This is a genomic window from Haloarcula sp. JP-L23, from assembly GCF_011602445.1.
Lineage (GTDB): Archaea > Halobacteriota > Halobacteria > Halobacteriales > Haloarculaceae > Haloarcula > Haloarcula pellucida.
The window spans coordinates 57,672-115,342 of the sequence record NZ_CP050017.1; the positions used below are offsets into that span (position 1 = coordinate 57,672).

General features: G+C 55.1%; 41 protein-coding genes and 8 pseudogenes (2 of these 49 cut by a window edge). 31 read left to right on the forward strand and 18 right to left on the reverse strand.

The window, feature by feature from the left end:
* The 4 genes from G9465_RS23330 to G9465_RS23345 all read left to right on the forward strand — a co-directional run.
* Positions 1-458 carry the 3' portion of an SDR family NAD(P)-dependent oxidoreductase gene (locus tag G9465_RS23330; protein ID WP_166975346.1) on the forward strand. 325 nt of this gene lie to the left of the window's left edge, so the window shows 458 of its 783 coding nt (coding positions 326-783); the start codon falls outside the window, past its left edge; the stop codon is at positions 456-458.
* A 94-nt stretch (positions 459-552) separates the two neighbouring features.
* The gene (locus G9465_RS23335; RefSeq protein ID WP_166975349.1) at positions 553-1,518 is read left to right on the forward strand and encodes a C-terminal binding protein; all 966 of its coding nucleotides are present in this window, start codon (positions 553-555) and stop codon (positions 1,516-1,518) included.
* 160 nt (positions 1,519-1,678) lie between these two features.
* Positions 1,679-2,449 carry an SDR family NAD(P)-dependent oxidoreductase gene (locus tag G9465_RS23340; protein ID WP_166975352.1) on the forward strand — a complete coding sequence of 257 codons (771 nt, stop codon included), beginning with the start codon at positions 1,679-1,681 and terminating at the stop codon, positions 2,447-2,449.
* 106 nt (positions 2,450-2,555) lie between these two features.
* Positions 2,556-3,038 (forward strand): VOC family protein, encoded by a 483-nt coding sequence (locus G9465_RS23345; protein ID WP_166975355.1) that lies wholly within the window; start codon positions 2,556-2,558, stop codon positions 3,036-3,038.
* Between the two features lie 9 nt (positions 3,039-3,047).
* Here the strand turns inward: G9465_RS23345 and G9465_RS23350 are convergent, their stop codons facing one another.
* Positions 3,048-4,343, reverse strand: coding sequence for an FAD-dependent monooxygenase (locus G9465_RS23350; RefSeq protein WP_166975358.1), 1,296 nt, complete (start codon positions 4,341-4,343; stop codon positions 3,048-3,050).
* Between the two features lie 42 nt (positions 4,344-4,385).
* A complete protein-coding gene (locus tag G9465_RS23355) occupies positions 4,386-4,580 on the reverse strand; it encodes a hypothetical protein (protein WP_166975361.1) in 195 nt (64 codons plus the stop codon).
* Between the two features lie 12 nt (positions 4,581-4,592).
* Between G9465_RS23355 and G9465_RS23360 the strand changes: the two genes are divergently transcribed.
* Positions 4,593-5,705, forward strand: coding sequence for a transposase (locus G9465_RS23360; RefSeq protein ID WP_166975364.1), 1,113 nt, complete (start codon positions 4,593-4,595; stop codon positions 5,703-5,705).
* A gap of 231 nt (positions 5,706-5,936) precedes the next feature.
* On the opposite strand, the gene G9465_RS23365 is transcribed toward G9465_RS23360, so the two are convergent.
* Positions 5,937-6,179, reverse strand: coding sequence for a hypothetical protein (locus tag G9465_RS23365; RefSeq protein WP_166975367.1), 243 nt, complete (start codon positions 6,177-6,179; stop codon positions 5,937-5,939).
* Between the two features lie 151 nt (positions 6,180-6,330).
* Here G9465_RS23365 and G9465_RS23370 point away from each other — a divergent pair, with 151 nt between their 5' ends.
* Positions 6,331-7,809 carry a CoA-acylating methylmalonate-semialdehyde dehydrogenase gene (locus tag G9465_RS23370; RefSeq protein WP_166975370.1) on the forward strand — a complete coding sequence of 493 codons (1,479 nt, stop codon included), beginning with the start codon at positions 6,331-6,333 and terminating at the stop codon, positions 7,807-7,809.
* 144 nt (positions 7,810-7,953) lie between these two features.
* Here the strand turns inward: G9465_RS23370 and G9465_RS23375 are convergent, their stop codons facing one another.
* A complete protein-coding gene (locus G9465_RS23375; RefSeq protein ID WP_166975373.1) occupies positions 7,954-8,919 on the reverse strand; it encodes an asparaginase in 966 nt (321 codons plus the stop codon).
* Between the two features lie 172 nt (positions 8,920-9,091).
* Between G9465_RS23375 and G9465_RS23380 the strand changes: the two genes are divergently transcribed.
* Positions 9,092-10,444: a dihydroorotase family protein gene (locus G9465_RS23380; protein WP_166975376.1), complete on the forward strand. Its 1,353-nt coding sequence runs from the start codon at positions 9,092-9,094 to the stop codon at positions 10,442-10,444.
* Between the two features lie 43 nt (positions 10,445-10,487).
* Here the strand turns inward: G9465_RS23380 and G9465_RS23385 are convergent, their stop codons facing one another.
* The gene (locus tag G9465_RS23385) at positions 10,488-11,264 is read right to left on the reverse strand and encodes an IclR family transcriptional regulator (RefSeq protein ID WP_166975379.1); all 777 of its coding nucleotides are present in this window, start codon (positions 11,262-11,264) and stop codon (positions 10,488-10,490) included.
* Between the two features lie 292 nt (positions 11,265-11,556).
* Complete coding sequence (locus G9465_RS26360) at positions 11,557-12,018, reverse strand: VOC family protein (RefSeq protein ID WP_349674926.1); 462 nt, start codon at positions 12,016-12,018, stop codon at positions 11,557-11,559.
* A gap of 133 nt (positions 12,019-12,151) precedes the next feature.
* On the opposite strand from G9465_RS26360, the gene G9465_RS23395 reads away from it, so the two are divergent.
* From G9465_RS23395 to G9465_RS25945, 3 genes and pseudogenes are all read left to right on the forward strand, one after another.
* On the forward strand, positions 12,152-14,113 hold the full coding sequence (locus tag G9465_RS23395) for an archaea-specific SMC-related protein (RefSeq protein ID WP_166975381.1): 1,962 nt from the start codon (positions 12,152-12,154) through the stop codon (positions 14,111-14,113).
* A gap of 199 nt (positions 14,114-14,312) precedes the next feature.
* Entirely contained in the window at positions 14,313-15,488 is a 1,176-nt protein-coding gene (locus G9465_RS23400) for an MFS transporter (RefSeq protein WP_166975384.1), read from the forward strand.
* A gap of 108 nt (positions 15,489-15,596) precedes the next feature.
* Positions 15,597-16,303, forward strand: a pseudogene (locus tag G9465_RS25945) (transposase); the annotation flags it as partial.
* Here G9465_RS25945 and G9465_RS23405 read toward each other — a convergent pair.
* Both G9465_RS23405 and G9465_RS23410 read right to left on the reverse strand, forming a co-directional pair.
* The gene (locus G9465_RS23405) at positions 16,303-17,193 is read right to left on the reverse strand and encodes a DMT family transporter (protein WP_166975386.1); all 891 of its coding nucleotides are present in this window, start codon (positions 17,191-17,193) and stop codon (positions 16,303-16,305) included. The pseudogene G9465_RS25945 and the gene G9465_RS23405 sit on opposite strands and share 1 nt — an antisense overlap.
* 47 nt (positions 17,194-17,240) lie before the next feature.
* The gene (locus tag G9465_RS23410; RefSeq protein WP_166975389.1) at positions 17,241-17,978 is read right to left on the reverse strand and encodes a helix-turn-helix domain-containing protein; all 738 of its coding nucleotides are present in this window, start codon (positions 17,976-17,978) and stop codon (positions 17,241-17,243) included.
* 1,096 nt (positions 17,979-19,074) lie between these two features.
* Here G9465_RS23410 and G9465_RS23415 point away from each other — a divergent pair.
* The 3 genes and pseudogenes from G9465_RS23415 to G9465_RS23425 all read left to right on the forward strand — a co-directional run bounded on the left by G9465_RS23415 (position 19,075) and on the right by G9465_RS23425 (position 22,259).
* Positions 19,075-19,659: pseudogene (locus G9465_RS23415) on the forward strand (IS6 family transposase).
* Positions 19,660-19,715: 56 nt separating this feature from the next.
* Positions 19,716-20,909: a DHHA1 domain-containing protein gene (locus G9465_RS23420; protein ID WP_166975391.1), complete on the forward strand. Its 1,194-nt coding sequence runs from the start codon at positions 19,716-19,718 to the stop codon at positions 20,907-20,909.
* Positions 20,910-21,050: 141 nt separating this feature from the next.
* Positions 21,051-22,259 (forward strand): FAD-dependent oxidoreductase, encoded by a 1,209-nt coding sequence (locus tag G9465_RS23425; protein WP_166975393.1) that lies wholly within the window; start codon positions 21,051-21,053, stop codon positions 22,257-22,259.
* 44 nt (positions 22,260-22,303) lie between these two features.
* Here G9465_RS23425 and G9465_RS23430 read toward each other — a convergent pair.
* The 4 genes and pseudogenes from G9465_RS23430 to G9465_RS23440 all read right to left on the reverse strand — a co-directional run.
* Positions 22,304-23,089 (reverse strand): annotated as a pseudogene (locus G9465_RS23430) (transposase); the annotation flags it as partial.
* A complete protein-coding gene (gene ppsA, locus G9465_RS23435; RefSeq protein ID WP_166975395.1) occupies positions 23,082-25,373 on the reverse strand; it encodes a phosphoenolpyruvate synthase in 2,292 nt (763 codons plus the stop codon). The gene ppsA and the pseudogene G9465_RS23430, both read right to left, overlap by 8 nt.
* Positions 25,374-25,485: 112 nt before the next feature.
* Positions 25,486-25,941 (reverse strand): annotated as a pseudogene (locus tag G9465_RS25950) (IS1595 family transposase); the annotation flags it as partial.
* An 85-nt stretch (positions 25,942-26,026) separates the two neighbouring features.
* A complete protein-coding gene (locus G9465_RS23440) occupies positions 26,027-26,410 on the reverse strand; it encodes a Rid family detoxifying hydrolase (protein WP_166975397.1) in 384 nt (127 codons plus the stop codon).
* 134 nt (positions 26,411-26,544) lie between these two features.
* On the opposite strand from G9465_RS23440, the gene glyA reads away from it, so the two are divergent.
* A complete protein-coding gene (gene glyA, locus G9465_RS23445; RefSeq protein ID WP_166975399.1) occupies positions 26,545-27,807 on the forward strand; it encodes a serine hydroxymethyltransferase in 1,263 nt (420 codons plus the stop codon).
* Positions 27,808-28,107: 300 nt separating this feature from the next.
* Here the strand turns inward: glyA and ilvA are convergent, their stop codons facing one another.
* The 4 genes and pseudogenes from ilvA to G9465_RS23465 all read right to left on the reverse strand — a co-directional run.
* Positions 28,108-29,370, reverse strand: coding sequence for a threonine ammonia-lyase (gene ilvA, locus G9465_RS23450; RefSeq protein ID WP_166975401.1), 1,263 nt, complete (start codon positions 29,368-29,370; stop codon positions 28,108-28,110).
* Between the two features lie 105 nt (positions 29,371-29,475).
* Complete coding sequence (locus G9465_RS23455) at positions 29,476-32,049, reverse strand: FAD-dependent oxidoreductase (protein WP_166975403.1); 2,574 nt, start codon at positions 32,047-32,049, stop codon at positions 29,476-29,478.
* A gap of 639 nt (positions 32,050-32,688) precedes the next feature.
* Complete coding sequence (locus G9465_RS23460; protein WP_166975405.1) at positions 32,689-33,444, reverse strand: IclR family transcriptional regulator; 756 nt, start codon at positions 33,442-33,444, stop codon at positions 32,689-32,691.
* A gap of 233 nt (positions 33,445-33,677) precedes the next feature.
* Positions 33,678-33,788: pseudogene (locus tag G9465_RS23465) on the reverse strand (IS110 family transposase); the annotation flags it as partial.
* Positions 33,789-34,334: 546 nt separating this feature from the next.
* Between G9465_RS23465 and G9465_RS23470 the strand changes: the two are divergent.
* The 5 genes and pseudogenes from G9465_RS23470 to G9465_RS25955 all read left to right on the forward strand — a co-directional run.
* Entirely contained in the window at positions 34,335-35,798 is a 1,464-nt protein-coding gene (locus G9465_RS23470) for a sodium/proline symporter (RefSeq protein WP_166975406.1), read from the forward strand.
* A 365-nt stretch (positions 35,799-36,163) separates the two neighbouring features.
* Positions 36,164-38,557, forward strand: a complete 2,394-nt coding sequence (folP, locus tag G9465_RS23475; RefSeq protein WP_166975409.1) for a dihydropteroate synthase — start codon at positions 36,164-36,166, stop codon at positions 38,555-38,557.
* 472 nt (positions 38,558-39,029) lie between these two features.
* Positions 39,030-40,535, forward strand: coding sequence for an aldehyde dehydrogenase (locus G9465_RS23480; RefSeq protein WP_166975772.1), 1,506 nt, complete (start codon positions 39,030-39,032; stop codon positions 40,533-40,535).
* Positions 40,536-40,631: 96 nt separating this feature from the next.
* Positions 40,632-41,528 carry a 4-hydroxy-tetrahydrodipicolinate synthase gene (dapA, locus tag G9465_RS23485; RefSeq protein WP_166975412.1) on the forward strand — a complete coding sequence of 299 codons (897 nt, stop codon included), beginning with the start codon at positions 40,632-40,634 and terminating at the stop codon, positions 41,526-41,528.
* 230 nt (positions 41,529-41,758) lie between these two features.
* Positions 41,759-42,177 (forward strand): annotated as a pseudogene (locus tag G9465_RS25955) (ATP-binding protein); the annotation flags it as partial.
* Positions 42,178-42,310: 133 nt separating this feature from the next.
* On the opposite strand, the pseudogene G9465_RS23495 reads toward G9465_RS25955, so the two are convergent.
* Positions 42,311-43,461: pseudogene (locus G9465_RS23495) on the reverse strand (IS630 family transposase).
* A gap of 58 nt (positions 43,462-43,519) precedes the next feature.
* Here G9465_RS23495 and G9465_RS23500 point away from each other — a divergent pair.
* Both G9465_RS23500 and G9465_RS23505 read left to right on the forward strand, forming a co-directional pair.
* Positions 43,520-44,296, forward strand: a pseudogene (locus G9465_RS23500) (IS5 family transposase); the annotation flags it as partial.
* 659 nt (positions 44,297-44,955) lie between these two features.
* Complete coding sequence (locus tag G9465_RS23505; RefSeq protein ID WP_227015881.1) at positions 44,956-45,159, forward strand: hypothetical protein; 204 nt, start codon at positions 44,956-44,958, stop codon at positions 45,157-45,159.
* Positions 45,160-45,370: 211 nt separating this feature from the next.
* Here G9465_RS23505 and G9465_RS23510 read toward each other — a convergent pair whose 3' ends face one another.
* The gene (locus G9465_RS23510; RefSeq protein WP_166975418.1) at positions 45,371-46,027 is read right to left on the reverse strand and encodes a winged helix-turn-helix domain-containing protein; all 657 of its coding nucleotides are present in this window, start codon (positions 46,025-46,027) and stop codon (positions 45,371-45,373) included.
* Between the two features lie 641 nt (positions 46,028-46,668).
* Here G9465_RS23510 and G9465_RS23515 point away from each other — a divergent pair.
* The 10 genes from G9465_RS23515 to G9465_RS23560 form a co-directional block, all read left to right on the forward strand.
* Entirely contained in the window at positions 46,669-48,012 is a 1,344-nt protein-coding gene (locus G9465_RS23515) for a cytochrome P450 (RefSeq protein WP_193571778.1), read from the forward strand.
* Between the two features lie 389 nt (positions 48,013-48,401).
* On the forward strand, positions 48,402-48,791 hold the full coding sequence (locus G9465_RS23520) for a pilin (protein ID WP_227015882.1): 390 nt from the start codon (positions 48,402-48,404) through the stop codon (positions 48,789-48,791).
* A gap of 115 nt (positions 48,792-48,906) precedes the next feature.
* The gene (locus G9465_RS23525; RefSeq protein ID WP_166975421.1) at positions 48,907-50,142 is read left to right on the forward strand and encodes a hypothetical protein; all 1,236 of its coding nucleotides are present in this window, start codon (positions 48,907-48,909) and stop codon (positions 50,140-50,142) included.
* Positions 50,143-50,230: 88 nt separating this feature from the next.
* Positions 50,231-50,662 (forward strand): hypothetical protein, encoded by a 432-nt coding sequence (locus tag G9465_RS23530; protein ID WP_166975424.1) that lies wholly within the window; start codon positions 50,231-50,233, stop codon positions 50,660-50,662.
* Complete coding sequence (locus G9465_RS23535) at positions 50,659-51,537, forward strand: hypothetical protein (RefSeq protein ID WP_166975427.1); 879 nt, start codon at positions 50,659-50,661, stop codon at positions 51,535-51,537. The genes G9465_RS23530 and G9465_RS23535 overlap by 4 nt, the downstream gene beginning before the upstream one ends.
* Before the next feature lie 3 nt (positions 51,538-51,540).
* Positions 51,541-53,160, forward strand: a complete 1,620-nt coding sequence (locus tag G9465_RS23540) for a hypothetical protein (RefSeq protein ID WP_166975430.1) — start codon at positions 51,541-51,543, stop codon at positions 53,158-53,160.
* Positions 53,153-56,533, forward strand: coding sequence for a VirB4 family type IV secretion system protein (locus G9465_RS23545; RefSeq protein WP_166975433.1), 3,381 nt, complete (start codon positions 53,153-53,155; stop codon positions 56,531-56,533). The genes G9465_RS23540 and G9465_RS23545 overlap by 8 nt, the downstream gene beginning before the upstream one ends.
* Positions 56,526-56,918: a plasmid mobilization protein gene (locus tag G9465_RS23550; RefSeq protein WP_166975435.1), complete on the forward strand. Its 393-nt coding sequence runs from the start codon at positions 56,526-56,528 to the stop codon at positions 56,916-56,918. The genes G9465_RS23545 and G9465_RS23550 overlap by 8 nt, the downstream gene beginning before the upstream one ends.
* Positions 56,915-57,376: a hypothetical protein gene (locus tag G9465_RS23555; RefSeq protein ID WP_166975438.1), complete on the forward strand. Its 462-nt coding sequence runs from the start codon at positions 56,915-56,917 to the stop codon at positions 57,374-57,376. The genes G9465_RS23550 and G9465_RS23555 overlap by 4 nt, the downstream gene beginning before the upstream one ends.
* Positions 57,373-57,671, forward strand: the 5' end (the start) of a protein-coding gene (locus G9465_RS23560; protein WP_166975440.1) for a relaxase/mobilization nuclease domain-containing protein. 319 nt of this gene lie beyond the right edge of the window; 299 of the gene's 618 nt are visible here — the first part of the coding sequence; it begins with the start codon at positions 57,373-57,375; its stop codon lies off the right edge, out of view. Before G9465_RS23555 ends, G9465_RS23560 begins: the two co-directional genes overlap by 4 nt.

Below are 57,671 nucleotides of genomic sequence, written 5' to 3' on the forward strand. Positions count from 1 at the left end.
ACGTGGACGCGATGCTGGCAGTGAATCTCCGCGGGCTATTCGTGCTGACGCAACGGTGGGCCCGAGAATTCCGGGCGGACAACCCCGGCCACGGGCGCATCGTCAACATCGCCAGTGCGACGAGTCATCTCGGCGTCCCGCGGATGACGCTGTATAGCGGCACCAACGGCGGCGTCCGCTCGGTGACGCGGGGGTTCGCGTCTGAATTGGCCGACAACGGCGTCACCGTCAATACGGTGACGCCCGGGCTGATCGGCATCGACCGCATCGAAGACTTAGTCGAAGAACAGGGCGACGAAATCTACGACCTCGACCGGATTCCGATAGGCGACTTGGGCGACCCAGAGGACATCGCGAACGCGTGTCTCTTCTACGCGTCGGACCTCGCTAACTACGTGACCGGGACGGAGCTGGTCGTCGACGGAGGCGTCACCTTTACTGCCGGCCTGTATAAGTGAGATCACGGGTGGTGAGCACCTTCGGACCGATTTGCCGGCTATCTTCTCTCGGCGAACCCTGTACGTTTAATTGCGTTCCCGAATATCTCCTGGTATGACGCATCGTGTAGTGTTCACGGACCACACGTTCGACGACCTCGACATCGAACGCGAGATTCTCGCGGAGGCCGACGCGGAACTCGTCGACGCGGCGGCGAGCGACGAGCCGCTGGCTGACCTCGTCACCGACGCAGACGGGATACTCGTGATGTACGATGAGATCGACGCCGGCCTCATTCGCTCTATGAGCGAGTGTCAGGTCATCTCGCGGACGGGAATCGGCGTGGACAACGTCGATATCGACGCCGCAACCGAAGCGGGAATTCACGTGACGAACGTCCCCGATTACTGTATCCCCGAAGTCGCGGACCACACGCTCGGACTGGCGCTCGCGCTCCAGCGGAAGCTCATCGAGTACGACCGGAGCGTCGAAGCGGGCGAGTGGGACGTTTCCGCGGGTCGGCCGATGCACCGACTCGCTGAACAGACGTGGGGACTGGTCGGCTACGGAAACATCGCCCGCGCCGTCGGCGACCGCGTCGAGGCGACGGGGATGGACCGAATCGCGTTCGACGCCTTCCTCGACGACGAGGAGATTCGGAAGAACGGCGCCGAACCGGTCGATTCCCTCGACGAGTTACTCGGACGGGCCGATGTCGTCTCGGTCCATGTTCCGCTGACCGAGGAGACGGAGAATATGGTCGGCCGAGCGGAACTCGAAGCTATGCAGAACCACGCGTACCTGATCAACTGCGCCCGCGGCGGGATTGTCGACGAAGACGCGCTAGCGGCGGCGCTCGACGACGGTGAGATAGCGGGTGCTGGCCTTGACGTGTTGAGCGAGGAACCGCCGAGCGAAGATCATCCGCTACTGGACGACCACCGGATGATTATCACGCCGCACGCGGCGTTCAACTCGGAGGAAAGCGTGGTCGAACTCAGGCAGAAAGCCGCGCGGAACGCTCGTGACGTGCTCTCGGGGGAATTACCGGCGTATTCAGTCAATGGTGGTGAGTTATAGCGCCACCGCCGTCGAACAGGCACCGTCTGACCCACTGCAGGGACATGAATCGGAGTCGATAGTAGTGCCGCTCTCGGACGGGATTCGCTGGAGGGTTGTGACGGCCGTGGAATGGGATTCGATGCCAAACGATAAGTCCTCGTGGGTCGGTGTTCCCTGTGTGCTCGAAGACACCACTGCGATCGTTACCGGCGCGAGTCAGGGCATCGGTCGAGAGATCGCCACGACGCTCGCCGACCGCGGGGCCGCGGTTTCTCTCGCCGCCCGTAGCGACGGCATCTACGAGACTGCAGACAAGATCGACCACGACCGGGTGCTCCCCGTTGAGACTGACGTAACCGACGAACAGTCGGTCGAGTCGAGTATCAAAGAGACGGTCGCGGAATTCGGCCGGTTGGATTGTATCGTGAATAACGCGGGTATCGCCGGACCGACGAAGCCGATAGAGGAGGTGACCCGCTCGGAGTGGGAAAAGACGCAGTCCGTCAACGTCACCGGGGCGTTTCTGATGGTTAAACACGCTGCCACTCACCTCCGAGAGAGCGACCGCGGCCGTATCGTCAACATCGCCTCGATAAGCGGGAAGCGCCCGCTCGAGAACCGGACCCCGTACACGGCGTCGAAGATGGCTGTCATCGGACTCACGCGCACGCTGGCGTTCGAACTCGGCGAGGACGACATCACGGTCAACGCGGTCTGTCCTGGGGCGACGAAGGGGCCGCGGATACAGGACGTGATCGAAAGGCAGGCCGAGCAACTCGACGTGAGCTACGAGGAAGCGAAGCGACAGGTGTTCACTGACGACGTCGCGCTCGGTCGCCTCACGGAATCCGAAGATGTCGCCGAGATGGTAGCGTTCCTCGCGAGCGAACAGGGGCGCAACGTCACTGCGCAGGATCTGAACGTCGACGCCGGCACGGTCTGGTACTGAACGGGGTGTCGATTGGAGCCTTATCAGACACGCTCTTCTGCTCCTCCGCCATCCCCTCGTCACTCCGGTGCGAAAATTTATGCCCGTCTGGCGAGAGATACCATCTATGAGCGCGTTCGAAATCAACCACGTCAGTGTCCACGCAGATGATCTGGAGGAGTCGGTGACGTTCTACGAGGACGTCTTCGGGATGGAGCGCGTCCCCTCGCCGAACTTCGAGGCCCCCGTCGAGTGGTTAGCGTGCGGGGAGCAACAGCTCCACCTCTTCGACCGCGACGTCGAAGCGCCGGCGTATCACCACTTCGGGATGACCGTCGAGAACTTCGAAGCTGTCTTCGAGGCGGCACGGGAGCGGGACCTCTTCGCCAACTGGGACGACTCGGGCGACCCGGGGGTATACTCGTTACCGGACGGCGCCGTCCAGGTCTATCTCAACGACCCCGCGGGGAATCTCATCGAAGTGAACCACCCCGACGTGGATGCGCTCGACGAATCAGTCCGTCAGTACATCGTTCCGCGAAGCGAGCAGTTCGACCAGTCGGGCGAGGCCGCCGAGGCCACGATTGGACTCCCCAAGCGCGCCGACTGAGACGGCGAGTCAGAACTGTCCCGTGTAGCGGTCCCCGCGCCGTCTCGCCTCCTCGACGAGCCGGTATCCCATCTCGACTTGTGAGGCTTCCCACTTCGCGAGCGCTGTATCGAGGTCGTCCGCGGTCCATCCGTCGCTCCCGATATCGTGCGACCAGAGCCGCTCGCCTAGTTCCAGCGCGTCTGCAGCGGCGTGTGCCGTCCCCGCCGCCATGTGCGGTCGGATGAAGAATGCGGCGTCGCCGAGGACGCAGACGCGGTCGAACACCATCTGCGGGATCGTCAGGTCGTAGATGCACTGAACGAACGGCTCCATGGTCTGCCGGACCAGCCATTCGAGTTGCGGCGGGAGGAGTTCCCCGGCCGTTTCGATCTGCCGTTGCCGGATCTCCTCACGCATCAGTCCCGGCGGGAGCGAATGCGTGCGCTGGCGGCCGTCCTTATCGAGGAGGAGGTCCTCTAAGGCGTTGTCCGCGAAGGGAACGTACCACACCCAGTTGATTCGGCGTTCCCCCCGCTCGGTCTCTCCGTCCGGTCCGGGGACGGGATACGTGAGAAACTGCGATTCTGAGGCGTGATACAGATTGTATATCTCACCGAACCGCTTCCGATAGCGGGGCGGTACCGTCTCTTCGTGTATCGTCCCGCGGTAGGCGACGTACCCGGCGTACTCGGGCGTGCGTCCGGGGAGGTACTGTCGCCGAGTTGAGGAGCGGTATCCCTCCGCACAGACCAGGAGGTCGCCCTCGACTACGTCCCCGTCGGCGAAGTGGGCGCGGACCCCGCCGCCGGTCTGGTCGACCTTGACGATTTCCCTCCCCATCTGGTAGATGTCGTCCAAGAGCGCCCGTCGGAGGTTCCGATACACGGTATCCCAGGCCGACGTGTAGGTCGCTCGGCCCTCGACGTCGACCGGTTCGCCCTCCCGACCGAGGTGATGCGTTCGCGAGGTGTGCGACGTCGTTTCGTCCCATTCGACGATGCCCTGTGATTCGAGGAAGGCCAGCATCTCCGGGTGGGCGATGATACCGGCGCCCCGCTCTTTCATCTTGCCGCGTTCGGTCTGCTCGTAGATCGTCGGTTCGTGTCCGGCCTGACTCAACGACACCGCGGCGAACAGTCCTCCCATCGACCCGCCCGAGATTATCACGTCGAGCGGGTCTTCGAGGCGATCCCGGACGGCCTCCCGGTTCGGAAATTTGGGAAGGTCGTAACTCTCGCGCATCACGTCCGCGTCGTAGTAGACGTGGCCGTCGTGACAGACCCGCGGCGGGCCGTCGTAGTCGTAGATCTGACTTCCGGACATGTATGTGAGAACCGTCACCACCGCAATAAAAATTCGGTCTCGTTACTCGTTGGGGTCGTCGTCCCAGTCGTGAGCGGGCGAACCACCGACGAAGGAGGCGAAGATGAGACACCCGTACTCAGCGTCCTCGCAGTGATACTCCATTGGTCCGTGCGGGAGCTTCTGCCCGTAGAGGTAATCCCCCGACGTCAACAGTAGTTGCCGAAGTGTCTGAGAGACGGGTTTCTCCGGTGGCATCGTATGATGAGTATGGTCGCTACTGCCGAGGCACGGCAGGTCTGCCGTGCCGCAGGATCACTGCTGTATCCGTCCTTGGACTTCGGAGCGAAGGTCAACGGCACCTATCCGAGTGAGGACTTCGGCGAAGTCCTCACTCGGAGTGCGTTCGAACGAAAGTTCACCAACACCAGCGCCAGGCACCTGCAACTGGCGAGAGGCGATGATCTCGACCTCGAAGACCGTAGTCCGCTAGCGAAATCACTCCTGTACAATCTTGAAACGATGGATGCGGACGCCATCGGCGAACAGTTCGATGTCGTCCGCAACCAGTTCATCGCTCAGACACACAGGGCTCGTCGCTTTCCGAATACAGCAGAGGTCGCGTTAGACCTCCACGAGTGGCTCTATTACGGCTCGAAGCAGACACCGATGGTGTCACGGATCAATCCTGACCGAGGGACTAATCTCGCCTACGTCTTCGTGACACTGTGCGTTGTGTCACCGTCAGCACGCTTCACGCTCGCCTCAGAGCACGTTGATCGGACTGACACACCGTCCCTGATCGAGGCGATCCGCGAGGTGATCGAGACGGCGCAACAGGCCGTCTCGATCACTCGCATTTACTGTGATCGTGGATTGTATCGGGTAGAGTTAGTCGACGAACTCGTCAATCTCGGTGTGGAGTTCGTCATGCGTGCACCCAAAACGCCAGGGATCAAGCGCGTTCTTGCCGAACACAACGAAGAGCGTTTTGTCACCGACTACGAGCTGGTCAGAAAACGCTCACCAACGATGCGTGTGCCGGTGACGCTCGTCGTCGTCCCGCACCAATCGCGGGACGACGACTCGCTGTGTCTGATCACGAACCGGGCACGGACGGTGGATGAGGCGGTGCCACTCGCGCAAGCGTATCGGCGTCGGTGGGGGATAGAAACGTTCTACCGGAAGGTCGGTGAGTTTCTGTCTCGTACCACGTCACCGGTGTTTGCAGTGCGGTTGTTCTACTTTCTGTTCGCTGTGGCGCTGTACAATCTCTGGGTCGTGGTGTGTCTGCTACTCTCAGAGCAATGTCGGGTGAAAACACGTCCAGCGGTATCAACGGCAACATTCCGGTTCTTCCTCGGCCCCGTGACGTACGGCTAACCGCCTCTCGGGGCGGCAGACCCGGGCTGGTGCCCGGGTCAGCACGCCCGTCGGTACTGGCGAGACTCTCTGTCAGTGCAAATCATTCGTCTCAGCCGCTGCTATCTGCTCCATCTCCGCTGGAACAACCTGTTCAAGCCATATTTCAGCGACCTCGTAGCTTCACCGGATTCTCTGAATCGGCAACTACTGTCAAGACGTGGTCGTGGACCGTCATCGTCCCGTCGACGATTAGTACGGCGTGAGCAGAGGTATGGGTGTGCACGGGTTCGATATACCCCTCGGGAACCGAATGAAGAAGTCCGTTCGCCCCTCGGGCTCGTTCTGATTGAGCGTATGAGTCTTGACTCCTTCGGGGAGTTCCATGTGCGGATCGTTCTCCCAGTCAATGTCCTCCGTGATGATCGACCACTCGATGTCGTTCTCTTCGATAACCCAATCCTGTTCGGGGATGTCCGGCAACTCCGGCATCATGGTACGGGATAACATGCGGAAAGGTATTTGAATACTCTTCGAACGCGGTAATCCACCGCGGGTTGATTCCCGACTGTCCCTGTCGTCGGTTCGAACGATGGCGACGGCTCACAAAGGAATTATATGGAACCATGATAGATAGCTAAAAGCTATGGTAGCCCCTGAGGCGCAGTCACAGCAGGAAGAGCTGCGGAACTACGTCGACGGCGAGTGGGTCGACGTGAACGGCGACGACGGACAGACCGTACTCAACCCGGCGACGGGAGACTCTCTGGGTACTGTTCCGTTCAGCGACTCGGACGACGTGAACGCGACAGTGGAGCGGGCACAGGAGGCGTTCGAGGACTGGCAGTCGGCGCCCGTCGAACAACGCATCCAGCCGCTCTTCCGGTTCAAGACGTTGCTCGAAGACCACCACGAGGAACTCGCGGAGCAGCTCGTGGAAGAACACGGCAAGACCTTCGGCGAGGCGATGGGAGAGATCCGGCGAGGTATCGAAAACGTAGAGGTCGCGTGCGGCATCCCGTCGATGATGCAGGCGGGGAATCTCAACCACGCGGCCCCGCAGATAGACGAGAGCGCCAACCGTGAGTCGCTGGGCGTGTTCACGGCTATCACGCCGTTCAACTTCCCGGGGATGATCCCCCTGTGGTTCCTCCCGTACGCGGTGGCGACCGGCAACTCGTTCATCCTCAAGCCCAGCGAGCAGGCCCCTCTGACCGCGCAGTACCTCTTCGAGCTAATCGACGAGGCCGGGTTCCCCGACGGCGTCGTCAATCTCGTCCACGGGAGCGTCGCGACGGTCAACACGCTACTGGAACATCCGGGCATCACGGGTGCCTCGTTCGTCGGGTCGACCCCCGTCGCGGAACAAATCTACGAGACGGCAGCCGAGAACGGCAAGCGTGTCCAGGCACAGGGGGGCGCGAAGAACCACGCCGTCGTCACCGAGAGTACCGACATCGAGTACGCTGCCGAGAAGGTCTTCTCGGCGGCGTGTGCGTGTTCGGGCGAGCGGTGCCTCGCACTCGATATTGCCGTCGTCGAAGAGGGCGTGTACGACGAGTTCGCTGAGGCGGTCGTCGAACAGGCGAAGAACGCAACCGTCGGTTACGGCCTCGACGACGAGACGACCATCGGACCGCTCATCACCGCCGAGCACGAGCAGAACGTCCGCAACGTCATGCAGACCGGCATCGAGGAAGGCGCAGAGGTCCTCCACGACGGTCGAGACGTTGACGTGGACGGCTACGACGGAAACTTCCTCGGTCCCGTCGTCTTCGGGGACGTCACGACGGACATGGTCATCCAGCAAGAGGAGATATTCGGCCCGGTGCTGGGGTTAGTCCCCGTCTCGGACTTCGACGAGGCCATCGAGACGGTGAACAGCACTCGGTTCGGCAACGCTGCCAGCCTGTTCACCGACTCGGGTCACAAGGCCAACCGGTTCAAGCACGAGGCCGAAGCGGGGAACCTCGGCGTCAACGTCGGCACCGTCGCACCGATGGCATTCTTCCACTTCGGCGGCCGGAAGGCGTCGTTCTTCGGCGACCTCCACGCGCAGGCCGAGGACATGATCGAGTTCTACACGGACAAGACCATCTACATCGAGCGCTGGCCGGACCAGTGAGACGCGGTTCGCGGCGTCGCTGACACCGAGTCCGCAACTCTCCGGTCCCGTAGGAATCGGTCTTTTCGGCGTCGGCCCCGACGACGCCGCCCGAACCGAGTGGCGCTTGCGGGCCTCCGGAATGACCGCTCTGCTTTGCCGAGATCAGTCGGGCCTGATGAACGCTTCGTCGAGTGAGTCCGCCGCCAGAGCGACGATTGTCTCGATGCGGGTCTTCTGTAGGTTCCGATCGCTGAAGTGACAGTCCAGTCGACGAAGTGTCGCCTCGCTTCCCGGGAAGTCGTAGGTGCGGCGGGCGAGACGCCCCTCCGGGCAGCGAGTCGTCGCGATTATCGGGACTCCCGCTTCGCGCAGGTCTTCGAGCGCGGGGATGATTCCCGGAGGGATGTGACCGGCACCGGTTGCTGCCAGACAGAGCGCCGGCGCGTCTGCCGCTGCGCGGATCCCGTGGTCGGACATGTCCGCCGTCGCGGTCAGCGCGTGGACCTCGTTGTCCAGTGCGGCGGGGTCGGGAGCGTAGTCGGGAGTGCGCTCACCCGGACGTCGCTGCCAACGGACCCGGTCCTCGTCGACCGACGCGAGCGGACCGAACTCCGGGGAGCGAAACGTGTCGGGGTTCATCGAGTTCATCTTGGTCACGTCTCGGGCGGCCGCGACCCGGTCGTTGAAAACGACGAGGGCACCGAGACCTCGCGCACCGTCGCTCTTGGCGGTTCGAACGCTCGCGAGCATGTTCCCGGGGCCGTCCGGACTGGCGAGCGTAGGATTTCGCATCGCTCCGGTAAACACGACCGGCGTCTCGCCGCCGTAACAGCAGTCCACAAAGTACGCAGACTCCTCGAGGATATCCGTCCCCTGCGTGATGACCACGCCGTCGATCGAGGGGTCCTCGTCGTAGGCTCTGACGCGCTCAGCGAGGTCGAACATCTGCTTGACCGTGAAGTGCGGGCTCGGGACGTTCGAGAAGTCCTCGGTGACTATTTCGGCGATGTCGCCGAGCCCCGGGACGGCGTCGACGAGGTCCGAGCCGGTGAGTTCGGGACTGGCGTCCCCGCCGGAGTCGTCCGTAGACGCGATGGTACCTCCTGTCGAGATGACAGCGATCGGCATGTGTTACGTTACAGCACGTTATGACTTAACTCGGTCGGATTGCGTGGACGTCTCGCGGAGTCATTCCGCAGTTTCTCCGAAGAACAGCTACCGAGAGACAGATACGGGAGGGCCGCTTTCCGACATGATTTATGTATCTCGCACGAGCACGTTCCATCCGAGGTGATAGCTAATGTCATATGACACAGTCGTACGCGGCGGGACGGTCGTCACCGCGGAATACAGCCATCGAGCCGACCTCGCTATCGAAGACGGAACGATAGCGGCCGTGCTCGCTCCCGGAGCGGACGTCAGCGCCGAACAGACCATCGACGTGACGGGGCGGCACGTCCTCCCCGGCGGTGTCGACCCCCACGTCCACATGATGGACCCGGGCGACACGGAACGGGAAGACTTCCCGACCGGAACCGCCGCTGCGGCCGCCGGGGGCGTCACGACGGTGGGAGAGCACCACCGAACGGACCCGACAGTCCTGACCGCGGATATTCTCTCGGACAAGCGCGACTACCTCGCCGACCGGGCGCGAATCGACTACGGGTTACTCGCGGGCGGACACCCGGACAACGTCGACGAGATCGCGGACCTGGAGGAGGAAGGGGCCTTCGCCTACAAGAGTTTCACCTGCGAGGTACACGGCGTACCGGCGCTCCTGAGCGACTACATGGAGGAACTGTTCGAAGAGATAGCGCGGGTCGGCGGGGTCAGCATGGTCCACCCTGAGGACGAGCGGATGCTCGACGCCGCCGAGGAGCGACTCAGGGAGGAGGGCCGGAACGACGGGAGCATCATCCCCGAGTGGCGGTCGAAAGAGGCCGAGCAGGTCGCTATCTCGACAACGCTCCAGATCGCGAAGCAGACTGGCGTGGAACTATGGTTCGCCCACCTTAGCCACCCGGAGGTGGTCGAGCAAGTCACCCATGCGAAATCTCAAGGCGTCGAGGTTTACAGCGAGACGTGTCCCCAGTATTTCTACCTCACGCGCGAAGACGTAGAGAAAGACGCGCCGTATACGATGTTTACCCCGCCTGCTCGCGAAGAGAGCCACCAAGTCGAGATGTGGGACCGCCTCGCCGACGGTGAGATAGATATGGTAAACGCGGATCACGCGCCCAGTACCCGGGAGCAGAAGGCCGCGGGTGAAGACGACGTTTTCGAGGCCCCGTTCGGAATCCCCGGTATCGAGACGGTGCTGCCGTTGCTGTTGAACGGCGTAAACGAGGGAAAGGTTTCGCTCCAGCGTGTCGTCGAGGTCTTCGCGACGAACCCGGCGAAGATTCTGAATATCCACCCGCGGAAGGGTGACCTACGGGTCGGAAGTGATGCGGATTTCGTCGTCGTAGATATGGAGCGGAAACGGACGCTCCGTAACGAAGACGTGGTCGCGAAGTGCGGTTGGACGCCGTACAACGGGCTAACTGTTCGAGGCGTCCCCGAGTCGACGTATGTGCGCGGCGAACCCGTTTTTGAAGATGGCGATATCGTTGGAGAGACGGGCTACGGCGAGTTCGTTTCCCGGCCCTCGTAGGGGGTAACTGTGATATCGCCCCCTCGGATGTGGGCATGGCACTCTACTGCGGGTACTCTAACCGGAGTCTGATCTCCTCTGTGACGTCTAAGAGGAGGTCCGTGAGATACCGCTGATGTTCGTCTTGCATCCGTCTGACCGGGCCTGTGACGCTGACTGCGCCAAAGACCCTCCCCGAAGGGTCCTTGACTGGTGCGCCCATTGCCATCATTCCGTTGCGGCGCTCGGCCCGGTTGAACGCGTAGCCGCGTTCGCGGATGTCTTCAAGGATATCGAACAGTTCCCCGCGGGTCGTAATGGTATTGTCAGTCATTTTCGGAAGACCATACGCATCGACGATCGACTCAACTCTTTCTTCAGGCATCGACGCTAAAATTGCCTTACCGGCTGATGTCGCGTGGAGGTAGACGAGTTTTCCGACCCGAGAGTTCGACTGGATGCCGTTCTCTCCGAGTTCGCTGTGGACGTGGATACCTCGACCGTTTTCTTCGATGATAAATTGGGCTCGTTCCCCTGTTTCATCGGCGAGCTTGACGACTTTCGGATGAACGATTTGATACTCTTCTCTTTGGCTCTTACTGTGCATCGCTGGGTCGAGGAACCGAAGTCCGATTCGATACGTCTCGCCTTCCTTCACTACCCACCCGTATTTCATGAGCGTGTTGAGGTGATAGTGAATCGCACTTTTCGAGATGTCAAATTCGTCGGTTAGTTCTATCAAGGACGCGCCACTGTTCTCCTGAATGTATTCTATGATACCGAACGATCGATCCACAGATTGAATGGTTTTGTGGTCCGTGTTATCAGATACTACCGGCATATCTACCTACCCGTATCCCTAGCTCTTGAATGAATCGTATCTATTATGATATTAATGGGGTGAATTCAACAATACTGAATTACGCTAATCAGGTTATGCTTTATTGAACGAGGCGGCCCCGAAAGGAGTTAGTCACCTGTGTTCAGATATTAGATCGGCGCGAAACTATGTAGATATTGGTAACAGTGTCGAAATCGGCATCTCATAGGGGCCGTATAGTTCGAGAAAGCAAGAGTTTGGCCTGTCGACGTTCATAAGTCTCGATACAGACAGAAGGCTAAACCGTTATCGCTCATTGACCTCTATCGTCCTTCGTGAAAGCGTAGTCGTGCCCGCAGTCTTCTGGAGTACGGTACTCCTCCGCGGCACGGGCCATCAGTGTCTCCCAACCCTCACTAAGGTCGGCTACCCGCACCGCAAGGTGGCCCCACGCGTCGCCCATCTCGTAGGACCGACCGTCGTGATTGTAGTGAGTTTGATATTGTCGGCTGTAACTATTTGAAGCGATAGAGTCTAATTCCGGTCGGCTTGCGGCCACAAATCCCAAGATGGTCGAATACGTCTTCACGTGATTACAGCCGACAGTATGAGGAGCACGCCCTCCCGATGGTTGTCCTCGGGCGCGAGAAAATATTGATGAATGTCCTACTTCGGTACGTCTCTTCCCCTCATAGTCGAGGTGGGTCAGGTACCACTCCATTGCCTCGTCGAGGTCCTCTACACGCATCATTACGTAGTCTAGCGTCACCTTCATACGAGAACCGTAACAAGCGCCATGAAAAAGACATCAGAATCCGTTCTGAACCATAACACCTGCCAGTTTCCGCGACTCCCGAACTTGCCCAGTACGCTCAGGTTTTTAATAGATGGCGAAATACTATCGGGGTATGGCGACCTCCGAACAGACATCTGAGACCGCGGAATTTGTAGTCGATAATATCGGTGGTATCGACAATACCCAGATTTCAATTCCACCCGGCATAACCGTTCTCACCGGCAAGAACGCTACCAACCGCACCTCGTTCCTTCAAGCTATCATGGCTGCGATGGGAAGCAACCAAGCGACGCTCAAAGGCGATGCCGACGAGGGCCGCGTCCAGCTTGACCTCGACGGTGAGACCTACGAACGGACGCTCACTCGTGCAGGTGATGCAGTCGCGTTCGATGGCGACGGCTATCTTGACGATCCCGAAGTCGCAGAGCTCTTCGCGTTCCTGCTCGAAACCAACGAAGCGCGTCAGTCTGTCGCCCGTGGCGACGACCTTCGCGAGATTATCATGCGCCCCGTCGACACCGACGACATTAAAAATAGAATACGCGAATTAGAAGAAGAAAAAGACGATCTCAATGACGAATTGGCCACTATTGAAGATAGAAAAACAGATCTCTCCGATATCGAACAACATAAGGGGCACATACAGGAACAGATACAGGAGAAAAAGGACGATATTGCGGATAAAGAAGAAGAAATAGACAAGAGTAATCAAGGTATCGAGTCGAGTCGGCAAGATCAGGAAGAACTGGAAGCAAAACTCGACGAACTTCGCTCGACGCGCTCAGACCTCGAATCGACGCGTCGCCAAATCGAGACGCAAACCGAGAGTATCACGTCACTCAAACAGGAACGGAGCGAGCTCGAAGCCGACCTCGAAGAGTTGCCCGAAACGCCGATGGGCGACCACCAGCACCTCGACACCGAGATCAAACGGCTCCGCGAGAAACGCCAAACGTTGAATGCCCAGATCTCCGACCTCCAGAGCCTCATCGAGTATAACGAAGAACGATTAGAGGAGGAAGACTACGAGGTGCTTGAGACGCTCGAGGCGGCTGATCAGTCCGAGTCAGCCGGGTCACCGACCGACGAACTGCTTGCTAACGGCGACGACGAAATCACCTGCTGGACGTGTGGGTCAAACGTTGAGCGTGACCAGATCAAGGACACTGTCGAACGACTCCAAGAACGTCGCCAGAACCTAGTGCAGGAACTGAACGACGTCAAGTCGGAGCTCGAAGACTTGAAAGCCGAGCAACGCGAGGCCAACCAGCAACAAAATCGGCGTGAAGAGATCGAGCGCAAACTCGCGGACATCGACGACGAACTTGAGAGCCGCGATGCGCAACTCGATTCACTCAAAACCCAACGTGAAGAGCTGACCGACGACGTCGAAACGCTCGAAGCCGATGTCGACGATCTCGAATCCGAGGACTTCGAGGAAGTGCTCTCGCTCCACAAAGAAGCCAACCAACTCGAATTCGAGATCGATAGTCTGGAGTCTGATCTGGCGGAGGTCACCGAAGAAATCGAGGAGATCGAGGCTATGCTCAACCGTGCCGAAGACCTCCGAGAAGAACGCGAAGACTTGGTCGAGCAATTGACCGACGAGCGCACGAAGATCGACCAGATTGAAGCCGACGCCGTCGAGGAGTTCAACGAGCATATGGACGCAGTGCTCGAGATTCTGGACTACGAGAATCTCGACCGGATCTGGATCGAACGCGTCGAACAGACGGTGCGTGAGGGCCGACGGAAAGTCGACCAGACAGCGTTCGATCTCCATATCGTCCGGACCACAGAGAACGGGGCGGCCTACGAAGATACGGTCGAGCACCTGAGCGAAAGTGAACGCGAAGTTACGGGATTGGTCTTCGCATTGGCTGGCTACCTTGTCCACGACCTGCACGAGACGGTCCCGTTCATGTTGCTTGACTCGCTGGAAGCAATCGATTCGGACCGGATCGCCCAGCTCGTCGACTACTTTGAGGAGTACGCCGACTATCTCGTAGTGGCACTGCTTCCGGAAGACGCAGCGCCACTCGGCGACGACGTGTCCCAGATTACTGCTATCTGAACGGTAGCACTCAGTTATCCTCAGCTACTCTGGTAGTGTCGCTTGTACTCATACCCGTGATTTTAATGATATCGCTCAGCGATACTGCGACTCTATTGCCCTCACAAACTGTCGGTCGACGGGGAACGGCCTCGATGACATTATCAGGGTAATCGCTTCGTTCTTAAACGACTAGCTGAAAGCATGAGTGAGATTGAGAATGCATGATTGGCAGTATCGAAAGACGGTGTTGGCGGTCTGTACGCTCGCGCTATTCGTTACGGTGTTCGGCCGGCTCGCTCTCAGTCCGGTCGTCCCTGACATCGCGACCGAGTTTCACACGTCAAACACGTTGATCGGCGGGGCATTGACTGGAATGTGGTTGACGTATGCCCTGACGCAGTTCCCGAGTGGGATTCTCGCCGATCGGTTCGGTGATAGACGTCTTATCCTCGCTTCGGTCGGTGGAACCGGTCTCACAGCGCTGCTTATTGTTGCCGCTCCAACGTTTGGTGTCTTCGTCTTGGGTGTCGTCCTCCTGGGAGCTGTCGCTGGGCTTCACTACAGCGTCGCGACGGCGCTTATCACGCGAATCTACGATGGCATTGGGACCGCTATTGGGATCCACAACTCAGGGGCACCGCTCGCGGGACTATTGGCTCCCGTGGTCGTTTCGTGGGTTGCCGTCAGGTTCGGCTGGCGGCCTGCAGTGGCGCTCGGGACGCTCGTCGCGATTCCGATCACCGCACTGGTCGCGGCCGGGATTCGTTCGTCTGAACCCCGTCAACCTGATCAGCCAATGCGCGCCCAAGTCGACCGTGACGAGATCGCAGAGATACTTACTCGGCCAGCGGTCGTCTTCACTGGCGTCATCGCGATCCTCGTCGAATTCTCCTGGCAGGGACTTGCTTCGTTTCTTCCCGCTTTCTTCGTCCAGTACCACGGCTATTCGCAGACGCTTGCAGGCACACTGTTCGCGGTATATTTCGTGGTTCAGGGCGTCCTCCAGACTGGCGTGGGAGTCGTCGCTGATCGCTTGGGCCGGGACATCGCTATCGTGTTCTGTATGATAGTCAGCATCGCCGGCATTGGATTGTTGCTCCGTGGGTCTGGCATCGAACAAATTGCTCTCGGCATCGGACTGCTCGGATTGGGCATGAGCTGGGGTGCAGCGGTATTCCCTCGGTTCATGGACCGTATCGACGAAGGCGAACGCGGCTTTGGCTTTGGGCTATTCCGGACTGTGTATATGATCGTCGCCGCTACGGGATCGGTCATCCTCGGGTTCCTTGCCGACCAGTACGGGTGGATCGTCTCTCTTGTATTTCTCGTAACACTCTTTACGCTCGTTTGTGCTCTCCTTGCAATCAACTCTCTATTCTCACTTAATTACTGAATCCCGTTAGGTGCTTCAGATCGAATCGCTGTGCTGTGTTGAAGAGCATTCTCAGCAGTAGAATTCGTGGGTTTAGAAGGGTGAAGATGAGGGAGTCAACCTTTGGCTATGGAGGTGGATCTCCTAAACTTCATTGAGCGGTGTCGGCATCTGGCTAAACGAGCGTTGGGGAAGCACGCGGGCGAGCTCGCTGGAAGCATGTCGTCATTCACTGTTTTCGGCGTGAAGAGGGCCATAACTTCCGGGAGACAGAGATTCGGTTAGAGTACATGACTTCGTTGCTAGAGGTACTTGACTTGGATGAGGAAGACGTCCCGGACTTCACCACGCTCAACAAATCCTTCGATCGGTTCGAAATATGGGTTTGGCGGGCGTTGCTGCGCTGAAACGCGCAGCAACTCCCGCAGTCCAGGCACGTCACCCTCGACAGCACGTTCTTCGACCGCAGCCACGCATCGGTATACTATCTTGATCGGTCGGATCGGTCGGTAAAGAGACTGAAAGTGACGATACTAACCACCACGGAGTTGCTTGCTGTCTTCAACGTGCAGTGTTATGCGCAGTGGCGGCATGATACGAAGGCTGGGCCGCAGGTCGTCCGCGTTCCGGCGGACGACCTGTATACCGTCATCGCAGACACCGGCTTCCAAGACTGGCATACCGAGTACTACACACTCGACGTTGAGTCGGTTATTCACTATCGTGGCTCCTCGCTGAACGCCGTGGGAAACAACGCGGTGATTCGAGAATGGGACTACACGAAACGGTGGATGGCTGAAACGTCGTATTCGACAGTGAAGCGCTCGCTCGGTGATTATCCTGCTCTGTTCACAAGGAATACACCTAGAATGAGAGGTACACCTCCACCGACAATGCTGATATCAATGCTCTCTCCGAGGAGGATAGACCCGAGCATAATTCCGACAATCGGTTGAGCAAAAAAGTAGACGGCGACAGTACTTGCATCCGCGTACTCCATTCCCTTGTACCAGCAATACCACGCTACTGCAGTACTCATAAGTCCGAGATAGAGAACTGCACCGATAACAGGAAGCGTTACCGAAACCGAATCCAATGCGGTCGGATGCAGGTAAAGTTCGACCGGAACTAGCGCTCCGAACAATGGAACCGACAGTACGGTAGCGTACGTGGCTGTTTCGAGTGCCGAGTACCGTTCAATGAGCGGCTTCCCGAAAGCGGAGAAGGCGGCGAAACTGAAGGCTGAAAACAACAGGAGTCCGACTCCAAAGAGGTTCCCATTAGTGAATGTATTTACCTCGTATTGGCCCAAGAGTACGACGAGCGTCCCGACAGACGCCAGACCAGTCCCAACCACCTTCCCTCGTGTGAGGTGTTCTCCGAGTGTGGTCACTCCGAGTACAACCATGAATACAGGAGTCAAGACAGTGAGCAACGACCCCTGACTCGCGTTCGTCAGATCCGTCCCGACGAACTGCGTCGTGAGCGCCGCTGTGAGCCAGATTGCGAGCGTAGCGAATCGCCACCATTCCTGGCGAGAGAACGAACGGGCAGGTGTCGTCACACAAACGCCCAGATAGAGGACACTCGCACCGATTACGACTCGGAGGAACGCTAACGTGAGGGGTGGGATCTCACTAAATCCCCACTTGCTGACAACGTACATACCACCCCACAGTACTGTAGCGGGAAGCGGGGCAGTCGCCAAGATTCGTTTGCGGTTCATTGAATGAATATATGTTCTCGGGGACTGAGAGTATGTAGGTTCGTATCCTAACTTGGATTGCTACCGCCGAACTCTTCACCCGATTCCTGAAAACGGTTGAGTGTGGTGAGTGAGGCTCCGATGAGTTTACGTTCGGCTCGGCGTAGCGTCTTCGAGATCGCGGCGTCTGATACACCACACCGCTCACCGAGAGATGCCAGTGTCTCTTTTCTTGGTGTTTCATAGTATCCGTATTTGAACGCGGTGTCGAGGACTCGGCGTTCGGTCTCCGTCAGTTGTTCGCACGCAGTAATGAATGCAGAGGCAGCGCCCATGTGATGATACACGCTAGACTCGACACGAGTATCAAGGGAAGTGCGTTCGACGACCGTAAATTCTTCACAACGGTCAAGCTTTGATAATGCAGTGTCGATGGCCGATGGAGAAGTAAATCCGAGATGCCACCGCTCACGTCCTCGACAATTAGTGAAAGGACCAACTACAGCTCCACCGTGAGTAGTGATTGTAGCGATTGCATTCGTCTTATCGAACCGTACTTGGAGGGTTGCGTGTGTGTCGTGCTTTCGCTTCAGTTCAAAATACTGCATTGCGCTGGCATCCCTGAGCGCTTGAATACCAGACTCTAACTCGGACCGATCAGCCGATGAGGACTCGACCCACAACTCCCACTGTTGGGATTCAGGCGAGTAGTTCCAGTATGGAGTGATAAATTCCACTTCGTGGTTGGCAGATGCTCGTGTTAGCGGGCAATCATCTTGCCAGAGATCAAGAGTAACACGATACATATCCGAACCTTGTACTGATACACATTAAATGATTTTATCAGCACCCGTGAGAGGTCAGTCTTTCATAATCAGCTATATTCACAAGTTTGGGCATTTTGGTAGCTCGGCAATCATACTGAGTACACTCAAACAGTCGGTCACATCATATCTGGCGGAATTTTTCACGACAATACGTAGACATTCCATATCTAATGGCCACCTGCTAATGCTCCAGAAACGCACTGAAAATCACGGACTCGTCGGATAGATCTGATTTCGACAAGTAGATAATCGACTCTACGAGGTTGGACAGATACTTGGTCTGGTCCCTAACGGATGTACCACTTGAGGAAATTCTCACTCCGACGGGATTCAGGAGTTGAAGATTGAGAACAAAATTTTATATTATAGTATTATGTAAAATAATATGGGGGTGTGAGAATGATCTGTCACTAGCATCTGTACCACGTCTGACCGTGTATGGATAAGAATCAATATATCCTGAAAGCGCCAAAGTCAAAAATGGACACCCAGAGAAATGAATTAAATTCGCCACTTCTAATGGGTAGGCGCGATTAATTTTCTAATATAGAAAATACTGGTCGTTAACAAGATGCGAATCAGAAGCGCAGGAATTTCTTCGATCTTAGAAAACGGTTCTACAGGTTAGAGGGTTAAAATGCTATATCTGGAATACGGGTTACAGAACTCAATAATTAACAGGAGTACTCTTGTTATACAATGGGTCTATCAACATCGATAGTTCTCCAACAAATGGTGTAGCTGACTTTCCTATATTTCCATATTCGAAAACACACTTTTGAGGTCGAGGAGCTACAATATCCAAATTATATAATGTATATGCCCACTTAATTTATACACTCTAAAAAAGAAATGAAAAATATCGTGGTCCACTTTCTAAATGGGGTTAGTTTATAAATAGTCTGCTAGCTGGAGTGTCTCTCAGGACACAATGGGGTTTGTCTGTGGCCTCAATTGTCCGAGTGTATCTCTCTGCCATTCCCTGGCGGTGTTTGTTAAGCGTCAAAGGTGAGACGGGCAAATTTCTTGATTCTCTATGCCAGAAATCGCTCGCCTCAGCGGAAATAAAGGCTGAATTGATTTGGGTTTGTGGAGCACAAATGGACACGAGATCTTGATGGTGTTGGGTATGCAAACGCACGTTGCAGGGCTGCCGCTGTCGAATACTGTCGACTTGCTCGATTCGTTGGGTGTCCAACGCAGCCGGAAAGCCATCCATGATTGGGGACAGAAAGCCCATTTACAGCCCGGATCTGGCTGATCTCCGAATCAGATTGCGCTTGACAAGACAGTGATTCGGATCAACGATCAGCAATTCTGGCTGTAGGCCGCTGCTGATCCGCAAACGAGCGATCTGGTTCACGTCCGGTTATTTTCGACGACGACCACTGCTCTCACTGAAATTTTCTGCGCGTACTTTGGCAATGTCGGAATCGCGGTCTTTCTTGTCGATAGCGCTCAACACCTCCAAACTATACTCCAGCGAACTGGTTTCCGATTTCAGATGCATCGCCACGGAAACCGGAACGCTATCGAACGAATCTTTCGTGAGCTAAACCGACGAACCTCGTCGTTTTCGAACTGCCTCAGCTACGCTGACCCGGAAACAGCCGAAAATTGGTTGGAGGGTTCCGCTCACAGGCACAATGTCTCAAACTAAACACTGCCGTGTGTAGAGGAGATGGTTTTATTATCGCGCACCATGATCTGTAGGGCATGATTGCTGAGTCATCAGTGAACCTCTCTGCTGAGGAACCGTATGTCACGTCGTTCGACGCGACGGTCCGTGCCGTCGACGGCCGTGACGTGACGCTGAACAGGACGTACTTCTACGCCGAAGGCGGTGGCCAACCGGCCGACAAGGGAACACTCGCCGGCGTTGGCGTCGTCGACGTCCAGAAACGCGATGGTGAAACGGTCCATACGCTCGCCGAGACACCCGAAATCGAAGTCGGCGAGACGATAAGCGGCGAGGTAGGCGAGCAGTTCCGGACGTACAGCATGCGGGCCCACACCGCGAGTCACGTGGTCTACGGCGTCGGCCGGCAACTGTTCGACAGTCACGGTTACGGCGGGTTCGACATCAGTGAGGATACCGTCCGCCTCGACTTCGACGCCGACGCGGACGCCGACGAGGTGAACGCGCTTACCTTTCAGCGCATGGCCAACGAGGCAGTCTGGGACAGCCGGTCGGTGGAGTGGTACGAGATGGACGTGGAGGAAGCACGCGCCGACGAGGACATCGTGTTCAATCTCGGTGACGCCGACCCGACGGACAGCGTCCGTATCGTGGAAATCGACGGCTGGGACATCTCGGCCTGTGGTGGCACGCACGTTCGGAACACGAACGAAATCGGGCCCATCGAGGTCATCGACGTCTCGAACCCGGGTGCGGACCTCGTCCGCGTCGAGTACGCCGTGGGTCCCTCAGCGATTCAACGACAGATAGACCGGCGACGGAGTGCGTCCCGCGCCGCGGACACGCTCGATACGAGCGTCGACGACCTCGCACGGCGGGCACAGGGGCTGTTGGAGGAGAAGAAGTCGTTACAGGCCGAGGTCGAGGACCTCCACGACCGACTGCTGGACGCCCGCATCTCGTCACTGGCGGCCGACACGACGGCCAGAGACGGAGCGGAGTGGCTGGTTGGCACCGTCGACGGCGTCGGTCCCAACACCGTCGCCGACCGCGTGGGAGCGCTGGACGACGATGTGGCAGACGTAGTCGTCCTCGTCGGACGGGACGGGGCGACGTTCGTCGTCGTCGGCACGAACGGCGAGACGGACGCGAACGCTGTCATTGACGACGTGACCGACGAGTTCGGCGGGGGCGGCGGCGGTCAACCAACCTTGGCACAGGGCGGTGGCCTTGACGTTAGCCCGCGGACTGTCGTCGACTATCTGTGCTAAGAGCACGGTATCTCGTCTCGGCGAAAATGAGGTCTGAACGCCTGTCTCAAGCCGATGCCCTCTGTGGATTTCCCGACACGACCAGGAATCAGAACTTAAAAAAAGAAAAACATTTATATATATTTGTCCACAACAGTAGGTATGGCTCGCTACGATATAGCCATCGTCGGTGGAGGTATCTATGGCTGTTCGGTTGCCAAGCACTTATCAGAAAAATCTGATAAGTCAATTTGTGTGATTGAAAAAGAATATCACGTTGGATCTCATCAAAGTGGCCGGAACTCGGGGGTTCTCACGCCCGGTATTGTCCTTGATTTTGAAAAAAATCCCCGTATGGGTCATTTTGCAGAGAAGGGGTTGAGAGATATCCAAGAGTACTGCCATGAAAATAATATACACTATAAGGATTATGGATTGCTGGTTGTTGCGAAGAATGACGAAGAGGAGAGACGCCTTGAAGAGATAAGGGATAGAAAGACACAGCACGGAATCGAAAAACAACTCCTCACAGAAAGCGAACTCGCCGAAAAGGAACCCCACATTGATGGTCGAGCAGCACTCTTTGCTCCAGAGTCAGGGGCTGTTGACTCTTTGCCGATTGTCCATAGTCTAGCCAGTGAAGCGATGGGCAATGGGGTTGATTTCTTCTTGGGGTATAATGTTAACAGTGTTGATAACGAGTCTAACCCAATAAATATTGAGACAGATAAGGGAGATATCAAATCCAGCTATCTAGTGAATACGACTGGTGCCCATGCCACTAAGCTCGCTCGAGAAATGGGTGTGGTTGAGAACCAATATCAAGCACTCCCGCTACGAGGTCAGTATTATGAACTCAAACCGGATAAGCGCGATTTGATAAATACAGACGTATATCCAACCCCAAGACCGGATCGTATCGAAGACGTTGGAATTCATTTCACTCGACGTCCAGATAACAAAGTAATCATCGGCCCAACGGGGATGATTGCACTCGGTCCGGAAGCATATGGAAAAACTGAGGTCAATTTCGAGAAGATTGTGGAAACATTGTCTTCGAGTAACTTCTGGAAATTCATGGGTTCTAAAGAAGCAATGAAGTCTGCGTGGGAAAATGCGAATATGGTATACAGTAAGTCTAAATTCGTGTCTGAGTGCCAACGGCTTCTTCCAGGGGTTAAAGAATCTGATCTGGTAGAGAGCTATGTTGGTATAATCAATTATCTGATAGACGACAATGGAAAGCAAATCAAAGATCCTGTCTTTGAGTATGGTGAGCGCTCCGCACATATTCTTATGGTATTACCCGGAGTCACCTCTTCTATTTCGATTGGTGATTATATGGCTGATGAAATTCTGCAAAGATATTGATTGAAGGGATCTGTAATTTCGGCACACAGAAGTCGATTTCGTTGATACCGAACGCTCTGTCGGGGGATGTAGACGGTGGTTTTCAGCAGTATTTCACGGAACCCTATCCACCAGTGTCGCACACACACGGCAGCGCTGAGCGTGCACTTGACTGATGAGAAGACGGTTTCTGACTGGACACTGGTGGTAGCGATCACTGTCTATGAAGCTGTTATGGGCGTGATTGAGCCAGTTCATGAGACGATGCTTGATAACCGATCTGCCGACGTCGTTGCGGAGTTCGTCGCGTAAGGGTTTTGATCGTAGACGCAATCGGCGCCAAGACTCCGCAGATCGTCTGCATCGCGCCGGGCGATCTGCGGGCCGATCTTCGTGTCGTGTTTCTTCGATGTGATCTAGTGGATGTCGGTGATGTACAGCGTTTCGACATCCATCAGAGCAATAAAGTTCATTGAAATTATACGGTGGCGGGTGCGGTTGGCATAGTGGAGGTTGGATTGATCTCGGTCGAAGCCAGCCGAGCCGATAGCAGTATGCTCGGTCTGATCCGTGCAAACTACGTGCGGAGGACAGTGTAATAAGGGGGTCTCGTGAGACCGATTTCTTTGACGACGACCGGCATTTCGCTGAGTAAACCCACTTTGACACGGTAGGATTTGCTCAGTTCGACACGGAATTCATGCATCGTGAGCATTGTCCACTCAGCGAACCCACCACCCCCCTTCGGAGTCGGTGGGTTCGCCTAGGCTATCGATAACTGATTTATCCTTAGCCACCGTAGCACGAGTGAAGAGATGGATTTCAGGATAGAACCAAAATACATTACTCAAGAACAGACTCAAGAATGAGTCGTTGTTCGATACGCTTTGCCTCACGCCGTGCATCGTAGACGGCATCGACATTGACGCTAATAGACGTGATGCCGGACTCAACGAGTTGTTGAATCATCTGCGGTTTGGAAGCCGCCTGGCCACAGATACTCGTCGCGACGTCGTACTCGCGGCAAGTCTCGATGACATCGTGGAGCAAGCGCATCACAGCCGGATGCAATTCGTCATACCGGTCGGCGACCGTTCCGTTGTTGCGATCGACAGCCAGCGTGTACTGAGTGAGGTCATTGGTCCCCAACGAGACAAAGTCGAGCCCTGTCTCACAGATCTTTTTGATACAGAGCGCACTAGCCGGTGTCTCGACCATCACACCCCAGCTTCGCTTCTCAGTATCGATGCCCACCTCCTGCATCAGAGTTTTAGCTTCATAGACGTCTTCGGCGTCGTTCACGAGTGGGAACATCAGTTCTACGCTGCCGTAACCCATCTCGTAGAGCTTCTGGAACGCCCGAAGTTGGAGTTTGAAAATGTCTGGTGTAGCAAGCGAGCGACGAATACCACGGTATCCGAGCATCGGATTATGCTCTCGAGGTTCGTCGTTGCCTCCATCTAGTTGCCGGAACTCATCTGTCGGAGCATCAAGTGTCCGAACACGTACCGGTCGAGGGTAGAACGCCTCTGCGACAGTCCGCATTGAGTCAGTGAGTGTGTTGACAAACGCTTCCTCGCCGTGGTCTGCGACGTACTGTTCAGGCGTCTTGTCCGTCGACAGAATCATATGCTCCATCCTGAGCAAGCCGACACCGTCAGCACCCGTTGCCGCCGCCCGTTCAGCGGCCTCCGGTATCGAGACATTGACTTTGATGTCAGTCGCCGTCATTGGTTTATCCGCAGTACTCTGTCGAGATGGCGACTGAGCATTCTTTATTGACGATGTTTCGCTGTCAGATGCTCGCTTCCCATCAGCCACGACACCGCGGTCCCCATCAATGGAGACCACCTGATCGTCAGTGAGAGTTTGTGTCGCGGTTTCAGTTCCGATGACAGCCGGGACACCTAGTTCGCGAGAGACAATCGCGGCGTGACTCGTCATGCCACCTTCGTCAGTGACCAACGCACTTGCCCGTTTCATTGCGGGCACCATATCTGGCGTGGTCATCTCCGTTACAATGATATCTCCTTGATTGACTTTGTCGAGTTGATCAAGTGTACCCACGATACGGACAGCACCGGTCGCCGTTCCTGGGCTGGCGCCGAGACCGTCGACCGAATAACTTCGATCGCCTTTTCGGTCACTCGTGATTCCGTCAATACCCCGTCCCGATGCACCGTCGCTGTGTCCCTCATCTATAGTAGTTATCGGTCGGGACTGCAGAAGATACACATTGTCGTCACTGATCGCCCACTCAACGTCTTGTGGTTGCCCGTAGTGGTCCTCGACGAGTTCGCCTAATTGATGAAGATCGTCTATCTCCTGATCATCAAGCACCCGCTCAGTCTGTTTATTATCTGGGACATCTTTTTTCAGAGTCTCTCCGGTCTCGGGATCTCTAACATGCATCGTCTTCTTCGTCGCAACGGTCACTGTCTCAACCGAGTTAGCCTCCCGGTCGTATGTGTAGTTGTCAGGAGATACTTCACCTGAGACGACCGCTTCTCCCAAACCCCATGCTGCTTCAATGGTAATCTCTGGTTCACCAGTTGATGGATGGCTCGTGAACATGACACCGGATTTCTCGGCGTCGACCATTCGCTGGACGACGACGGCGATGTCGACCTCGCGGTGGTCGAAGCCCTGTTCGTCGCGATAGTAGATGGCTCGCTGGGTGAACAGCGACGCCCAGCACCGTTTGATGCGGTCCAGCAGGTCCTCGTGGTCTACGTTGAGGAATGTCTCTTGTTGCCCCGCAAACGATGCATCAGGGAGATCCTCAGCGGTCGCTGAGGACCGTACCGCCACAAACGGGTCATCTTGGAAGTCTGCATAGGCATCAAGAACTGTCGACACAACGCTGTCAGGGAGCTCTGCACTGAGAATGAGTTCTTGAGCTTGCTGTTCAGCCGCTGCGAGAGCTGTTGAGTCCTCACTATCCACGTCAACCGTGTCAAATAGTTTCTCAGCGATTCCGGCCTCTTCAATGAACGCCCGATATGTATCAGAAGTAACAATAAATGCGGAAGGAACGGGGAGTCCCGCTTCTTGCAACTCACCGAGTGAAGCACCTTTGCCGCCGGCAGTCTCTACATCGCTCGTGCTAATGGCATTCAGCCAAGCTACTGGCATGTATACCTATATTGAAACTACTCGTACTAAAATCGGCCGATGAAGAGATCTTCAGTACCTTGGATAGAGCGATATTATGAACGTCACTCATGTGAAGCACGTTGTTGGTGAGTCAAAGGACAGTGTAGACAATTTCTACGAGACTTTCTTGTCCGAGTTTGCTTAAGATTTGGCGGCGAAGCTGAAAGGCTCTGAGATACGGCGCCAACTTGTCTTTTGAGACGCTTCGGCGTGGCTCCCGCAAGTGTTCACATGCACGTCTCCACCGGCATATTCGCCTTCACCACGAATGACTCCTTCTCGCTGGTAAGTTTCGTCGTCTTCTAGTGGTGTGCTCAAAATCCATCCGTGTAGACGGTCAGCAACCCCTCCTCGAAGTCACCGAGGAGGACTCCTACGTTCGAATCGTCAGTGGATTTCGCTGGCACGACGTATCGCCGAGCACTGCCAGAAGCAGGGAGTGTGAACACGGTGGCTTGCCCTCAACATAGCTTCCACGACCACGTTTCGAGAGGCAACGCGAGCGCGACTCCTGGTCGTACTTGCGGCCTTTTGTCGTAGCGTCTAATTACGAACTCGGGGACAGCTCAGAAACCACGAGTATCTCATTGCAATAAGGGCCTTTTGACCCCTATTTAGGGTCGTGAGCCACTCTACTGTTCTGCCACAGCAATCGCTTCTATCTCGAGTGCCGCTCCTTTGGGTACTTCTCCAACCTCGATAGCGCTCCTCGCAGGTGGATTCTCATCGAAGTAATCACTATATGATTGATTGAATTCTTCAAACGTATTGATATTATCGAGGAATACTGTCGTTTTCAGTACGCTGCTCATTGAAGCTCCTTCTGCCTGTAGTATCGCTTGAATGTTATCGAGACACTGCTTGGTCTGATCTTCGATTGAAGCGTCATCAAGTAACTCCCCCTCCCTCGTAAGTGGAAGTTGGCCTGATGTTAGAATCAGACTGCCGTCTGTCGTCGCTTGGCTGTAGGCTCCAATAGCTGCAGGGGCGTCGTCAGTACTAATTATCTGCTTCACAGCTCATTGTTTATACTACCCTCAGTTAAATCCCGATGTTCCGATAAGCGAGTCAGGCAACGACGTCAGTCTGTCCGACTACTCACATGGCATTGTTCCAAAGATATTTATCCACCATCTCCGATTGTCGGGATATGGTCTTCGAACAGTCACTAGACCAGGTAGCACCGGATACTGCCCAAGCCATCAACCAAGAACGGGAGCGCCAAGAGGCGACATTAGGAATGATTGCATCAGAAAATCACGTTTCGAAGGCTGTGTTAGAGGCCCAAGGGAGTGTTCTGACGAACAAATATGCTGAGGGGTATCCTGGAAATCGATACTATGGTGGGTGTGATCATGTAGACACTATTGAGAACCAGGCGATTCAGCGTGCAAAGGAGTTATTCGGAGCGGAGCACGTCAACGTTCAGCCCCATAGCGGGACTCAAGCGAACATGGGCGTGTACTTTTCCGTTCTAAACCCAGGTGATAGGATTTTTTCGCTTTCCCTTTCTCACGGAGGACATCTGTCACACGGGCACAAGGTAAATTTCTCAGGCCAACTCTATGACGTCGAACAGTACGAAGTCGATCCAGAAACTGGCTATATCGATTATGACGACATGGCCAGACATGCCGATGAGTTTGACCCTGATATCATTGTTAGTGGATCATCAGCGTATCCCCGTGAAGTGGAGTATGATCGGATCGCTAAGATTGCAAGAGAGATCGATGCATACCACCTTGCTGATATCGCACACGTAACCGGTCTTATCGCGGCTGATGTTCACACGTCGCCTGTTGGTCATGCAGATTTCATCACAGGGAGTACGCACAAAACGATCCGAGCAGGACGCGGCGGTATCATCATGTGTCGAGACGAATATGCAGACGACATTGATTCTGCAGTATTCCCCGGTTCACAAGGTGGTCCGCTGATGCATAACATCGCCGGAAAAGCTGCTGGGTTTGGCGAAGCACAGACCGATAGCTTTGTTCAATATGCTGAGCAGGTCGTTTCGAACGCTAAGGCTCTTGCAGACGTCTTCAATAATCAAGGACTTTCACTGGTCAGTGGTGGGACAGATAAACATCTCCTGCTTGTTGATCTCCGAGATTCTCATCCAGATCTCACAGGGAAGGAAGCCGAATCCGCCCTCTCCGATGTCGGTATCATCGTCAACAAAAACACGGTACCTGGAGAAACGCGCTCACCAATGGTTACAAGTGGAATTCGAGTAGGAACTCCATCTCTCACGACACGGGGATTTAAAGAGGGAGAAATGGAGGCCGTTGGTGAACTCATTGTGGATGTGCTCAACAATCCGGACGGTGAAGCGGTTTGCGATCGGGTAGCTTCGACGGTTGATAATCTCTGTAGCGAATTCCCGATATATGCGGGAACCCCGCCATGAGTTCTATCTGAGCGGCTTGTAGAACCCTCTTGCAGTCCGGCGTTTTCGTTCTGCGGTGTGTTTCTACGGCTTTGGCCACGATCGGATCCCAGAGGCGTTTTTCCTTATTGTGATTTGAGACGGATTTTAACAGAGCGTCTGAGCTTATACTTCATTCCCTCTCCGATCTGTAAACAGGGAGTGGTATTTTTGGGGTAAGGATGATCCAAATAGTGTCTTGTCCGAATCGTTACTCGATAAAAAAGCCCATTCGACTTTTTGGATAGGCGGATAGATAATTATATCTAATATCTGATGAAATTACTGACCGTATTCAGCAGATTCTACGCGATTTTCGATGCTTTCAACAGCATATCCTTCGCCTCTAATTGCATCCACAATCTTATTAGAGTGTTCGGAACCCTGCGTCTCGATGGTGAACACAAGGGCTGCTTCACCGACATTCAAATCCGGTAGTGCTCGATCGTGGCGTACGTTATGAATATTTGCCCCATGATTCGCGATGACCTCTGAGATTTCTCTCATTTTCCCGGGGCGATCATTGATCCGAACTCGAAGCCGGAGTATCTGTCTACGGTTAGTCAAGGCATGAATAAGCACTGTCTGAAGCATCGTAATATCCAAATTCCCCCCGCTGAGTACGGGCATTACTTTCTCGCCAGTTACGTTAAGTTCGTCACTGAGAATCGCCGCGACTGGCGCCGCAGCTGCCCCTTCAACGACCTGCTTCGCACGTTCTAGCAATAGGAGAATAGCATTTGCGATTTCAGTGTCAGTAACCGTAACTACGTCATCTACGTGCGCATCAATGAGATCCAATGTCAGTTCCGAGATTCCGCCGGTTGCGATACCATCTGCAATCGTTTCAACCTGATCGAGAGTGACTGGAATACCTTTATTCAGACTCTCATGAACGGTTGATGCCCCCTCGGCCTGAACCCCGACAACGCGAGTCTCAGGCGAAAGGTGATCGAGTGCAGTTGCAACACCGCTTATCAACCCCCCTCCACCAATTGGGAGGACGACAGTGTCGATCTCTGGATAATCTTCGTACATCTCGATTCCTAACGTACCTTGTCCAGCGACGATTTCAGGGTCGTCGTACGCATGAACGAATTCTACTTCTGGACTTTCTGCCTGAGACTGCGCGTATGACATCGCTTCTTGGAAGTCTTGACCGACAAGTTCGACTGTGCCCCCATAACTACGAGTAGCATCGATCTTTGCCTGTGGAGCTGTTTCTGGCATGATGATCGTGGATTCTGCTCCACATTTCGCTGCTGCAAGTGCAACCCCCTGTGCGTGATTTCCGGCACTCGCAGCGACGAACTTATTGATCCCCCTATCGACCGCTTGTGAGATCTTATTGTATGCACCTCTCGTCTTGAATGATCCAGTCCATTGCAAATGTTCCATTTTCAGGAACACATCACTGTCGGCCATTTGTCCAAGAGATGTACTACGTTCTACTGGTGTGCTCTTAACGATTGACCGATCGTTTGCTCGTTCGTTGGCTTGTTCAATATCGTCGTAACTCACGCCAAAACAATTTTTCTCTGCCATTATCTGAGTCTATTATTGTACTATTTTGACTGTCGGTTGAATAATAACGAATTTGTACAGTTATCTTCGAAAACTAATGTGGTAGCTATTCAGTGGAATAACCGTTTAATCAACTAATGGCTCTGCCTGAACTGTTGCATCGTATCGAGTCCCTTCATAGAGGACCTCGACTTTGGTTCCAGGTTCAGTGTATTCCGGCGGCAAGTACGTATATGCGATACACGCACCGATGGTATAACCATACTCAGCGCTGTGAACGTATCCGATCTGCTCATTCCCGTCAAGTACTGGCCGATGAGACAGTACTGTCTTTTCATCGTCGTCCAACGTCAGGCACGCCACCTTGTGGTCGATGTTGTCGCCGTCGGCAGCCGCGGCGACGGCCTCCTTGCCGATGAAGTCGGTTTCGAGGTCGACGGCCCAGCCGAGGCCCGCCTCGTAGGGATTGTGTTCGGTGTGGAGGTCCTCGCCCCACAGACGGAACCCTTTCTCGATGCGCAGGGCGTCCAGCGCGCCGTTCCCGTACGGTCGGATGTCGTACTCCTCGCCGGCCTCCATGATGTGTTCCCAGAGGAGCTCGCCGTACTCGGCGGGCGTGTACAGTTCCCAACCGAGTTCGCCAGCGTAGGACACGCGGAGTGCCGTGACGGGCACGTTCTTCACGAAGAACTGCTGGCTGGTGAAGAACGGGAAGGAGTCGTCCGAGAGGTCGACGTCGGTGACCTTCGAGAGCACCTTCCGGGCGTTCGGGCCGGTACAGACCATCGCGGCGAGGTTCGAGGTGACGTCGTTGACGAGGACGCCTTCGGGCGACTGCTCTCGGACCCACGCGACGTGGTTGTTACCCACCTCGCGACCGGTGGTCAGGAGCAAGTAGCGGTCCTCGTCCGTGCGCGTGACGGTGATGTCGGCGCGGACGCCGCCGCCCTCGTTGCACATGAGCGTGTACTTCACGTCGCCCACGTCGATGTCCATGTCGTTCGTACAGAGATACTGGACGAACTCGCCGGCGTCCTCGCCGACGACCTCCATCTTGTTGAAGGAGGTCATGTCGTGCAGGCCGACGTTCTCGCGGACGTTCAGCGCCTCCGCGCCCTCGATGGGTGAGTAGTACTTGCCTTCCCAGCCCTCACGCTCGGGAATCTGGTCGCCGTACTTCGCCAGCAGGTCGGCGTTCTCGTCGAACCACTGCGGTTCCTCCCAGCCAGCCTCGGCCCACAGTTCGGCGTCCCACTCCTCGTGGGAGTGATACATCGGCGTCCGCCGGATGTCCCGCTGTTTGTCCGTCCACACCCACTTCGGGTGCATGATGTTGTAGACGATGCGGTACTCCTCGCCGCCGATGTCACGTGCGAAGTCCCAACTCCCCTCATGCTCATCGAATCGATTGACATCAGCGTGCGCGAGATCAATTCGTTCGCTATCTAATCGGGGAACGCCATTTTCCATCCATTCAGCAAGAGCCTTTGCCGCACCACCAGCATGAGTAACCCAAATACCTGCAGCGACCCAGAGACCATCAGATCCTTGAACAGGCCCCATCACAGGCAAACCGTTCGGCGTTTCGGAGAACATCCCATTGTATTTGTATTCGAGTTCTTTGCCCTTGGTGGCAGGAAGTAGTTCGTCACTAGCCTGTCGAGGCGCTTTATCGGGTCGGTCTGGATGGGTCGGATTTTCCATATGATGTTCGGTGAACTCGTGGACCGACCCCTGTTCACCGTCCGGGTCATTCCCGCCAAGTTCCTGTGGGTCCGGAACAATTGGTTCGTGATTGTACGACCCGATCCCATAGGCATCACCGTGGTTCCGGAAATACATCGCATTGTCTTGATCCCTAAGAATCGGACGATCGGGTCCTACAAGCAATCGTTTTGCTTTCTCGCCCGAGACGTTCTGGTAGTTCTCAAACAGTGGATGTGTGGTGATATCTACCTCGCTACCCGATAGTTCCTCGAGGGATTCGGTGATAGAATATTGATGTTCGACCGGTGCTATCGGCAGATGGACTCCGATTTTTTCTCCTAGCTGTCTCGCCCAAATGTTCGTCGCGATAACAACCTCGTCACACTCGATGGTCCCGCTTTCAGTGATGACGGCCTGAACGTCTTTGCTGTCCATCTGGATGTCTTCCGTCCGTGTGTGAGGAACAAATGTTGCCCCGTTCTCCATGGCTCTACGGGACAGAGCATCACATGCCACAACACCAGAAACTTGTCCATCGGTAGGCGAATAGTAGCCGCCTTTAATTTGATCAGCGTCAACCAGCGGAAGCTTTTCTTCTACTTCTTCGGGCGAAAGAATTTCTGGGTTTGGAATTCCCCAAGACTTTGCCCACTCAACACGCCTTTGGAGATAATCCATCCGCTCATCGGTTCGTGCAACTTCGATTCCTCCGACTTGGTTGTAAGCTTGTTCGCCATCCTTTCCGTCCAGATCGGAATAGACCTTCCGGCTGTAGTCCGCAAACTTAGACAGAATCCTGTGTTCGTCCGTTTGGAACATGATACCGGGTGCATGCGTAGAGGAGCCACCAGTCGTAGGCATTGGTCCTTGGTCGACAACAACGATGTCTTCTCGACCAAGCTCTGACAGTTGGTAGGCCAGATTGCATCCAACGATGCCTCCACCGATAATGACAGTGTTTGCTCTTGAGGGTAAGCTAGCTTCTGATTCCATCGTTACGTTTCCTGAGTGTACCGGAGAACCAAATATAGCTTTCGGTGGTTAAATGATTGAACATCCAGTTTCGAATACACCCTCTCGTCGCTAATCAAAGCATGTGATAGAATCTGTGCCAGCAATTCTCTAAAAAGGTGAGAGACTTTCCAAAATGGAAATAGTCCATATTTCGATATAGATATTGTTTCTTGTAATGTTGGTTGGGGAGATAATTATTAGCATACAGGAATTGGGACTGGGCGGGCTCCTGATGTTGATAATAAGTGTACTCCCGTTATCCAATTCGCATAGCATCTGTGATAATGTGTATACTCGATTACTAGTCTGCCGGTGCAATCACAGTGAGTAGAGCTAATCTTTGAGATGAGCTCTATACGATCTATTCGATAAAAGGTGCCATCTCACGATTGTGAATCGTGCATTTCTATCCCTAACATGAGTACGTGTGTTACAATTCAAACCAATATAGAAGATATAAACGCTCACCATCAGATACTTCGAGCATGATATTGTACTCGGAACTTCTCAAATCAGAGTAGCCGTATCGATTCTTATACTCTCCTTCTCAGACTTTCCAGTTTAGAAAAGTTCTACTGATGCTTCTTATCAGTGCATACAGTCCATCGATTGGTTCTTTTACTCGCTATCTTCTGACTGTTTTATTTTCTCTTCTATGTTTCTTGCCGTGTTTTCCAATATTTCAACCATTTCTTCATCGGGTGGAAGCAAATACGGTGGCCCAAAAATATCTATTGCTCCTAACACATCTCCCGATGGTTTCGTCACTGAAACAGCCAATGACCGAAGACCCTCCATCGATTCTTGGTTGTTTATCGCATAACCCGAGTCTCGTATCTCCTCCAGTTCGTTGAAGAGACTTTCCTCATTCGTGATTGTATTATCTTGCTCCTTTGAAAGACCCCACTTTTCGATTATTTCCCTCACACGAGCGTCTGAATATTCTGCCAATATGGCCTTCCCACATGCATTGGAATGCATATGGTAGTATTCTCCGACTTGGAAGCCCTCAGGAGTCGAGTCATGGCTTTGATCAAATAACACTAAGATACGACCGTTTTGCTGAATTGAGAAGCTAGTCTCTTGCTCGTATTCGTCATATAGTTTATTCAGTTCTTCTCTTGCAGCTATGTACTCGTTTCTCTCGCGTCCCCGTTTACCAAGATGAAATAATTTAGCGCTGGGATGGTACTTCCCATCAATTTTTGCAATATATCCGTTCTCCTCTAGCGTCTTGAGATGCTTATAGAGCGTACTCTCATGCATCGTCATATGGGTGGATATCTCGGTGAGTGTGGCACCACCCAGGTCGGCTACAGCGTCAAGGACTCTGAGTGACGTAGCACTTGTTTTTCTACGATCGGTGTTTTCCATATCGGCAATCTCTCATGGAAATACATAAGTCTAGCCCCATCTTTAGAGCATGTTGATTAATTGCCATAGTATGCATCGAGGCCGAATAGACAACACTCGTGCGAGCGCGCCGGTGATCTGTTTGCCCGCTGGTGGAGATACCAAACCACAAGCCAACCGCTAGTGGAGTAGCTATATACCTCAATACTCGTAGTCCTCTAGTCTATTTCTGTCATACTCTGACCAGAGTCCGGAAGGTCGTCGATGTGGTTCGCGTCCTCGACGCGAACCTCGACGACCTCTCCAGCCTCATCCATTACTACCACCTGTGCGTACCGGTTGTAGATCTCGATTCCGAGGTACATGATCTGTTCACCTGGGACGCCAGTGCGTGAAGAGACATTCACCCATGCGGAATTTCCCAGGTGCCGAGGCGCGCGGCACCCCGGGCTGTGGCGCCCATGACTCGGCTTCTTTCGCACATGTTCTTTCGCACATGGACCAGTCAACACGACGTGCTCTGTGGCACGGAATAGAGGTCGGTCTCTTTCGCTCCATGCTTGTTTCATGGTGTAGCAGCGTTTCCACCAAGTCAGAACCGCAAGAATATCCATAATGATTAGTTTTATATATTGTACTGTTGTGGTGTCTCATGCCGTGACATCAAATAGCCAACTGACGGAGTCCAATAGGGACTTCCCATGGATAGTGTTGTCAATGACCATTGTGGCCTGGCTTCTTCCATTAGTGGTGTATCTGTCCTATTCAAAATTTGTAGCCCAGCCTTCACAGTTACTCACTGTCCTGGTACTCCTAGTTTTAGTTTGCTTGGTGCCTGTAGCTGCGCTTGTTCTTTACCTCGTTGACGATAGGCACGCAGATGGATATGTCACTGTCTGGGGGTATCGATAATGGTTTCAATATCGTTCCTCATATTCGTGGCTTATGTCATAGGCCTTCTCGGGATAGGCCTGTACTTCTATCTCACGACCGAAAACAATCGAGTGACGGACTACATGCTTGGTGGTCGTGATGTCGGAGTGAAACAAATCGCAATTTCAGATGCTTCTTCACTACAAAGCGGGTTTGTCCTTTTAGCATGGGTTGGAGTCGGCTATACGACTGGTTTGTCTGGACTGTGGTATGCATTCCCGATCACCTTAGTCCACCTCTTCGTATACCGATTCATCGGGTCCAAATTCCGACGACAGTCAGAAGAATTGGGTAGTCAAACAGTTCTTGACCACCTCGCCCTATATTTCCAGGATAGCCGCATCAGCAGCTGGATCCGGACCACCGGTGTCCTTGCTATTGCAGTATTTATGACTGTCTACGTTGGTGCGCAAATAATCGCTGTTGGCGAGACTGTCGAGACCCTTTATGGAATTGACTATACTCTCGGTATCGTAATTGGTGGAACTCTGGTCTTGGCCTATGTGCTGTTAGGTGGCTTCAATGCGTCAGTTTGGACTGACTTCATTCAGGCCCTGCTTGCGATCGTCGCCGTTATCCTACTACCGATCGTCATGATAATGGAGATCGGGGGCCTCTCGGCCTTCATTTCGCAGGCTCGAGCGATTGACCCGACCTTAGTTTCCGCTAACCCAGGTTATGATCTGTCGACACTTCTAATCTGGGCACTCACCTGGCATGGATTCGCGTTGGGTCTCCTCGGCCAGCCTCACGGGTTAATGCGCCTCCAAGCGATTAATTCCGAGAGAAACATTAGCGCCGCGTCTGTGACTGCAGTAACCTGGATGGCCATTTCGTTCATTGGTCCCCTGTTTATTGGAGTCGCTGGACGAATTTTGTTCGGGGAGGTTGGCAACCCAGAAACAGTCGGATTAATCGCTATACAGGAAATGTTCTCTCCGTGGGTTGCAGGAATCCTAGTCACTGGAGTTCTTGGAGTCATCCTCTCCACTACTGATTCGATGATGCTCGTTGTTTCAGCTGACTTCACGAGTTACTACAAGAATGTTCTCAATCCTGAGGCAAGCCAAAGTCGTCTTATCCTGTTGGGCCGCTTTGCCGTTGCTGCTGTGGCGATTATTGGAGTGATACTTGCATATGTGAATTCTGCCACTATATTCGCAGTTATTCAGTTCGCCTATATGGGTCTTGCAGCGGCCTTTGGCATCCCACTCGTGGCTCTTCTGTGGTGGGAGAAGATTACTAGCGAGGCCGTCTTCGCTACGATCCTCATGGGGATAATAAGCACAGTCGCGAATAGGCTCCTCTTCCCAGATTACTTCCCAATCTTCTCGATGATTGCAGCAGTTATCACCATTGTTCTAGTAACTTATCTCTCGCAGTCGGAGGGGACACTTAATATGGGTACAGATGAGAGTGTGAAGGTAGAATCGGACGACTAGATATCCGCTGTACACGACTGTCTTACTGACTGTGCGGCCGAAGCAACGGCTATTCTCGCGGTTCTCCTAATAAACACTATTTTAGCCGAGAGGGAGCCTGCTAAACGGGCGCTCGCGTGATGTTGAGTCCTCGTTACTAGACGTGAACGTATCGTAGAATCTATCACCGAAGCTTCGTCGTCGGAAACCTCTCCCTCTCTACAACCACTCAACGTGCCTTTATTCCGATCTGAAGTTGCTCCATACCGGTTACTGCCGCACGCATGGGACACCGTTGGCCAGTAGATGTACAGCTACACAGTTGCCAGCGAACCCCAGGTATCCTATCCAACATCTTGATTAGGTCCTCAGTACGTGCATGTATTATGGAGTACTACGAGTCAGTCGACTATCTGCAATCGCTGCAGCGCCGTCGGCCGAAGATGGGAACGGAAACGACAGTTCGTCTTCTTTCCCACCTTGATGATCCACAGACGGAATTCGACTGCGTACAAATAGCGGGGTCAAACGGCAAGGGAAGCACCGCGCGAATGCTTGAGAGTGTACTCCGTACAGCCGGGCTGGACGTTGGTCTATTCACGTCGCCGAAGCTTCAGGACCTCCGCGAGCAGATCCAGATAAATGGTCGGAACGTTCCTAAGGAATGCCTTGCGAACGCCGTCGAACGGATCAAGCCCTGTCTTGAGAGGCTCCGAGGTGAAAACGATATGCCAACGCACTTTGAGACTCTCACCGCACTTGCTTTGTACTGTTTCGGTATCGAAGATGTTGATATTGCCATACTTGAGGTTGGTATCGGGGGTCAGTACGACGCGACGAGTGCGGTTGAGCCTGTGGCGAGTGCGGTCACGAGCGTCAGCCTCGAACACACTGACCTGCTCGGGGACACCATTGAGGAAATTGCCCGTGACAAGTCTCATGTCGCCCCCGCTAACGCGCCACTCGTAACCGGTGCTGACGGAGCTGCCCTAGACACGATCCAGACGGAAACAGAGACCGTTACCGTCGGTCCGAAGGATGCAGACATCCTAGCGGTCGAACGAGGAATGCGCTCTAATATTGAGAGTACTATCACCATCGAGGAAGGTGACTGGGGCATAGAAACGCACCTTTCGTTGCTCGGCCAGCATCAGGCAACGAACGCCGGCGTGGCCGCGACCCTGGCACGGCAGATCGCCACCGTCGAAGAGGACACGATCGGCCGTGGACTTCGGAACGCTAGCTGGCCGGGACGGTTCGAAATCGTCAGTACAGATCCGATGGTCGTACTTGACGGCTCACACAATCCCGGGGCTGCTTCGACAATCGCTGATTTGCTTGAGCGATACGACTACGACGACCTTCACGTCATCTTCGGTGCTATGTCTGACAAGGACTACGGTCGAATGATTAAGTTGCTCCCAGAGATTGACACCGCATATGCGACGTGTTCCGAGGTGGATCGCGCCGAAGATGTAGATACACTGGCTGCCGCGTTCGACGGCCACTGCGAGAATGTTCGGCAGATTGACTCTGTTCCTGAGGCAACCGAGTGCGCGCTCGCTGCGGCCGATGAAGGTGACTTCGTCCTCGTCACCGGGTCGCTGTCCGTCGTCGGCGAGGCCCGCCACCGGTGGACGCGTCTGGTAGTCCCCAAGAACCACGATCGGGATCAGATTGGCCGGGACGCGTTCGCCGACGCTGCATTCCCCCAGAGGTCGCCCGACAACATCGAGTGGCGGACTAACACGACCTTCCTCAGGACGAATCTGGCCGCGGCGGTTGAGGAACGTCTCGAGGCACTCGGCGGCAATTGCCTGCGCTCGGCTGCAGGTTCCCCTGAGAATATTGATACGACGATGCTCTCGGGGACACCATCCCAGATCCGGCAACTCGCCGATGATGTCGCGGCCGACGGACTCGGGCTCGCAGCGTTCGGCCGGAAGCTGAAGGCAGCACTCGACAGGTCGACACCGCCGCCGGCATTCGACGTCAACGGAATCGCCGTTATGGGAGTGTTGAATATCACACCGGACAGCTTCTACGACGGCGGAGAGTACGACTCGGTTGAAGACGCGATTGAGCGGGCGGAAACAATGGTTGAGGCTGGCGCCGACGTGATCGACGTGGGCGGCGAGAGCACCCGGCCCGGCGCCGACCCAATCTCTGTCGATACGGAGATTGAGCGGGTCGTTCCCGTCGTTGAGGCGCTTGCCAACTGCGGTGTGCCGGTGTCGATTGACACCCAGAAAGCAGCTGTTGCCGAGGCGGCACTGGAAGCTGGCGCGGACGTTGTCAACGATGTCTCTGGTCTTGAGGACCCCGAGATGCGGTTCGTCGTTGCCGAGCATGATGCGACGCTTGTGCTGATGCATAGCCTGTCCGCGCCGGTTGACCCCGACCGGACTGCGACCTACGACGATGTGGTGACCGATGTCCTCCACGACCTCTCAGAGAAGGTGCTGCATGCCGAGCGGGCGGGTATCGATCGGGAGCAGATCGTCGTTGATCCCGGAATCGGTTTCGGTAAGGACGCGACCGAGTCCTTCGATTTGGTTGACCGGATCCACGAGTTCCAGGCGCTCGGCTGTGGCGTGATGCTCGGTCACTCCCACAAGTCCATGTTCAATCAAGTTGGCTGTGGGAGTGAGGAACGCCTTCTACCAACACTCACCGTGACTGCTCTAGGAGCGGAACGAGGCGTCGACATTGTCCGCGTCCACGATGTCGAAGAGAACGGAGTGGTCATTCGGACTGTCGCGGCGGCGACCAATCAGTAGCACCGCGAGAGGGTTTCGATCCACCTGTAAATGATGGTTCGGAGCCGACGGCGGATAGGGTTTCTACTGGGGTTTGGATACCTCTCTCATGTAATCTCGCTCGTCGCCGAAGCGGCGAGTTCTGCGGTCCAGGGGGATGCTGCCTCAGCTGCTTAACTGGTCATTGTCGATATCTCCAAAATGAATGCCTGAGCACCTAGCCGATCGCTCAGGTATCCTGGCCTGATTTCTCGTGTAGCAACAGCTCTTGCAGTGACGATGTAACCCGCTTGCCAGCTATTTCACGTGCTGTATCGGATTCCTGTTTCACGATTTGGTCTCTCTTTCACGGGTGCGAAGCTGCGCAGCCAAACTTCGTTATCAGTAGCGTGGTTTATTCCTCACATAATAATTTCACATGGTTAGGTGCGAATATATGTAGTCAGGCGGAAGTTATAAGTTGTATTTCCACATCATTGCGGGTGAAGCACCTATGTTGAGAGATCTTGACGAGATTAGTTCGCACAGAAACGCTATTAACGAAGACATTAGCGAGCTCGAGTTCGGAGCTTGGATCGGCGGCAAATCGGTCAGAGCGGAAAATGATGGCACTTTCAAAACCTATGATCCAGCGACAAACGAACCGATTGCTGATGTGGCCGAGTGTAGTCGGGTCGATGTGGATACTGCTGTTTCGGAGGGTAAATCGTCATTCAACGATCAGTGGAAAGAGACGACACAAACTGAGCGATCAGAGCTACTATTCGAGTGGGTAGAAACGCTGCGTGATCACGAAGACGAATTAGTTCTCTTGGAAACACTCGATACAGGCAAGCCAATCGGTGATGCACGTTGGGAAGTCCAAGGTGGTATTGATACACTCGAATATTACGCATCAATAATCCGTACTCATGGAGGGCGTCAAATTCAGGCCAGTAATGATGCGAACATCTATACTCGAAAAGAACCTTTGGGAGTCGTAGGACAGATCACGCCATGGAACTTCCCGATGTGGGCCTTTGGCTGGAAGATTGGCCCGGCACTAGCTGCAGGAAATACAGCCGTTCTGAAGCCGTCAAAGTTCGCACCTCTTACATCGATTCGTGCTGCACAGCTCTCAGAAGGTATTTTACCTGATGGAGTGGTCAACGTTGTCCCTGGAAAAGGAAGCGAAGCCGGTGCAGCGGTTTCTGAACACGATGAAATTCAGAAAGTAGCCTTTACAGGGAGTGTAAAAATTGGGAAGATTGCAATGAAAGCAGCAGCTGAAAATATTAACCCAATAACGCTAGAGCTGGGGGGGAAATCCCCGTTCATCGTGTTCCCTGATGCCGATCTTGACAAAATCATTTCTCCCCTTGCAACTGGCATCTTCTATAGCACTGGCGAAGTCTGTGAAGCCGCCTCACGAGCGATCGTCCACGAAGATATTGTTGATGAATTTACTGAGCGATTTGTTGAAGAAGCTGAATCCTATGTTGTTGGTGATCCCCTTGCAGAGGAGAGTACGATGGGGCCGCTTACAAACAAGGAACAATTCGAGTCGATGAATGAATATTGTGATATAGGCCAGCAGGAGGGTGCTACCCTCCTTACTGGTGGCGAACCAGCTGAAACCGACCTTGATGGTTGGTTCTGGAAACCGACAGTGTTCACTGATGTTGAGAATGATATGAGAATAGCTCAAGAGGAGATCTTTGGTCCAGTTCAAACAATTCTCACCTTTAATTCCTACAGCGAAGCTATCCAGATGGCCAATGACACTCGGTATGGGCTAGCAGCTGGTGTGGGTACCGAGAATACGTCCATCGTTCAGAACGCTATTAAGGATCTTGATGCAGGGAGTGTCTGGGTCAACGGATATGGTCCAATTCTTCCCGAAACTCCCTTTGGTGGCTTCAAAGATTCTGGATTCGGGAACGATCTTGGTCAGGAAGCTCTTGATCATTATTCTCGAACAAAGACTGTTGGTATAAACTTCGACGAACCATCAATCTAGAGGAGATTACGGGCGACTCGTCTAATCGCAATTAATCGGGAGATTACTTCTCCTACCACCACATTTTAGTAGTAGTGGAGTGAATCGAGAATTGACATGGTAAATCTTACCCATGGGGTATTCCCAGCAATAGTGACCCCTTTCGATGAGAATGATAATGTTGATTACGACGCGTTCGCTAAAAATATCCATCGTCTCGAGGAGGATGGGGTAGATGGAATCGTTCCCTGTGGTTCCACCGGTGAGCGACCGACAATCAAACTAGAAGAACATAAACGCATTATTGAGTTCACATCTGAAGAGGCATCGAAACCAGTTATTGTAGGTACCGGTTCACCGTCGACTGAGAGTTCCATCGAGCTCACCCAACACGCTGAGAAAGTGGGTGCTGATGGGGCTCTAATTATCGGGCCATACTATAGCTCACCAAGTGATCAAGGCCTGATCAAACATCACCGAGAAATAGCGGACGCTACGGATCTTCCGCTATTGCTATACAATCATCCAGATGGGATGGGTTTTAATCTTTCACCAGATGTCATCGCTGAACTAGCCACTCATCCTAATATAGTTGGTGTGAAAGAATCAAGCGGCAAACTAAATCAGGTAAATGAATTGTGTAATCGAACAAGTGATATCGATTTCGATGTGATGATCGGATGGGATTCACTATTACTTCCAGCTATGTCTGTCGGTTCGACAGGAATTATCGGAACTTGCTCTAATGTTATTCCAAAGGACATCAAAACTCTCTGGGAGTTGGCAAAAAAAGACAACTACTCAGAGGCATTGGATCTCCACCAAAAGGTGTGTACCTTTGAACAAGACCTTTTGATAGAACATCCTTCTATAACTGTTAAATATATCATGAGTTTGCTGGGGTACGTAGATCCCCATGTACGCAAACCCCAATATCCGCTGGACAATAAAAAGAAGGATGAACTCAAGAAAACTCTAAAAGAATATAGGCAAGACGGTACGACGAATCTATGATCTGACTGGATTCGGCATTTGGTCCTCAGTACTGTCTATATCTAACTCCAGCAGATTCATTGTCTACAGAAAGGGATGCAGAAGCTGTCGATATGATCGGCTGATAGTCGAATCAGCACGGACCTGTGCCAGTTCAATGAGCTGCGAGATTATTGGAGAATTCTATATAGCCAAATACTAACAGTTTCTTCCGATACAGGATTTTAATCGACGGGCTACTTTCTCAATGTATAGTCCCCTCAGGACAGATTTCTGGACCAACAGAATTTAGAGTCGAGAACATTGGCGGTATCCACAATGCCCACGTTTCGATTTCCTCCAGTGTGACCGTACTTACCGGAAAGAACATGACCAGTCGAACATCGTTCCTCCAATCGATCATAGCCGCCATGGGAGCACTCAGGCGACACTGAAAGACGACGCCGACAAGGGACACATCCAACTTGGCCTCGACGGCGAAACCTACGAACGGACGCTCACCCGAACTGGAGGAACAGTCGCCTTCGACGGCGACGGCTACCTTGACGACCCTGCCGTTGCTGACCTCTTTGCGTTCCTCTTAGAAACCAACGAAGCACGCCAATCGGTCGCCAGAGGAAACGATCTTCGAGAGACCATCATGCGTCCCGTCGATATCGGTAAAATTAAAGAATAAATCGGCTCTGTAGTTTCGCTATACGAGAGCGCCGCGACTACGTTATCGCTGTAGAAAGCGAAGAGGCAGAGTGTTGTGGTATCGGAATTCCGCCTCTTCACTCGTGTTACGGTTGCTAAGTGTAGCTTCAACCCTGAACTTGCCGGTCCTCTTCGATTTCAATTTCGACCGGGTAGAGCCGGCGTAGCTTGATTCGTGCGTCGTCGGTGGTGAACTGCCAGTCGATGAGTCGGTTAGCCGCGTTCCGATGATCTTGCCACGCAGCGACCTCCGACCGGAGAGTCGCTGCGTGGTAGATTCGACGGTCGAGACACTGTCGTTTGAGCACACCCAGTTCGATCTCGGCCATATTCAACCAGCTTCCTTTCTTGGGCGTGTAGTGGAACTCGAACCGATCAAGGTACGCTTGGGCTTCATTCGGCGGGAAGAACTGATAGAAGCCAGCGGGGTTGTGCGTGTTGAGTTGATCGACCACCACCCGGATGCGGTCCGCATCCGGTAGTGGTTGTCTGCGAGTTCGACCATCCGGTCGATGAACTCGGTGGTGCGTCGTCGCTCGGTGACTTCGACGTTCACCCAGCCAGTCAACGGTTCCGTGGCGAGGTGAATCCGTTCTTTCCCGTTGCGTTCGTAGCGGTGATCGACACGGGCGACCGCTCCCGGTCGCGCCGGGAGCGGGTCGCGTTCGTGCCCACGGAGTGCTTTGCTGGATTCGTCGAAGCAGATGACTGGACGCGTCTCGTCGTATGGTTCGTGGTAGAGGTCGAGAACGTCCTCCATATGGTAGACGAAGTCAGCGTCATTCTCGGCTGGGATCGACCAGTAGTCAGAGAGATGGGGTTTCAGGGTGTTTTTTTAGCCGCTGTCGGACGGTTTCGTGAGAGATCGACTCGAAGTCGATCTCGTCGAGGGTAACGAGTTCGTCGGCAAGGAGATGCAGCGTCCAGCGAGCGTGTCCTTCCGGGGTTCGCTACAGGCGAGTCGGATGAGGTGGGCTTCGGCGGCACCATCCATTTTGACCTCGTATTCACGGTCGGGCTTGCGGCGATGAATCGCCGCGAGCCCTCGCTCACAGTATGCTTTGCGCGTGTTAGAGACCGTCTTGGGAGAACAACCGACGTGCTCACTGATTTCCGAATCAGTGAGCCCGTCATCGGCTTTCAGTAGGATCCGTGCTCGTGTATTATCCTCGGCCTTGCGTTCACCGGTCGAAATGAACCACTCAAGCGTGTTGCGGTCTTCCTCAGACAGCTCCACGACGTATTTCTTCGCTCCCATTCCAGTAGATACGCGCCCAGAGGAGATAAGCAGGTACACTCACGGTTGAAGCTACACTAAGGCTAAATCAGTTGTCGCTAATCCGGACGAACCCGCCGACCCAAAGGGGTGGCGGGTTCGCCGAGTGGGCAATGCTCACACTCCATGCACTCCGAATCGAGCTGGGCAAATCCTACCGCGTCACGGTGGATTTGCTCAGCGAGATGCCCGGCGTCCTCGAAGAAATCGGCCTCACGCGGGTGCCTCACTACACCGTCCTCCGCACGTGGTTTGCCCGGATTCCGACCAAGACGTGGCGTGCGTTTCTCGGCGCGTCAGCCGAGAAACGCACTGGCCACGCCGCCATCGATTCGACTGGCTTCGACCGTGACCAGCCCAGCCGCCACTACGCTAACCGCACGCACTACCGCGTCGGGCGCTGAAAGTCACTGCGCTCGTGGATGTCGAAACACTGTACATCACTGACATCCACTCGACGACCTCGAAAAAACACGACGCGAAGATCGGCCCGCAGGTCGCTCGACGCAACGTCGGCGACCTGCGGAGCCTCGCCGCCGACCGAGGCTACGATGCGAAAGCCTTCCGAGACGAACTCCGCGAAAACGGCGTCCGTCCACTGATCAAGCACCGCATCATGAATCCACTCGATCACACTCACAACGCCCGCATGGATCGTGATCGGTACAACCGTTGATCGATGAACGAAACCGTCTTCTCAAGCCTCAAGCGCACGCTCGGCGCTGCCGTGCGTGCGCGTCACTGGTGGCTGGAGTTCCGTGAAATGCTGCTCAAAGCCACCGTCTACAATCTCCGACGGAGCGTTCGATACCCGTGAAATCAACCGCCGTGTACCGAAACTACAGAGCCAATAAATCAAGATATTGGCTGCAAAAAGACGATATGAATCTCGACAAAGTCCCTATCGAACTAAGTATATGCAAATTTCTGATTTAGAGACTATTATTTCTCATATTGGGACTCATTCGGATATAATTGAATTGAATTCTAGAAAATGGAAATATAATTGGGTAGTATAGAAATAAATAGGAGGATATAAAGATAGAAGAGCCCGAATCACTCACTTAAAGCGACCGAATCGGATTGAATCACCCAACTCGTCGACTATTTCGAGAAGTACGACGACTATCTCGTAGTGGCACTGCGTCTTCCGGAAGCAGTGCCACTCGGCGACGACGTGACCCGGGACACTGCCATCTGAGCAACGCGACTCTCAGACACGACCAGTCTCCTTGCACTCGTTCTTGGTTTTCATACACGCGCTCAGGTGGCAAACGCTGTGGAGACACAGATGTCCTACCAGCATGGGAGTTCAGTGGGAAGAAGGTGTGATCACTGATGGTCGTCCGTCAGTATCTCCCGTCCAGACACCGAGGGCGATGATTTAATGGGCTGTCCCACGAATCAACAGACATCGGATAGCCTAGGTGTATACACATGTGGTCAAATGACTCGCGGTCACTCCCGGACTGGATCATGAAGGCTTACGAGATTTTTAAGTCTGGAACGGAGTCCCCCCACGACGGCCTCTCGCGTGACCGGGCCCAGACGCTGTTGCGTAGGCACGACGACTTCCCAGCCGACCAAGCAGACACGGAGTATGCTATCGAACGGCTGCTTGACTACGGCTGGCTCTACGAGGTTGAGGGAGAGCTGCGTATCACTGACTCGGAGAGCTAACCTGAGCAGGTGACTACTCGTGGACTTGCGAGCGACAGAACCGTAGCTTAACTCAGTCGATAACCGTTGATGGACCAGAGATCGTCTGGGTCGTGAGTAGCCTGGTTGTGAAGGAAACCGAGGGACTGCAGACGGCCACTCTGAACCGAACTCATCGAGCTTCGAGTGGTCGTAATCCAGCGGTTTGATGACGACGGTATCTTCAAGTCCGTTATTGACTCACAGTCTCTGGGGTACGCTCCGTTGTGCGGTAGGCCTGATCTCGATAGGTGTTGTAGAGATCAACTCCCCATTCGACAACGGTATCGTTGGAGCTGACAAGCATCGCGATGTGATCTCCTTTTCCCGTTTCATTGTAGGCCCCAATCGCTACTTTCCGATCGTCATACAGTCCGATACCGAGCGTCAGTGACTCCTCAAGCCATGAAATATCGAAATCTGCAAACTCTGAATCATCAAGAAAGTGTTGCAGTTCCTCTTCATGGAGATGCTGGTAGACTGAATGGTCGACAATTGCCTCTCCCGGGAGGCCCAATTTGAGCAGCTGGTGATAGGCTCTGAAAAGAGTTGGATTGTAAATCGATGTGAGTGCTCGGAATTGACTGAGTTCCCGGTCACAGAGGTCCAGCGCGGCTCCGAGGACAATTCCGGGTGAATCCGGACCAGAAACGACGACCTTCGCGTCAGCAAGTGCCTGTACTGGGACGTCTGAATGACACTGGTCGAGTCGCTGCAACCACGCAGCTTTCTCTATAACTTGCTCAACTGTTAGTGCAAGGTCATCATATTCATCTAAAACCTTCTTGCCTACGGGTGTGAGATGGTAGCTCCCTCCAGTAGAATTGCTCCAGCCGTGCGATTCAAACAATTGTAGCGTTCGTCGAACGGTGGAGCGAGAAGGTGCTTCGGACCCAGCGCTGACGAGTTCATGTGGTCGGGCTGGTTCGGTAGCGAGACTATCTAACAGGTCTAACGCGTGTGTAGAGCGAGTGAGACAGGCCAATTGTTCACAGTCGAGGACTTCCAGGCACGTCTCAATTGCCTCGAGAGTGATTTTCCCACCGGCAGTGAGGTCGTATCCGCGCTGCTCGGTAGCTTGTTTCGTCAACCCCCGGGCTGTAAACCGTGCAAAATAATTCGAGGCGGTTTGACGTGCAACTACCCCTTTAGCCTGGATTTCCGAGGGTGTCCGTGTCTGTCCCGCAAGTGCGCGTAACACGTTTAGTCGAGCGGAATCGACCAGTTTATTAATGATCTCGCGAACAACTAACTGTTCGTTCGTTAGCGGATTCGTTGTCATACGGCCATCGCATGTCACACGTTCACACCAAGATTAGATTCTATTCCCATCCGTATGAATTCACCGAGAACTCGGCCTAGAATTCAAATTTATTTGTCTGGTTATCCCGAAGAAATGAATCCATTCCTAACATTTATTATCTGTCAGTATTGTGCCCGTAGCGGCGTCAGTCGGTACTATTTACACGGGACCAACCGAGAGCGATTATTGTGAGCGGTCAGCTACCACCAGCACCATCCGGGCATCCGATTCTCCAGCACGCGCTTCGTTACGCACGAGACCCTTTTGAGTTCGTAGAAGAGGCCACAACAGAGTGTGGCGATCTCTATCGGATGGAACTTCCTGGCGTTGATGACGTATTCGTGCTCGCCCACCCAGACTATCTTGCTCAGGTCCTTGTAGACGACGTTGACGCATTTGGGAAAACCGACGATTTTCGCCGAGCGTTCGGTAATGGGTTACTCTCAGTTGAGGGGCAACAGTGGCGACAGCAGCGTGACATTCTGCAGCCGTTGTTTTTCCGTGACCGGATCACTGGCTATGTAGATGAGATGGTCGCTTGTGTTGAGCAACGACTTGCGACGTGGGAAGATGGTGAGACTCGTGATGTTGAAACGGAGATGCGTGCTCTCACACTCGAAGTTCTCTTTGCAACATTGTTTGGTCGGGAATTGACTCCTGGCGAGGACGAGGACCTTCGCGAGGCCGCTGATGGCCTCAATGACTGGTTTGCGCCGACATCATGGATTCTTCCACACTGGATTCCGACACCTGCTCGTCGACACTTCAATCAGTCGGCCACCCGACTTCAAGAAGAAGTCAGAGCACTGTTACCGGATGAGACATCGGCTACTCCCAGACAACAATCCGGAGATTCAGACACCATGGATCTCCTCTCGCGACTTGAGCAGACTCGCGATAGCCAAGATGGAAAGCAGATGACTACTGGGGAGATCGAGGATCAACTCGTCACGATGGTGTTTGCAGGACATGAGACCACGGCGACTGCGCTCGCGTTCACGTGGTATCTGCTCGCCACGCATCCGACTATCCGCGAAGAGTTCCACAACGAACTCAATGCAGTCCTCAATGGCACCCCGCCTTCTCTCGGTGATCTTGAAGAGTTGGAGATGACAGATCGTATCCTCACTGAAGCGCTTCGACTCTACCCACCCGTTCATACGATTCCACGCCAGACAACCACCGATGTCGAAATGAACGGTTTTCGCCTTCCTGAAGGGCATGAACTCCATCTCTCACTCATCCATATCCATCGAGATGAGCAATTCTACGACGACCCGCTTGAATTTCGTCCCAGCCGATGGACGGATGGGTTCAAAGAGAGTCTGCCAGACTTCGCGTACGCGCCGTTCGGTGGTGGTCGCCGGACCTGCATTGGCCGAGAGTTCGCATTACTTGAAGCGAAGATCGTCCTTGCGATGATCGGGCAGCAGTTCCAACTCGACTGGGAAGCAGAGAGAGAGCTCACGCTTGAACCGCGGATAACGATTCGAACCGAGAAAGGGATTCCAATGCGTCTAAACCGCCGGTAACGCTCTTCTCACTCTCCTCAGTCTTGCTATTCTTGTTGGCTGTTCACCCCCGCTGACACCGTCACCATGGGTGATTATATCCGACAATCCCCGGAAACACAGGAGTGTATGAATCCGGAGTTGATTACGCCACGAATCCAACAGTAAATTTCCAAAGATATCTTACATCGGTGTCAGGCGAGAGCGCTTGCACACCGGCCGGATAAGTAGACTGGTATTCACCCGGCGTCGCGAATCAGGGTCATCTGTAGTATCACCAGCTAACCAGAGCCATCTGTATCCAGACTATGAGTACAACACCACGGTCACACACCGAATCACCCTCGAAGAAACATTCGCAAAATCGCCTCCACACTGTTCGTCATCGTGTCCGTCACGGACTGCAATCCATGACTGCCAGCCCATGCCTCCGGACCACGATGCAGTTAGCGCTCGTGGTGGTCCTGTGTAGCGGGCCAGCGCTGGCACAGTCAGATGTCGGCTCGGTGTACTGTGGAACGCCGGTCGAAACAGGTATCAGCGTCGTCTTCAGCGCGCTTGCGGCCCTGGGTCTACCGGCGGGGATGTTCTTCACCGGCCGCAGTGGGCTCGCCTACATGCGGTCGACGGGTAACCCGAACGCACAGAACCAGGCTCGCCGGGACCTCATCCTCTCGGGGATCGGGCTCGGCGTCGTCATCATGGCGTTGGTTGCGCCGGAGATCGTGGCGAAATTCGGGAACGAAATCGGCTTCTCGTTCTCTGAATGTGTGACGCCCTTCGCTGGCAGCTCTAGCTAACCCCACCACCGACATCTGCCCCCCACCCGACCTGATGTCCGCCCTACATCATCTCCTCGTGGCCATAGTCATCACCAGCAGTCTGGTGACGCCAGCTGTGGCTGCGTCGGCAGAGATGACGACTGGACAAGCGTCGGTCGACAGGCCGCTCGTTCAACAGGGCCACCAGTGCTTTGCCGACGACTCACCGCGGCCGGGAACGGACCCACCAGCGTATACACATACGTTCGATGCAGCGTTCTTCCGGGCATACTGGTCCGGCGATCCGGACTACCGCTATTCGTCGAACGACTCGGAGCCTGCTGACTCACTGAGTCAGATCGGGCGTATCCCCTGTGCCAGCGACATTACGTTCAGGCAGCCACCGAACGTCGAAGCGTGGAACGACCGCGAACTCGAACGGTATCGTGAAGATAGTGGGTCGGCGTACCCGACACGGACCTCGCCGACGTCCGGGGTTGTCGACGATACGTACATCGAGATTTTCGCGGTGAATCCCCTGACCGTGGTTCACCAGCCAGAAGGGACGACGCAATACGCCAATCCCAATGGAACGGTGCGGACGGTTGGTGCCTACTCTGGGTCGGCACCCCGCTGCCCGGATGAAGACGACGTAGAGATCTCCTGTCACGTCCAGTCGACGAACGTCGACCACGTCACGCTGTACGTCGACGGCAAGCGACAAGATACGTCGTCATCGCCGACTGCAGTGCTCCAGTACCACAACCTCAGCGGACAGTCGACGCTGACTGTACAGATGCAGGTCACCGTGACTGTCGAAAAACGATGGGACGATCCGGAGGAGAATGACACGGATGTTGCCCATCCGACGTTCACGACGACGGTGTCCGACTCGCGGCAGGTCACGGCCTACGAACTCAACGCATCGGAGATCACCGTCTCACTGGCGGATCACCGCAATAGTACCGGTGTCAGTATGACGGTGCCAGACCTGTGGCGGAGTGCCGCCTTCGAGCCGGGCGATACGATCCATAGTCGGTGGCGATTCTACACCCGGAGTCCCGAAGGCTGGGCTGCATGGAACTCGACGTCGGGCGGGGAAGCTCCTGTCTCGGAGACGGTCCGTCCCCTGCAAGTACATGCCATCCCGGCAAAACAGGGCCCGCTTGCGAACAGCGACCAGCACTCGCTGGCGGCACAGGGCCAGTTCTACGAGTTGGGTGACGACTACGACCGAATCCAGCGAGATTTCGTCGTGACGCACCGCCCGGGCCTGAGGCGCGTACTCCGCTGCTCGGCCCGAGATTTTGCTGAATCAATCGGCGACTACTACTCGAACGGACCGGGTCACCGTCCGGGCGAACGACTCCCACTCGTTCCGAGCGTATAGCTCGCCGAACGTAACGGGAATTGTCCGGGGGAGTCACACTGAAGGCAGGTTGTCGGCGTCGAAGACGGTCACTGCGTACCCAGCCAATATGACCGCGAGCGTCGAGAATCGGACACGAAACGCGACGACGCTGTCGGTGACGGTCGAATCAACGCGAGGGTATCCCGTTGACTTTGGGACGGTGACTGTGACCGCACGCAATCACACGCGGTCGCATACGTTACAGCCCACCGAGCGAGGGACGTTCACCATCACGCTACCGGCGCGCGGCATCGACCGGGTGCTGCTGACCTACCGGCCGAAGTCCCACTGGTGGGAGCAGTCGAACCCGGTATTCGGCGATATCGTCGCGACGGAGCGAACGACGACGGTCGAGTCCGTTGCGTCGACGTATCCGCTATTCGAGACGATCGTGTCGCTGATCGTCGCGACCGCGCTGTGGTTCCTCCCACTTGGACTCCTCCTGTACGGAATAGACATCTGGACGAACGGACGACTGTTAGGACTCTACTCACCATGAGTGACAACACAACCAGTACGAGTACTGCACGCTGTATCGACAGACGAACGCTTCTGAGCGGATTTGGCGCCGGATTGGTCGCCCTTGCTGGCTGTAGTGACAGCACCGGCTCATCGAATAGCACAGACAGATCGCCGGCTTCGAGTCCAAGCTCGGAAACGGATGTCCTCGAGTCGATTACATTTGAGGGGAAAGCTGGCTACTCTCCCCGAGTCATTGCGAATTTCCAGCTCACGGAGAACTCAAAAATCACCCAAGTCGGCTTGATCAATGGGCTTGGGAATGAGGTGGACAGAGCCTATATCTCTGAGCGTGAAACAGTAGCTGAATTCGTCGTTGCTCGGTTGGGGGACTCGCCGTCTGAGAGAATCACTCAAGGTGAAAATACGCTCGTACTAATCGGCGAAAATACAGAGGTTGAAGTCCCGTTGCCGTACTCTGCTTCACTCACTCTGCATGACGTCGTCGGTCCAAATGAATATTCTGAGTTACCAGAACCACAGCGCGAAGGACGGGAACCAATCGGACTCATTGTAGAAAACACTGGAGACCACCCGGACATAGCGCAAGACGTCATTTCAGAGGATGGTCCGCATTTAGAAAACTTCGACAAAGAGACATCGGAAGAAGATCTTGGCAATCTGGTTGAGTCGGGTGCGACAACGGTACTGCCGGTACGTAGCTATTTGGCACAAGATTTCCACTGCTCAAAAACCCATACACGGGATGCTAAATTGACCCTGAAATCGGCATTCAGCGATCCAGTAACTTTCATCCAGACGTTCAGATATAGTCCGAAACGGGAGAATTTCTGCGAGATATCTCTTGACGGGGAACAAACCATCGTAGAACGAGACCAGACGACAACGGAATAATATATGCAGAGCCTCGAAACCCTCAGAGACGTCTTCTATCAGGCGTTGGTAGACCTGATGAATCTCTTTCCGGTTGCGTTCAAAGAGTGGCTCCGTAGGCATGTGATGAATACGCTTGTGGAGCCGCTTGTCGGAACCCCAGCACCGAGAGGTGGGCCCACAGATACCTTCCAAATCGCCTTTAGAACCGCTGTCAACAGCCCATGGAGTAGTCTTATTGAGACAATCTATTTTGATTACGTTGTAGGCCTTGCGCTCGGCCTCCAACTTATCGTAATCGCAGCGGTCGGACTACGGTACCAATCGATGAATCCAGTTATCCGAAAAAAGGTAGGCCGTCGACTCTTTATTGCGTTCCTCTCTCTCTTTTTCTGGCTACCACTGGCCTCCCTAGGCCTGCAATTCTTCGACGTGCTTGGGACGACGATCTCTACGTTCCAAGGTGCAGACGAAGGCGCAGTGGCCGCCGAAATCTTCGTCTTCAATTCGCTCATATCCTTTGCGCCTCCGATTGCGCTCGTCATGCTAGCTATCCTGCTCTGTATCTATGCGAAGGTCCTCGCAATCTCGATCACTCGCTGGATTGGCGTCATCCTGCTCACACTGGCGATGCCGCTTGTGGCGACGTTCTGGGCCATCGAGGTATGGCCGTTCGGGAAGTTCAGCGGCCTCTCGAAGCAGATTGCTGCGACGTATCCCGGACTCATCGCGGCAAGCCTACCCTCGGCACTGCTCATCCGCATCGGCATCGAAGTGAGCGACTGGGGGGTGCCAGGGATGGGGCTCTTCGCTGCGCCCCTCCTGCTGTACCTCTCGGCGGAAGCGCAGAAAATGCTGATTCAGAAGAGCAGTCCTGCGCTCATCCAGATGAGTGACCAGGCCTGGGCGGCGGGCAAAAAACCCGTCGAGGTCGGCGGTGCTGCCGCCACACTCGGTGCCTACGCCGTCGGCGGCCCGGCGGCTGGTGGTGCAATGACTGCCGCACAGAGTGCGATGCAAGGCAACTCGACTGGGACCGCACTGGGCGCTCGCATGGTCCATCGCGAGCTGTCCGGCAGTGCACCCTCTGGAAGCGGCGTGTCACAGGGGCCAAGCGGGTCAGGATCCGGTGGGACTGGCGCAGGGAGTGCACCAACTGGAACCGGCGGAGGTGGTCTGCCCGGCACCTCGACGCCGCCGACGAGTAGTTCGTCAGGTGAGTCCGGCAGTACTGGGAGTTCGTCCCCATCGACGGGGACTACGTCAACCGCCGAAAGTTCGTCAAGTTCCACTGCTGCAGATCCATTCGACCAAGCCTTCGGCGGGGACGCAGACGATGAGCCGACTCCCAACAGTAGCGAGGTCACATCGCGGCAGACGGAACCGGCCGATGGTGAGCAAGTCCGAAACCGGCCAACGGCGGTCGTCGACGACGGAGAATCGTCGTACAATCGGGACGATACCACAGTGTATCACCACGACGTAGACGCACCAGAGGGCGGCAGCACTACAGAGTCCGAGTCCAGAGTCGAACAGCTCCACGAAGCGCTAAAGACAGACGACGATATCCTGGGGTCGGACGCGTACCGGTTCCCGGACGACAGCAGCGCCCGTATTCAAGAGATGGAGGACACCGATGAGTAACGCATCGACTGGTGAGTTCAACACGAATATCGTCCACGACGATCTCGGCGGGACAACCGAGTTCTGGGGACAGTACACGTTTGGAGAGTTACTGCTGTTCATCCTGCCCGTCTTCGGGTGGCTCGTCTTCCTCGGGATGCCGTTCGTGCCATCGGGGTTCCTCGTCCCGGCAACAGGCTTGCTCATCGCGACGGAACTGTTCCTGCTCGGGCTGCACAAAGCTCGGCCCCGGTACTATCGGCTGACCGAGTGGCTGGCAGTCCGCCTCCGGTGGGCCATCAAGAAACCCGAGTATCTGTTCGACGACGGCGCACAGGACACGCGGGCAGTCACTCGTGTCGACCGAGTCCTTCCACACGGAATCAAGCGCGTCGACGGCGCACATCTCGGCGCGGTCCGAGTCACGCCAGCCAACATGGCCCTGCAGGACGGTGAGCAGTGGCAGCAGGCAGTCCGCTCGCTCACCGACCTCGCGAACTCACTGGAAGGAGAGACGGACCTGTACGTCACGACCCGAGAAGTCGACCAGTCGGATCACATCCGCGCCCATCAGGAGCGCCTGAGCGACCCCGACACGAACCGACTTCCCATTCTCCGAGGGTTGTTGATGGAGTGGGTCAACCGCTACACAACCGACGACGATGAGCCAGTAGCCGGAACGGAGATGGAACGAGAGTACTACATCATCGTCTCGGTTACGGATGAGGATATCGATGCGATCGACCGTGAGTCGGCGTCGCTGCTCCATACGCTGGCAGAAGTTCCCGCTGTGGGACGTCTCGCTGAAGCCGTCGCCTCTGACGGGCTTACCCAGAGCGAGCGCGAGACCTACAAGGCGAAGAAACTGAAAGACCGCGTCACGTCGACAACCCGTGCGGTGAATAGCCTGTACCGGTGTAGCGGCAACCCGGTTTCACCGCTCCAGCTGGCGAAGCTCACCAAAGAATACTGGGCGTGTGAGTCCCAGTCGTTCGGAGCTCTTGCGGAGACGTCTGGCATCTCCCCACTGCACTACACTCGTGGGCAGGATACAGCGACGCAAGACCTCGATCGAGAGGACTTGCAGGAGGGCGTCCCTGAGTTCGAGGATGTCGATACCGATGCAGTTCCGCCGGCGTTCACCCAGCCCAGCCAAGAACAGCAGTCATTGCTCGCGCCAGCAGCGATTGACTGGCATGAGGACTACACGGTCCTCGATAGCGAGACGTTCGCGCGGACGTTCTGGATCGAAACATTCCCCGAACATCCGACCAATGGGATGCTCGAACGCCTCCTATTGGATACGGACCTGAAAGCCGACGTCTCCATCCATATTGACCCGTACGAGTCGCAGGACGCCGTCGAGGTTATTTCGGAATGGGTCTCCTCGCTGCGGGTCCTGCAAGAGGACGTCGGCGAACTCGATAGTGAAGACCTCCAGCATGATATCCAGCGTGCGAAGTATATTCGACAGGCCGTCCGCCGGAACCACACGTCACTGTATCAGGCTGGCGTGTTCATTCGCGTCACCGCAGACTCCAAAGAGGACCTGCGCCAGCAGACCACCCAACTGGAAACGCTACTGCGGGACTCGCCAGCGAACTGCTCGATCAAGCGGGCGACTCGACGGCAGGAACAGGGGCTAGTGACGGTCTCGCCCATCGGCGGGAACGAACTCGGGCGCAATCGTCTGTCGTCGATGACCGGTGAAGCACTGGGATCGCTGTTCCCGTTTTCCTCGAACTATCTGCGGATGGTTGATGGCATCCAGTACGGCACCCACGACCACAACGACTCGACGGTGCTCATCGACCCGTGGGAACTGGAAACCGGCCACTCGGAACTCGTCACCGGGATGCCAGGGGGCGGGAAGACCCACGGCACGCAAGCCCGAGCGCTGCGGATGCTGAAAAAGCGCTCGGACGTCAAGCAAGTCTACATCGACCCGGTCGGGGACATGCGCGGGAACGCGCAGGTGCTGGACGCGAAGACGATCACCATCAGCGGGGACACGCCGCTGAATCCCTGCGAGATGCATCCCACGCCCGAGCATGTCCTCGAACAGTCGCCGGACATGGAGCCGGTCCGGGCGAAGATCGACGAGGTGTACGGGGTTATCATGAACTTCCTCGCATCGCGGGATATCGACCTCGACATGCACAGCGGCCTGATCACGTTCCTCATTCAAACGGTGTTCGAGGAGTCCGCTATCGAACGGGATGACCCGTCGACGCACACGCCAGAGAACTCCCCGACGATGCAGGACATCCTTGACCTCATCGACGAGATTCAGGCGAATCCTGAACGGTTCCCCGGCGCCGAAACCGAGAGCGCGAAACAGACGATTCGGGAGTACGCCGACGAGCTATCAGTAGCGTTGCAGCCGTTCCGCAAGGGGAGTACGTATGGGAACCTCGCCGAAGAGTCGAACCTGAACCTCATCGACAGCGACAGCAAAGGCGTGTATCTGGATCTCCAGCAGGTCGAGGGTTCCGGTGAGGGGCTGGGCAAGCAGTCGTTCATCATGCAGTTGCTCCTCTCGACGCTGTACCAACAGGCCAAGAACATGGAGACGAAGGTGGAGGTCATCATCGACGAAGCCCACTACCTCTTCGCCGACGACGCCAACCTGGCGTTCCTGAACCAGATTGCCCGCCACCAGCGACACGCAGGGATCCGACTGGTGATGCTCTCCCAGACACTCAAGGAGTTCTACGACGGCGACGCCGCCGAAGAAATCGCAGGCATGTGTCCGATCATGGTGCATCACCGGGAGCCGAGCCTAGACGTTGAGACCGCCCAGCGTGCTGGCCTGACCAGTGAGCAACAGCACTACGTGAACAACGCCCAGGCCGGGAAGGAATCGGTCGGCAACGGCCAGGGCTACAGCGAAGCGCTAGTCCGTGTCGATGAGCAGGGCGACTACCCCGTCCAGATTCGCACCTCGTGGGAAGAAAAGCGCGTCATCGATCTCGATACGACTGTGGATGACCCGCTGGAGGTCTTGATCGAGAATCGACCTGAGCAGGTTGAAGCGTTCGACGAGTTCCTCACCCACGAAGCGATGGTGAGCGACCTGACCAAGCAACACGGACTGACCAGAGACCAGGCCGAGACCCTCCTGTCCGGGGTGTCGGATGCGGAACTCCTCGACGCACTGTCGGTCGCGCTTGACCGGGCGACCGACGCCGACGAGGAGCGTTCCAGTTCATCATCGGCCGACGACGGGCAGAACGCAGCAACGGCAAATCGTGCGACAACTGACGGTAGCGACGACCCGCTTACTGATTCTATGACACAAGTACTCGATTCCATGGAGGCGCAGCGCCAGTCAACTACGACGAACGGCACAGCCCCAGCAGCGCACGACACGGGGGGTGATGCTGATGAGTGAGCGCGTCGCGTTCTACCCGTCAGCAGACCAGAAGCAGATCATCGAGCAAATGGCCGACAGACACGGCATGTCTGTCTCCGAGTACTGTATCCTCGCTCTCGACAGGCAGATTGCGAGCGAGCTCCGTTCCGAGCGCGTTGCGGAAACGGACCTGGAACAGAAGCTGGATGGAGTGGAGGACACGGTCGTTGACGAGATAGAATCCGCCTTCGCGCCGTCGACTGACGAAGAACGGTTGTACGGGGTTGCACTGTGGAACCTGCTCGGTACTGAGCATTCGAGCGAGGCACGTGCTGATGCGATGTCCACCGCGTCCGAGCGACTGGACAGTGGGCTCGAAAAGCTGCGAGAGAAAGCCGAAGAAAAGCCGGAGGAGACACAATGACAGAGCGCACTCGCCTGCAGATATATGCGACTGAAGACCTCGAAGCAGAGATCGAAAAACATGCTGAGCTGGCCGATCTCTCGAAGTCCGAATACTGTGTGCGCGTCCTGAAAAATCATCATCACATGGATATCGGTGGTGGGCGGGCGCAGTACGCCCCCGACGAAGATATCGCGGCAACCATCGACAACGCCGTCACCGACCTCATCACCGCGATAGATGATCTCCAGACCGACGCGACACCAGACCTCGAACACCTCCAGTCGCTCCGGACAATGTACGTCATCGCTCTGTGGGAACTGTGCAAACAGGAGTACAGTCCAGCTGAGCGCGAAGACGCGATCAAACGTGCCGCGCTCCAGATGGGAGACACCCAAGGAGACACTGCCTCCTCGGAGGATGACGGTTCGACGCTGCAGCCGTCTGAACTTGCCGGGCTGGTGTCCTCTGACCCATGATCCTGAAAACAGACTTCCAGCGATCCGGCGCGGGCGACCTGACGAGATACATCCGCCGGAACCGTGAGACTGACCAACAGAAAGTCCCGCTCCGGGACCGGACTGGGCGGGAACTCTCTGAAGACCGTATCGAGCGGTTTGTCGCAAAGAGCGAACGGTTCGAATTCCAGCGGCATCTAGTTGTCTCGCCACATCCGGCGGCAGCGTATTCCCCGGCCGAAATCGACAGCAACACGCGGGAGTTCATGCGAGCGGAGTTCGGTCACCAACCGACGACGGACTACGTCTATACAGT

Excerpts from the sequence above, each read along its gene's own strand:
- G9465_RS23335 (WP_166975349.1), top strand. The coding sequence starts at position 553 with ATGACGCATCGTGTAGTGTTCACGGACCACACGTTCGACGACCTCGAC.
- G9465_RS23345 (WP_166975355.1), top strand. The coding sequence starts at position 2,556 with ATGAGCGCGTTCGAAATCAACCACGTCAGTGTCCACGCAGATGATCTG.
- G9465_RS23350 (WP_166975358.1), bottom strand. The coding sequence starts at position 4,343 with ATGTCCGGAAGTCAGATCTACGACTACGACGGCCCGCCGCGGGTCTGT.
- G9465_RS23355 (WP_166975361.1), bottom strand. The coding sequence starts at position 4,580 with ATGCCACCGGAGAAACCCGTCTCTCAGACACTTCGGCAACTACTGTTG.
- G9465_RS23360 (WP_166975364.1), top strand. The coding sequence starts at position 4,593 with ATGGTCGCTACTGCCGAGGCACGGCAGGTCTGCCGTGCCGCAGGATCA.
- G9465_RS23365 (WP_166975367.1), bottom strand. The coding sequence starts at position 6,179 with ATGATGCCGGAGTTGCCGGACATCCCCGAACAGGATTGGGTTATCGAA.
- G9465_RS23370 (WP_166975370.1), top strand. The coding sequence starts at position 6,331 with ATGGTAGCCCCTGAGGCGCAGTCACAGCAGGAAGAGCTGCGGAACTAC.
- G9465_RS23375 (WP_166975373.1), bottom strand. The coding sequence starts at position 8,919 with ATGCCGATCGCTGTCATCTCGACAGGAGGTACCATCGCGTCTACGGAC.
- G9465_RS23380 (WP_166975376.1), top strand. The coding sequence starts at position 9,092 with ATGTCATATGACACAGTCGTACGCGGCGGGACGGTCGTCACCGCGGAA.
- G9465_RS23385 (WP_166975379.1), bottom strand. The coding sequence starts at position 11,264 with ATGCCGGTAGTATCTGATAACACGGACCACAAAACCATTCAATCTGTG.
- G9465_RS26360 (WP_349674926.1), bottom strand. The coding sequence starts at position 12,018 with ATGAAGGTGACGCTAGACTACGTAATGATGCGTGTAGAGGACCTCGAC.
- G9465_RS23395 (WP_166975381.1), top strand. The coding sequence starts at position 12,152 with ATGGCGACCTCCGAACAGACATCTGAGACCGCGGAATTTGTAGTCGAT.
- G9465_RS23400 (WP_166975384.1), top strand. The coding sequence starts at position 14,313 with ATGCATGATTGGCAGTATCGAAAGACGGTGTTGGCGGTCTGTACGCTC.
- G9465_RS23405 (WP_166975386.1), bottom strand. The coding sequence starts at position 17,193 with ATGAACCGCAAACGAATCTTGGCGACTGCCCCGCTTCCCGCTACAGTA.
- G9465_RS23410 (WP_166975389.1), bottom strand. The coding sequence starts at position 17,978 with ATGTATCGTGTTACTCTTGATCTCTGGCAAGATGATTGCCCGCTAACA.
- G9465_RS23420 (WP_166975391.1), top strand. The coding sequence starts at position 19,716 with ATGATTGCTGAGTCATCAGTGAACCTCTCTGCTGAGGAACCGTATGTC.
- G9465_RS23425 (WP_166975393.1), top strand. The coding sequence starts at position 21,051 with ATGGCTCGCTACGATATAGCCATCGTCGGTGGAGGTATCTATGGCTGT.
- ppsA (WP_166975395.1), bottom strand. The coding sequence starts at position 25,373 with ATGCCAGTAGCTTGGCTGAATGCCATTAGCACGAGCGATGTAGAGACT.
- glyA (WP_166975399.1), top strand. The coding sequence starts at position 26,545 with ATGGTCTTCGAACAGTCACTAGACCAGGTAGCACCGGATACTGCCCAA.
- ilvA (WP_166975401.1), bottom strand. The coding sequence starts at position 29,370 with ATGGCAGAGAAAAATTGTTTTGGCGTGAGTTACGACGATATTGAACAA.
- G9465_RS23455 (WP_166975403.1), bottom strand. The coding sequence starts at position 32,049 with ATGGAATCAGAAGCTAGCTTACCCTCAAGAGCAAACACTGTCATTATC.
- G9465_RS23460 (WP_166975405.1), bottom strand. The coding sequence starts at position 33,444 with ATGGAAAACACCGATCGTAGAAAAACAAGTGCTACGTCACTCAGAGTC.
- G9465_RS23470 (WP_166975406.1), top strand. The coding sequence starts at position 34,335 with ATGGTTTCAATATCGTTCCTCATATTCGTGGCTTATGTCATAGGCCTT.
- folP (WP_166975409.1), top strand. The coding sequence starts at position 36,164 with ATGGAGTACTACGAGTCAGTCGACTATCTGCAATCGCTGCAGCGCCGT.
- G9465_RS23480 (WP_166975772.1), top strand. The coding sequence starts at position 39,030 with ATGTTGAGAGATCTTGACGAGATTAGTTCGCACAGAAACGCTATTAAC.
- dapA (WP_166975412.1), top strand. The coding sequence starts at position 40,632 with ATGGTAAATCTTACCCATGGGGTATTCCCAGCAATAGTGACCCCTTTC.
- G9465_RS23505 (WP_227015881.1), top strand. The coding sequence starts at position 44,956 with ATGAAGGCTTACGAGATTTTTAAGTCTGGAACGGAGTCCCCCCACGAC.
- G9465_RS23520 (WP_227015882.1), top strand. The coding sequence starts at position 48,402 with ATGACTGCCAGCCCATGCCTCCGGACCACGATGCAGTTAGCGCTCGTG.
- G9465_RS23525 (WP_166975421.1), top strand. The coding sequence starts at position 48,907 with ATGACGACTGGACAAGCGTCGGTCGACAGGCCGCTCGTTCAACAGGGC.
- G9465_RS23530 (WP_166975424.1), top strand. The coding sequence starts at position 50,231 with ATGACCGCGAGCGTCGAGAATCGGACACGAAACGCGACGACGCTGTCG.
- G9465_RS23535 (WP_166975427.1), top strand. The coding sequence starts at position 50,659 with ATGAGTGACAACACAACCAGTACGAGTACTGCACGCTGTATCGACAGA.
- G9465_RS23540 (WP_166975430.1), top strand. The coding sequence starts at position 51,541 with ATGCAGAGCCTCGAAACCCTCAGAGACGTCTTCTATCAGGCGTTGGTA.
- G9465_RS23545 (WP_166975433.1), top strand. The coding sequence starts at position 53,153 with ATGAGTAACGCATCGACTGGTGAGTTCAACACGAATATCGTCCACGAC.
- G9465_RS23550 (WP_166975435.1), top strand. The coding sequence starts at position 56,526 with ATGAGTGAGCGCGTCGCGTTCTACCCGTCAGCAGACCAGAAGCAGATC.
- G9465_RS23555 (WP_166975438.1), top strand. The coding sequence starts at position 56,915 with ATGACAGAGCGCACTCGCCTGCAGATATATGCGACTGAAGACCTCGAA.